We start from the raw sequence: 57,671 nt of genomic DNA, 5'->3' as shown, positions 1-57,671 counted from the left end.
TCAAGGTGAATATGCATCAGCAAAATAAATTTTCACATTTAAATTTTTTTCAAGTTGTTGTCAATTAGCAAATTCTTTACCCCTATCAAATGTTATAGTCTTAACAAGATTATTTGGAAGAATTGATAAATAATGACTAATATTTTTGTTAATAACTTTAGTAGTTCTATTTTCAACTAATATTGCTAAAGTAAATCTTGATGTTCTTTCAACTAAAGTTATTAAACATGATTTACTTTTACCTCGTGATGATACTACAGTATCACCTTCTCAATGGCCAAGAGTTATGCGATTATTAACATTTCGTTCTTTAATGGATTTACCATTAAATTTACCCCGATTTTCTTGAGATTTTCGTTTCTTACCTTTTCTTCTTAAATTTTTACTAGTAACCTTTTCAAGTAATCCAGAATAAATTCAATTGTAAATTGTTTTAAAACTAATAATTCATTCTTGATGAAAATTTTTAATTCTGCCATAAATTTGTTCAGGCGATCAACCTAATAATAATTTTTGTTGTACATATTTTACTAATTCTCTATTTTTAAATTTATGAAAATAAACATGTAATTGTTTTCTATTTTCTGCTTTATTTTGTGCAATTAATGAAAAATAATGATTATTATCTTTATTTCTATTAACTTCTCGATTAATAGTACTAATACTTCGATTAAGATTTTTAGCTATTTCACTAATTTTTACTTTAAATTTCAATTGATTCTCAATATAAATTCTTTCATCTATGCCAAGATGTTTGTATCCCATATAAAAACTCCTTAAATTTACTTTTTCTAAAATAAACTTAGCATCATGAAATTTTTATATGAAATCTTTTGCAATTTTATTTACTTGCACTTACAAGTATAATTCAGCATAAAAATAAGATTTGTCAGGATACATAAAATTAAAATCTCATCTGTTATCTTTATCAATTGCTAAAAAAATCATATTATTCTCAGAATCATAAATAATATCATCATTATTTACATTAGAAGCACATTTTTCACATTCAGCACTTTGAAGAGTAAACTTTTTATTTTTTAAATTACTATCATTTGTGACAAAATCTGTATTTTTGAAATCATTTATTAAAATATCATAAATTCCTTGGATATTTTTCCCCATATTTTTTAATAATTTTTGAAAAGTCTCATCATTAACATAAACTGTAATATTATCTTTTTCTCATTTAATTTGATATTCAAAAAAGAATCCCGCAATAATTTTTGTCATTTGTTCTAAATGCTGTTTAAAAATTAATTTTGGTAGTGTCATTGTAACTGTTAAAATAGCATTATTTTCAGGTTTTTTTACTAAACCTTTTAAAGGCAAACCAGCAATAATCATTGGAACTAACGCTACTTGATCAATACTAAAAGTATGTAAAGGATTACTAGTATCTTGATATTTAATAGTTGTATCATTTTCTAACAAATCATCAAACAATATCTTTGATGTCGTACCAGTTTCGTTATAAAGTTGATTATATTTGTTTTCAGCACTATGAGTGCTTAATGGATAACGCATTCACTGATTTTCTTTTCAAAAACTATCAATACTCTCATATTCAATTTTATTATCCATATAAAAATCTTTAAATAATGCTGATTTATTAATTAAATCTTTAAATTCAGTAAACATTTTACTTCTAAAATAATTCCAAATATTTCACAGTGCAAATGATGCTTTATCAATTCTCGGATATTGTTGATTATTTTCATCAATATTAATAACTTCATAACGCGTTTTCAGCGATTCATATGTAAGTTTACTAATTTCAGTTTCTAAACTATTAATGATTTCATTTATTGCTTGAAGATCATCAGAAAGAATATAACGAGCAAAATGATTTTTTTTGGATGCATCATAATTTTTAAAGTTAATATTATAACGATAAGTTACATCTAATCTTGTAGCCCGAAATTTTAATTTTGGATCTTTTTTAGTTAAACTTGTTAAATCACTTAAATTAATTTCATTTAAAGAAAACTTTATTGTCTCCTTAAATAAGTTCTAAGGGCTTATCCTCAAGATTAGGATAGTAATTGGAATATGTTACAGCGACTTTATCATTAATATTATTAAATTTTTTCTCAAAATCACTAACAATAAAATTAAGCGCCTCTGAGGCTTCTTCATTAGTAATAAGTTTACTACCATTTAATTGAGTTCCCATAACTAATAATTGTTCAATTTTCTGATTTTTTTTGGTTTCATATTCAAAGACTTTATGATTCATTAACTGATAATAAGCTGTGCTATTAATACTTTCCATTGTTTTTAAATCTTCTTCAATAATGGTCATAGCAATTTTTTTATTATTTTTTTCTTCGGCAATATTATATTCAGAATTACAACCAACAATAACTAAAAGTGGTAGGGTTAAAAACAAAAGTGGTGTAAAAACTTTTAATAATTGATAAATATTTTTCATATTTTTAAAGTATCCTTTCTGATGTTAACTGTTAATAAAATACAATATAACTATCTGTTATTAAATTATGAAATATTTTACTATCAATAAGCAAGAGTTTTATCTAATTTTTATAATAGACTTGGTACATAACTATAACATTTTATGCCGACTAAACTATAAAATTCATTTTTATCTTTGTATTTATCTAACATTTGTATTTCATCTAAAAAATAATTATCAAAATAGTAGATAAAATTAAAGGTTATGTACCAAGTCTAATTTAAAAATCCAAAAAAAAGTTAAGTAAATACTTAACTTTAAAAACAATATCATTATTAAATTTCTTGTTATTATTTGTCTGCCTTTCAATTAAAAACAATACCTTTATGTCGGGTCATTGATAATAATGCTTCGCGAATCCCTTGTACGCCCATCCCTGAATCTTTAATTCCTAAAAAAGGTAAATAATCTGGTCCGCGTTGGGGAGCATCATTAATGTTAATGGAACCAACATCTAATTGATTAGCAATTTTAACCGCCGTATCAATATCATTAGTAAAAATTGATGCTTGTAAACCATATTTAGAACTATTTGCAAGCGTAATCGCTTCACCAATTGATGTTACTCTGATAATTGGCAACACCGGTCCAAATGGTTCAATCCAAGCAATATCCATATCTTTAGTAACATTATCAATAATTGTTGGATATCACAAATTATTTTTTCTAGTATTTCCTAAAACTAACAATGCCTTTTTTTCTAACGCGTCATCAACTAATTTTTGAAGAATATCGCTGGTTTTCATATCAATAATTGGCGTAATATCAGCATTATCATTCGGACTTCCAACTGTTAATTTTTCTGTTTCAACTTTAATTAAAGATACCAATTCATCAGCAATCGTATTATCAACTAAAACTCTTTTAATAGCAGTACATCTTTGACCTGAATAACTAAATGCTCCTTTAACAATTTTTTTCGCCGTCATTGCGAGATTACAGTCTTTAAGAACAATGGCTGGATCTTTACCACCTAATTCCAAAATAATATCCACTTTATTAGTAATCTTTGTAATATGTTTTCCTGTAACATCAGAACCAGTAAAAGAAATAACATTAATTGCTGGATGGGTTACTAAACTATCACCAATAACACTGCCCTTACCAGTAACCGCATTAATGACACCAGCAGGAAAATTAGCATCAAATGCTAACTTAGCTAAAAATAATCCTGTTAAAGAACTTTGTGAAGCTGGTTTAAAAACCACTGTATTCCCCATAATTAATGCTGGAATTATTTTTGCTAACGATAAATTAACAGGATAATTAAAAGGTGAAATTGCTAAAACAACTCCTTTAGCAACTCGCGAAAAAATTGCCAACTTATTTTTCACATTAAAAGCATCACCTGTATATGATTCAGGATAAATACGATATGCTTCATTAACAGTAAAATCAATATATTCAATTGTGCGATTAATTTCAGAAATAGCTGCTTTTTTACCTTTAGCAATTTCTAAGACCATCAAATTAGCAAGCGCATCAGTATTTTCAATTATTAACTGCTTTCATTGTTCAATAAACTTAATTCTTTCATTAATTAATAATCCCTCTCATTGCTTTTGGACATCCTTAGCTGCCAAAAACGCATCATTAATATTTTCTAACGAAAGAGCAGGAACACTACCAATTACTTCTAATGTGTTTGGACTCGTAATTTCAATAACATTTGTTGAAGAAAGCAACTTACCATTAATTAATGCTTGACCTTTTTCCATTTTATCACCTCTAAATATAATTATATCGTTTTTAGTTTTAAAAACAGAAAAATTAATTATTCTAATGTTGCTTTTTCTGTTTCATCTTTGGATTGTTCATAAGATTCAACAAAATCACATTCAGGATAATTGCTACAAGCAATAAATTTTTGATTACGACGATTAACTTTAATAACTTTTTCGCCTTCAATACATTGTGGACAAAATCCTAAATTAACTGGATTTAATGATGAAATATAACGACATTTTGGAAATGTTGAACAACCAATAAATTTACCATACTTTCCAAATCGATAAACTAAATCACTATCACATCTTGGACATTTAGTACCCGTCTTTTCAATTTCAACTTCCGTCATTTTTTCAAAAGCTTCTTCAACACGAGGTTCAAATTTTTCTCAAAAAGAACCAACTAGCTCTTGATAATCTTTTTCACCGTGACTAATTAAATCTAATTGCGATTCTACTTGTGAAGTATATGATTCACTAATAATATCTTGAAAAAACTCTTGCAGTTTATCACTAGTTAAAATTCCCTTTTCACTAGCTTTTAAAGCCTTATTCTCAAATAAAACATATCCTCGCTCGCGCAAAGTTCTCATAATCGGAGCATAAGTACTAGGCCGCCCTACTCCTAATTCTTCCAATGTTTTAATTAATCGTGCTTCACTATATCGTGGTTTTGGTTTAGTTCAATGTTGCAATGCCTTAATATCTTTAATATTTACCACATCGCCAATTTTTCAAGCTGGTAATTTAATACTAATATTATCTTCCTCATCACTTTGATAATATTTTAAAAATCCTAAAAATAAAATTGTTTGTCCTGTCAACCGAAATTCATAATCATTATTATCCAAAATAATAGTTTTCCCCGTAATTTTTGCTGGAGCCATTAATGATGCCATCGCCCGATTATAAATTAGTTTATAAAGTCGTAATTGATCTTTACCTAAATAATTTTTTGCCTTCTCAGGAGTCATTAAAATATCTGTTGGCCGAATTGCTTCATGCGCATCTTGAACATTGTTTTTCTTTTTAGTAATTTTTACTTGTCCTAAATAATCTTTACCTAATGATTCCGTAATAAAAGCAAAAGTATCACTAACAAATTTATCACTTAAACGAATTGAATCAGTTCTTGGATAAGTAATAAATCCTGTTAGCAATCCATCAATATCAATTCCTTCATATAATTGTTGTGCTAATAAAGATGTTTTATTAGCAGCAAAATTTAATCGTGATGACCCATCCTGTAACATTGTTGAAGTAGTATAAGGATTATTTGCTTGTCTAATTCGAGGTTTTTCTTGAATATCAATAACTTTATATTTACTACTTAAATTTTTAATAATATTTTGAGAATCTGCTTCAGTTTTAATCTCAATATTTTTATTTAAATATTTTGTTAATTTTAAAATATGTTGCTTTCAATAAGCTTCAATTGTTCAATATTGTTCGGGAATAAAAATTTGATGTTCTTTTTCTCGCAACACAAGAAGTTTTAAAGCTACTGACTGAACTCTTCCTGCTGATTTTGAACGAATTTTCTTTTGCAATAACTTACTTAACCGAAAACCAATCATCCGATCAATCATTCTTCTTGCTTCTTGTGAATGAACTAAATTCATATCTAACTCTCTTGGTACTTTAAATGCTTCAATAACAATATCTTTAGTAATTTCATTAAAACTCACCCGAACGGATTTACTTTGAATTTTTAAAACTTCATTTAAATGATATGAAATTGCTTCTCCTTCACGATCGGGATCAGTTGCCAGAAAAATTTTATCGGCATCTTTTACTAAACCTTGTAATTTCTTAACAAGTGGCTTTTTCTTAGTTTCAATTCGATAATATGGAGTAAATGTTTCTAAGTCAATCCCTAAATAATATTCACCTTTATTCGCTAAATTGGTAATATGTCCCTCGGAAGAAACAACAGTATAATCATCTCCAAGATACTTTTGTACCGCTTTAGTTTTCGTTGGCGACTCCATAATAACAACATTTTTACTCATAACACTTTACTCCTTAAAAGAATCTTTTGATTCTCAACATTTTTATAAATACGGCAATATTTTAGTACATTTTAAAGACTTTATCAAGTTTATAAAATATCATCAATAGTTTGCACTAATTTAGCACTATTTTTAATAAGATTATTAGTAGCAAAGTTCTCATAAATTTGATTAGGAACTGCAAAAACATCTTTATTTTCATTAAAAGCACTATCTACTAATGAATGAATAATTTTTTCATCAGCAAACGATAATACCAATAATGCTTTTGATAATCCTAATAAGATTCTTTGAACATTACTATCAATTGGACTAATATTTTCTCTTGTCATATGAAGCGGATATTCACTAATTACTAAATGATATCTTTTAAGATACAAAAGCAATTCTTGTTGGTTTGCATCATAATTATTACTATCATTAATAATAACCACACTATTTCCAGAAATACTATTTTCTTTAATTAATTGATGAACTAATATTTCAACCCCAGCATTAAATGAAGTCATTAAAATTTTTTGATGATTAACTAATTGCTGAACCATATCGTTAGCAACTTTTTTAATATAAACATTAGGATAATGTGAACCTGTAATAGCAATAATTTTTTGAGAATATTTTAATAAATCAATATTTCCTTCATAAAAAATTACAAACGGTGGTTTGTAAATTGTTTTTAAACCAGCCGGATATTGTGAACTTAAAATTGTTAAATATTGGCAAGTAATTTTATCTTCAATATTTTGTAATTCTTCCAACGCAATTTTTTCCTTTTTATCCAATGCTTCATATACTTTATCTCAATTACCATCGTATTTGATAGCAAAATATAATAATACTTTTTCCATAATTATTATGAACCTCCTGTTATTATATTTTGTTATTAAATAAGTAATTTCCTTTAACAAAATATTTATTTTTATTAACATGCCAAATTGTAAAGTTAAGTGCAACTAAATTATTTTTCTAACCAAATATTCGATTGGCGAAAGATAATTTAGTATTTTTCTTGGTCTTTGGTTTAAAGACAATATAAATTTATGAACTGCATTTTTAGTAGTGTTTGAAAAATTAAATTTTTTAGGAAATTTTTCTCTAATTAAACCATTAGTATTTTCATTAGTACCTCTTTGTCAAGGTGAATATGCATCAGCAAAATAAATTTTCACATTTAAATTTTTTTCAAGTTGTTGTCAATTAGCAAATTCTTTACCCCTATCAAATGTTATAGTCTTAACAAGATTATTTGGAAGAATTGATAAATAATGACTAATATTTTTGTTAATAACTTTAGTAGTTCTATTTTCAACTAATATTGCTAAAGTAAATCTTGATGTTCTTTCAACTAAAGTTATTAAACATGATTTACTTTTACCTCGTGATGATACTACAGTATCACCTTCTCAATGGCCAAGAGTTATGCGATTATTAACATTTCGTTCTTTAATGGATTTACCATTAAATTTACCCCGATTTTCTTGAGATTTTCGTTTCTTACCTTTTCTTCTTAAATTTTTACTAGTAACCTTTTCAAGTAATCCAGAATAAATTCAATTGTAAATTGTTTTAAAACGCCAAATTGTAAAGTTAAGTGCAACTAAATTATTTTTCTAACCAAATATTCGATTGGCGAAAGATAATTTAGTATTTTTCTTGGTCTTTGGTTTAAAGACAATATAAATTTATGAACTGCATTTTTAGTAGTGTTTGAAAAATTAAATTTTTTAGGAAATTTTTCTCTAATTAAACCATTAGTATTTTCATTAGTACCTCTTTGTCAAGGTGAATATGCATCAGCAAAATAAATTTTCACATTTAAATTTTTTTCAAGTTGTTGTCAATTAGCAAATTCTTTACCCCTATCAAATGTTATAGTCTTAACAAGATTATTTGGAAGAATTGATAAATAATGACTAATATTTTTGTTAATAACTTTAGTAGTTCTATTTTCAACTAATATTGCTAAAGTAAATCTTGATGTTCTTTCAACTAAAGTTATTAAACATGATTTACTTTTACCTCGTGATGATACTACAGTATCACCTTCTCAATGGCCAAGAGTTATGCGATTATTAACATTTCGTTCTTTAATGGATTTACCATTAAATTTACCCCGATTTTCTTGAGATTTTCGTTTCTTACCTTTTCTTCTTAAATTTTTACTAGTAACCTTTTCAAGTAATCCAGAATAAATTCAATTGTAAATTGTTTTAAAACTAATAATTCATTCTTGATGAAAATTTTTAATTCTGCCATAAATTTGTTCAGGCGATCAACCTAATAATAATTTTTGTTGTACATATTTTACTAATTCTCTATTTTTAAATTTATGAAAATAAACATGTAATTGTTTTCTATTTTCTGCTTTATTTTGTGCAATTAATGAAAAATAATGATTATTATCTTTATTTCTATTAACTTCTCGATTAATAGTACTAATACTTCGATTAAGATTTTTAGCTATTTCACTAATTTTTACTTTAAATTTCAATTGATTCTCAATATAAATTCTTTCATCTATGCCAAGATGTTTGTATCCCATATAAAAACTCCTTAAATTTACTTTTTCTAAAATAAACTTAGCATCATGAAATTTTTATATGAAATCTTTTGCAATTTTATTTACTTGCACTTACAAGTATAATTCAGCAAACTAATAATTCATTCTTGATGAAAATTTTTAATTCTGCCATAAATTTGTTCAGGCGATCAACCTAATAATAATTTTTGTTGTACATATTTTACTAATTCTCTATTTTTAAATTTATGAAAATAAACATGTAATTGTTTTCTATTTTCTGCTTTATTTTGTGCAATTAATGAAAAATAATGATTATTATCTTTATTTCTATTAACTTCTCGATTAATAGTACTAATACTTCGATTAAGATTTTTAGCTATTTCACTAATTTTTACTTTAAATTTCAATTGATTCTCAATATAAATTCTTTCATCTATGCCAAGATGTTTGTATCCCATATAAAAACTCCTTAAATTTACTTTTTCTAAAATAAACTTAGCATCATGAAATTTTTATATGAAATCTTTTGCAATTTTATTTACTTGCACTTACAAGTATAATTCAGCACATATATAATATGATATCTCTCCTTTTTTACTATAATCTCCACACTAAATTCCAGCAATTGAATAATAAAAATATTTCTAAACAATGCAACCCCTTTTTTATTATTTATTTCTATTTTGACAAATAAAAAATAGTACTTTAAAGGACTATTTTAAATATTTATTCTATTTTAATTTTATCATTACTATAAATTAAAAATTAATATTTTTAAAATTACTTTATTATTTAATTTTGTTTTTAATTGCTGAATTATACTTGTAAGTGCAAGTAAATAAAATTGCAAAAGATTTCATATAAAAATTTCATGATGCTAAGTTTATTTTAGAAAAAGTAAATTTAAGGAGTTTTTATATGGGATACAAACATCTTGGCATAGATGAAAGAATTTATATTGAGAATCAATTGAAATTTAAAGTAAAAATTAGTGAAATAGCTAAAAATCTTAATCGAAGTATTAGTACTATTAATCGAGAAGTTAATAGAAATAAAGATAATAATCATTATTTTTCATTAATTGCACAAAATAAAGCAGAAAATAGAAAACAATTACATGTTTATTTTCATAAATTTAAAAATAGAGAATTAGTAAAATATGTACAACAAAAATTATTATTAGGTTGATCGCCTGAACAAATTTATGGCAGAATTAAAAATTTTCATCAAGAATGAATTATTAGTTTTAAAACAATTTACAATTGAATTTATTCTGGATTACTTGAAAAGGTTACTAGTAAAAATTTAAGAAGAAAAGGTAAGAAACGAAAATCTCAAGAAAATCGGGGTAAATTTAATGGTAAATCCATTAAAGAACGAAATGTTAATAATCGCATAACTCTTGGCCATTGAGAAGGTGATACTGTAGTATCATCACGAGGTAAAAGTAAATCATGTTTAATAACTTTAGTTGAAAGAACATCAAGATTTACTTTAGCAATATTAGTTGAAAATAGAACTACTAAAGTTATTAACAAAAATATTAGTCATTATTTATCAATTCTTCCAAATAATCTTGTTAAGACTATAAAATTTGATAGGGGTAAAGAATTTGCTAATTGACAACAACTTGAAAAAAATTTAAATGTGAAAATTTATTTTGCTGATGCATATTCACCTTGACAAAGAGGTACTAATGAAAATACTAATGGTTTAATTAGAGAAAAATTTCCTAAAAAATTTAATTTTTCAAACACTACTAAAAATGCAGTTCATAAATTTATATTGTCTTTAAACCAAAGACCAAGAAAAATACTAAATTATCTTTCGCCAATCGAATATTTGGTTAGAAAAATAATTTAGTTGCACTTAACTTTACAATTTGGCATAAATTTAAAAATAGAGAATTAGTAAAATATGTACAACAAAAATTATTATTAGGCTGATCGCCTGAACAAATTTATGGCAGAATTAAAAATTTTCATCAAGAATGAATTATTAGTTTTAAAACAATTTACAATTGAATTTATTCTGGATTACTTGAAAAGGTTACTAGTAAAAATTTAAGAAGAAAAGGTAAGAAACGAAAATCTCAAGAAAATCGGGGTAAATTTAATGGTAAATTCATTAAAGAACGAAATGTTAATAATCGCATAACTCTTGGCCATTGAGAAGGTGATACTGTAGTATCATCACGAGGTAAAAGTAAATCATGTTTAATAACTTTAGTTGAAAGAACATCAAGATTTACTTTAGCAATATTAGTTGAAAATAGAACTACTAAAGTTATTAACAAAAATATTAGTCATTATTTATCAATTCTTCCAAATAATCTTGTTAAGACTATAACATTTGATAGGGGTAAAGAATTTGCTAATTGACAACAACTTGAAAAAAATTTAAATGTGAAAATTTATTTTGCTGATGCATATTCACCTTGACAAAGAGGTACTAATGAAAATACTAATGGTTTAATTAGAGAAAAATTTCCTAAAAAATTTAATTTTTCAAACACTACTAAAAATGCAGTTCATAAATTTATATTGTCTTTAAACCAAAGACCAAGAAAAATACTAAATTATCTTTCGCCAATCGAATATTTGGTTAGAAAAATAATTTAGTTGCACTTAACTTTACAATTTGGCGTTTTAAAACAATTTACAATTGAATTTATTCTGGATTACTTGAAAAGGTTACTAGTAAAAATTTAAGAAGAAAAGGTAAGAAACGAAAATCTCAAGAAAATCGGGGTAAATTTAATGGTAAATCCATTAAAGAACGAAATGTTAATAATCGCATAACTCTTGGCCATTGAGAAGGTGATACTGTAGTATCATCACGAGGTAAAAGTAAATCATGTTTAATAACTTTAGTTGAAAGAACATCAAGATTTACTTTAGCAATATTAGTTGAAAATAGAACTACTAAAGTTATTAACAAAAATATTAGTCATTATTTATCAATTCTTCCAAATAATCTTGTTAAGACTATAACATTTGATAGGGGTAAAGAATTTGCTAATTGACAACAACTTGAAAAAAATTTAAATGTGAAAATTTATTTTGCTGATGCATATTCACCTTGACAAAGAGGTACTAATGAAAATACTAATGGTTTAATTAGAGAAAAATTTCCTAAAAAATTTAATTTTTCAAACACTACTAAAAATGCAGTTCATAAATTTATATTGTCTTTAAACCAAAGACCAAGAAAAATACTAAATTATCTTTCGCCAATCGAATATTTGGTTAGAAAAATAATTTAGTTGCACTTAACTTTACAATTTGGCATTAACTTAACATAAACAGTATTTTGTTCTCAAAGAATATTCATAATAAACTGTGAAACATCGGCCAACATTTTTTGTTCACCAATAACTGTTTGAATAACAAAAACACCGTGCGCTTTAGTAATAAAGTAATCAATCACTTCACCAATAAGTGAATTATCATCAACATTGATAACTTGTAATCCAATATAGTTTTCAACTTCGTCATCATTTACTAAATGAGGATTATTACTAAGTTGAAATAAATCTTGAGTCTTTAAAAATAAAATGTCATTAATATAATCATAATTTTTAAATTTAACTAAAAGATCACCTTTATGACTTCTAGAACTAACAACCGTTAATATTTCATAAGTATAATTATTAGAATCATAAAAATATATATCATGATTAGCATCAAAGAATCGCTCATATTTAGGCATTAAACATCTAATCTTTACTTCGCCCTTTAAAGCATGAGTATTAATAACCTTACCAATTTTAACAAACTTCATTATTCGTTAAAAGCCTCTAAAGATACTTTAATTCTTTTTTGCTCTCTTGATGCCTTAACATTAACTAAACGACGAATCGAATCAATAATTAATCCTTTTTTACCGATTAATCTTGCCAAATCACTATCACTAGTCATAATAAGAATTTCTAATTCATTGTCATTTTCATTTAACATTCTAATTTGAATATTATTAATATCTTTAACAATTGGACTAATTAATATTTTAACAGTATTAATGTAATTCATCATTAGCTAACTCCATTTATTCTCTCGAATTTTTTTCATCAATAACCTTTGCTTCTTTTGAAACTTTAACTGTTGATTTAGAATTACTACTTTTATCATCATTTACTTTGTTTTTAACTTCCTTAGCTAAAACTTCTTTTTTAATCACTTTTTTCTCTGCTGTTGATTTCTTTGCTTTATTTTTTTGTCGTAATTCATGAAATGCCTGCATAATTTTTTCTTTTGCAAATAAACTACGAACTGTTTCAGTTGGTTGAGCACCAACGGTTAATCACTTTAAAGCTAATTCTTTATTAATTTTTAACGAATCATTTAAAGAATCATATGTTCCAATTAATTCAATATATTCACCGTCTCTTTTAATACGAGAATCAATAGCAACAATACGATAAAAAGGTTGTTTAGTTTTTCCCATCCTTTTCAGTCTTAATTTAACCATAAAATATAAGTACTCCTCTCACTATTATTGGTTTAGTTATCTTTTTAAACCATAATTAATAATATCGTTAATCGATATATATGTCAAGTAAGTTTACTTAACAGGTCGCGTTTAGTTTTCTTAGGTATTGCTTTGAAGAAGTAAAACAATCAGCTAATTATATTATTTAATTACTAAACTAACCATACCTTTCTTGTTATTGTCATTTTTATTCATTACTATTTTATCATATTATTGAATTTTTACACAATGAAAAATTATTAATTGGTCGCGTTTAGTTTTCTTAGGTATTTTTTAAAAAAGAAAAAATAGTCATTTACTATAAATTATTTCAATATGCAAATTAAGTATATATTTCTTATGTATGATTTTTGTTGTAAAAAATTATTTTAATGTTGTTTTTATAAGCATTTTACTTAGTTTTTATAACCTTTTATTAAGAATATGTTTGTTAATATTAAATATTTTGTTTTATTAATTATTTTTCAAGTAAAAAGGTAATAAATTTTTAGTTGCTTTTCTTTCAAAATTATTCAAATCTTTACCCACCTAACAAAACTTTATGCGCCCTACTTAACAGTTAATATTACTACTACTTAAAAAATATAATTTATGTTTATGCTGAATTATACTTGTAAGTGCAAGTGCCAAATTGTAAAGTTAAGTGCAACTAAATTATTTTTCTAACCAAATATTCGATTGGCGAAAGATAATTTAGTATTTTTCTTGGTCTTTGGTTTAAAGACAATATAAATTTATGAACTGCATTTTTAGTAGTGTTTGAAAAATTAAATTTTTTAGGAAATTTTTCTCTAATTAAACCATTAGTATTTTCATTAGTACCTCTTTGTCAAGGTGAATATGCATCAGCAAAATAAATTTTCACATTTAAATTTTTTTCAAGTTGTTGTCAATTAGCAAATTCTTTACCCCTATCAAATGTTATAGTCTTAACAAGATTATTTGGAAGAATTGATAAATAATGACTAATATTTTTGTTAATAACTTTAGTAGTTCTATTTTCAACTAATATTGCTAAAGTAAATCTTGATGTTCTTTCAACTAAAGTTATTAAACATGATTTACTTTTACCTCGTGATGATACTACAGTATCACCTTCTCAATGGCCAAGAGTTATGCGATTATTAACATTTCGTTCTTTAATGGATTTACCATTAAATTTACCCCGATTTTCTTGAGATTTTCGTTTCTTACCTTTTCTTCTTAAATTTTTACTAGTAACCTTTTCAAGTAATCCAGAATAAATTCAATTGTAAATTGTTTTAAAACTAATAATTCATTCTTGATGAAAATTTTTAATTCTGCCATAAATTTGTTCAGGCGATCAACCTAATAATAATTTTTGTTGTACATATTTTACTAATTCTCTATTTTTAAATTTATGAAAATAAACATGTAATTGTTTTCTATTTTCTGCTTTATTTTGTGCAATTAATGAAAAATAATGATTATTATCTTTATTTCTATTAACTTCTCGATTAATAGTACTAATACTTCGATTAAGATTCTTAGCTATTTCACTAATTTTTACTTTAAATTTCAATTGATTCTCAATATAAATTCTTTCATCTATGCCAAGATGTTTGTATCCCATATAAAAACTCCTTAAATTTACTTTTTCTAAAATAAACTTAGCATCATGAAATTTTTATATGAAATCTTTTGCAATTTTATTTACTTGCACTTACAAGTATAATTCAGCATTAAAATGATTAGATAAAATTGATAAATCAATTATTTTTCCTTCATCATTATTAATGATAACAAATTGATCCGTTTCTAATAGCAATGCTATATTATTAGTAGCAAAAATACTAATTAATACTAAACTAGAAAATAGTTTATTCACCAAAAACTCTCCTGACAATTAAAATAATAAGTTAATAGTAAAAGATAATACTTACAACCTCCTTTTTTAAAAAATAACTATTTATTAGTCTAACTTCATAACATTCTTATGAATAATATTAACAAATTTAATATTTAATTACTACTAGAAAAATAATAATAATTTTAATTTAAAAAATAGTTCTTACACATATTGTATAAGAACTATTTTTATTATTAATATTAATCAATTTAAAAGTAATAAATTAAGTAAAATCTTTATTTTTAAACACCCATCAGGTTCCAAAAATGACACCAATAGTTAAAAGAATATAGAAAACATAAGCACCAGGAATATTAATAATTTCTCTTGTAATATCAGGGCGATATGAATATGAACTATCACCATTTTTTACAAATCCAATATTCTTGTTAGTATTAATCTTATTTATATTATTATCATTCAAGGCTGGTGACACTAATAACTGTCAATGTTTAACAACATTTAAATATGAAATTGCAGTAGCTATTTTCCCCATCGTAACAGTAAATGGTGGTATCTTCTGACCTAATAATTTTCTTCATTCATCAAATTTGATTGCAAACCAATATCCCATAACCTTATTAAATTCTTGACTATCATCTCATACTCTCGTAATTTTATTAAATATTTTATATTTCAAAATGATATTAAACATTTGTTTATAATTAATGTTATATGGGTTACTAATATTATTTGTATTATCCACTGCTAATTGAAAATTTGTTTCTTTTCACGGTTCTATTGAATAATCAAAATAATTATATCCAACTTCACCACCATTGTCTTGTGCATATTTATTAATTGCATTTTTTCATTCATTAAATCCTGATTTTTCTAATTCAACATCACTTAATAAAAGTAATTTCCTAAAATCAGGAATTAACTTAAAGTCTTCATCTCATTCTGATTGTCTTTGAAATAAATTTGAACCAGCAGCCATCGGACTTATAAATGTATCAACTAAACCAAAAATTTGAATTAAACCAAGAAATAAAGCAGCAAATAATATTAAAACTTTTGAAGAAAAAACTAATGACAATAATAAAGCAGGACTAGAAATTAAAAACTGCAATAATATTAAAACTCCAATTAAAATAAAAATATTTTTAGCAAATTGACCCATAAAAATAAATGGTAAAACTTTAAAAAATAATGGTGTTATTAAAATTGGCAATCCTAAACAAATAATTATATAAGTTATAATTGTAATGTGAAATGCTAAGATTTTTTCTGTAACAAGTCTTGTTCTTGTCATTGGTAAAGTATTAAAAATTAATAATGTTCCATCACTAATTTCATCACGAAAAATTTGTGATGCTTTAGAATAACTTAATAAAATTAAAAAACTAATAAAAAAACCATATAAAATAGTAATTATTTGATTATTTAAAGAAACATATTCTGCTCTTATCACATCAGTAGTAATATTAGAAACAGTTTCTAAACGCATATTTAAAAAATAAGATAATGAACCGACAATCGCTAAAGGAATTATTAAACCAATAATTAGAAAAACTCAAGATGAAATTGCTTTAATAATTTTATTTAAAGTATAAAGCAAAATTGGCGCTCTAAAACTAAATTTATAGTTTTTACTTGTTACTTTTTGAGTTTTAATCGGCATTACTTCTTACCTTCCTTTTTATTACTGTTTTTATGACTAGACACAATTTCTGATTGTTGATCATTTTTAATAATTTGTTCATACAACTCAGTTAAGTCTGTTGTATACGGTTGTGTTGATTTAATTAAAATTTTATGTTCAAGCGCTAATTCACTAATATTTAACAATTCTTGATCATTTTTAATTTGCACCACAATTTTTTCATTCATTATTTGAACATCATAACCAGCTTTTTTTAATACTTTAATAAACAATTCTGGTTTTAAAGGATCAAACATATATAAATTTTGTTTTTTAGTTTGAATGATATCACTGTAAATAACATTACCATGATTTAAAATTGTAACTTCATCAATAATATTTTGTAACTCTAATAAAATATGTGATGAAATCAAAATGCTTTTTCCCATATCACGAAGTTTAATTAATTCATCAAATAATTCCATTCTCGCTGTTGGATCTAAATTAGCTGCTGGTTCATCTAAAATTAATATTTTAGGATTAGAAATAAGAGCTTGTGCTAATAATACCTTTTTTTTCATTCCAGAAGAAAAACTATTAGGATTTTTTCGTTGAAACTTTCATAAATTTAATTGTTCTAATGATGCTTTAGCTTCCTTTTTACTTTTTTTTCAATCGTTTCCTCGTAAAAAACTCATTCAAGTTAAATATTTATATGTTGATAAGTGCATTGGAAAACGAGCATTTTCAGGAATATATCCTAAAACTTCTTTAGCTACAGACAGCGTAGCATCTTTACCATCAATTTGTATTTCACCACTATTAGGAATAATTGAACCGATTAAACATTTAATTGTTGTTGTTTTTCCACTACCATTAGGTCCAATAAAACCATGAATTTTACCACTTTTTACTTTAATAGTAATGTTATTAACAGCAACTTGTTTTTTAAACCTTTTGGTTAATCCACTAATAGAAATTGCATAATTATTATTTTCCATTAATTTACTCCTTGTATATTTTATGACTAATGATGAATACGACCAGCTTATTTTCGTTTCATTGCTAATGCTTTAGTAAAAGAATAACTTTGTAAACCATTTCCACTTAATCCAATACAAATCCCTGTATTGCCAGCAATTAATTGCTTAATAGCTTCAGTTCCTAAAATTGTTGCTAAATAGCGATCCATTGCTGTTGGCATACCGCCTCTTTGAATATGTCCTAAGACTGTTGCTCGCGTAACATAACCACTACCTTTTTCAACTTCTTTCGCCAATTGATGAACATCATACAGTTTTTCCGTTACAAGAATAATTACCGAACGATACTTTTTCTCATAACATTTTTTAGTTTGCTGAATAATTTCTTCTTCTGTCAATTTATTTTCTGATGTACTAATAATTTCCACACCACTACCAATTCCCGCCAGCATCGCAATATCTCCACAATAACGACCCATAACTTCAATAATTCCACAACGATTATGAGATTCATTAGTATCGCGAACACGGTCAATTGCTTCAATAACGGTATTTAATGCCGTATCAAAACCAATAGTAAAATCACTTGATACAACATCATTATCTATTGTTCCTGGCAAACCAATACAATTTAATCCCATTGCTACTAATTTATTAGCACCTTGATAACTACCATCACCACCAATAACAATTAAATTATTAATTTCTAATTGTTTTAAATTATTAATCGCTCGTTGTCTTACTTCTTCCTTTGCAAATTCAGGATAACGGGAAGTACCAATCGCTGTTCCCCCACGATTAACAATTTTTCTCGCAAAGTCTTCATTAGTTTCTTCAATTCAACCTTGTGTTAAACCTTCATAACCATCCCTAACAATGTAAGGCAGAATATTATTTGCTATTGCTTTTTTAATTATTTGCGCCACCGTATTGTTCATTCCTGGCGCATCGCCACCAGAAGTTAATATCGCAACTTTCTTCATCAATTTTGCCATTTTTAATTTATCCCTTCTAAATATTTAGTATTTTAATTATAGCAAAAATATATTCTCCACAATATACTAATTTATTAAAGTGCTATTTGTCTCCTTAATAATTAATTAGTTGGGGACTATACTATTAATTTGTTATTTTTTAAAAAGGTATCCTTAATAAAATTTTAATTTTATCGTTAAACCTCCTTTACTACTACAATAGCAAGAATAGAGTGAAAATCGTTTCTAATTAAAGAAATAATATTCTTAAATAAAAAATATCTCCCAATTAACTAGGAGATATTTAAAGGTTTTAAGATTTTAAGATTTTTTTGTTAAGTTATAAAATGTTTCCATTCCATCATATTCACCAGTAGCACCTAATTCATGTGCAATCGTTAAGAGACGATTATATTTAGCAATCCGATCGGTTCTTGACATTGAACCAGTTTTAATTTGTCCAGTGTTTAAAGCGACCGCTAAATCAGCAATAGTTGTATCCTCAGTTTCACCTGAACGATGTGATACAACTGTTGTTCAATTAGCTTTTTGCGCCATTTGAATCGTCGCAATCGTTTCACTCATTGTTCCAATTTGATTTACTTTAATTAAAATTGAGTTAGCCGCTTGCTTTTCAATACCTTCTTTTGTTATTTTAGGATTAGTTACAAAAATATCATCTCCCATAATTTGGACTTTATTACCTAATTTTTCTGTTAATTTAACAAAACCATCTCAATCATGTTCTGATAGTCCATCTTCAATAGAAATAATCGGATATTTATTAACTAACTGTTCTAAATACAAAATCATTTCATCAGTAGTTTTTTCAACAACTTTGCCACTTTTTTTGCTTAGTTTTTTAAAGACATAAATTTTTCGTTCTTTATCATATAGTTCGCTAGAAGCACAATCCATTGCAATTTTAATATCCGTACCAGCTTTATATCCTGCTGTTTCAATTGCTTTAACAATAACATCTAATGCACCTTCATTATCTAAATTTGGAGCAAATCCACCTTCATCACCAACAGAAGTAGTATCACCAGCATCGTGTAAAATTTTCTTTAAAGTATGAAATACTTCTGCTGCCATTCTAATTGCTTCTTTAAAATCAGGAGCACTAACCGGCATAATCATAAACTCTTGAAAATCAATTGTGTTGTCTGCATGTTCTCCACCATTAATAATGTTTAACATTGGTACTGGTAATTTTCTAGCATTAATACCACCAATATATTGATATAATGGTAAACCTACTTCATCAGCACCTGCACGCATAACTGCCATTGATACTCCTAAAATCGCATTAGCTCCTAATTTTTCTTTATTAGACTTGGTACATAACCTTTAATTTTATCTACTATTTTGATAATTATTTTTTAGATGAAATACAAATGTTAGATAAATACAAAGATAAAAATGAATTTTATAGTTTAGTCGGCATAAAATGTTATAGTTATGTACCAAGTCTATTATCTGTACCATCTAATTTAATCATCACTTGATCAACTAAAAGTTGATTAGTAACATCCATTCCTACTACTTTTTCACGAATCATTTTATTAATATTAGCAACAGCTTTTAAAACACCTTTACCCATATATCGCTTTTCATCGTTATCTCTTAATTCTAAAGCTTCTAATTCACCTGTGGATGCCCCTGACGGAACCAAGGCTTTGCCGTAACCAAATTCACTTCACACTTCCACTTGAATTGTGGGATTACCACGAGAATCTAAAACTTCTATTGCTCTTACATCTGTAATTCTTGACATCTATTACTATCCTCCTCTAAATGAGATATATATTATATATTAGACTTGGTACATAACTATAACATTTTATGCCGACTAAACTATAAAATTCATTTTTATCTTTGTATTTATCTAACATTTGTATTTCATCTAAAAAATAATTATCAAAATAGTAGATAAAATTAAAGGTTATGTACCAAGTCTATTATAGCAAAAACTAGACAAAGACACACAGAAAATAGGTCGCGTTTAGTTTTCTTAGGTATTTTTTAGCTGAATTATACTTGTAAGTGCAAGTAAATAAAATTGCAAAAGATTTCATATAAAAATTTCATGATGCTAAGTTTATTTTAGAAAAAGTAAATTTAAGGAGTTTTTATATGGGATACAAACATCTTGGCATAGATGAAAGAATTTATATTGAGAATCAATTGAAATTTAAAGTAAAAATTAGTGAAATAGCTAAAAATCTTAATCGAAGTATTAGTACTATTAATCGAGAAGTTAATAGAAATAAAGATAATAATCATTATTTTTCATTAATTGCACAAAATAAAGCAGAAAATAGAAAACAATTACATGTTTATTTTCATAAATTTAAAAATAGAGAATTAGTAAAATATGTACAACAAAAATTATTATTAGGTTGATCGCCTGAACAAATTTATGGCAGAATTAAAAATTTTCATCAAGAATGAATTATTAGTTTTAAAACAATTTACAATTGAATTTATTCTGGATTACTTGAAAAGGTTACTAGTAAAAATTTAAGAAGAAAAGGTAAGAAACGAAAATCTCAAGAAAATCGGGGTAAATTTAATGGTAAATCCATTAAAGAACGAAATGTTAATAATCGCATAACTCTTGGCCATTGAGAAGGTGATACTGTAGTATCATCACGAGGTAAAAGTAAATCATGTTTAATAACTTTAGTTGAAAGAACATCAAGATTTACTTTAGCAATATTAGTTGAAAATAGAACTACTAAAGTTATTAACAAAAATATTAGTCATTATTTATCAATTCTTCCAAATAATCTTGTTAAGACTATAAAATTTGATAGGGGTAAAGAATTTGCTAATTGACAACAACTTGAAAAAAATTTAAATGTGAAAATTTATTTTGCTGATGCATATTCACCTTGACAAAGAGGTACTAATGAAAATACTAATGGTTTAATTAGAGAAAAATTTCCTAAAAAATTTAATTTTTCAAACACTACTAAAAATGCAGTTCATAAATTTATATTGTCTTTAAACCAAAGACCAAGAAAAATACTAAATTATCTTTCGCCAATCGAATATTTGGTTAGAAAAATAATTTAGTTGCACTTAACTTTACAATTTGGCAATTCAAATTTACAACGAATTTTTTCATATTTTTAATTAATAAATGAACATCGCTATTAAATTTTTCTTTTCATTTAGTTTCTGTTTCATCTCTAAAAATTAAAATATCAAAAATAGCTACTTCTATAATTTAAATAAAAAATACTAGCGGCACAATACTGTGTTATATATTTAATATTCTTACTTACATATTTGCAAAAATCCAAAAACAAAATTATAATATCAATATTTATTTAATACGCCCCCATTATTATTTCGGTCTTTCTCAGGAAATATTTTTAATTGTTCCTTTTGTAAAAGCATAATAAAAATTTGTCATCATTTGAATAATTTGTTGTTCAGAAGAACCTAATACATTATTTGCTTTCGCCATTTGCAAAAAATAATAATCCATTTCTTTAGTTTGCATATCTTGTTTTCACTGAATAATAAGCGCATAATGTTCCTTTAAAATATGAGGATAATGCTTTGCTAAAAAATTAAACGCATAATAACTAATATCAATAAATGGTAATAATTGCTCTTTAATAGCTCCAATTAATGACAAATGCATTGCCACTAGTGGATCATCAAGTTTAGGTCATAAAATTCCCGGCGTGTCTAGTAAATGAATATTTTGCGCTAACTTGACTCATTGAATCCCTCTCGTAACTCCTGGTTGATTAGCAACATTACTTACTTTTCTTTTAACTAAATTATTAATTAACCGTGATTTGCCGACATTAGGAATCCCAATAATCATCACCTTAATTTGTCAATTTGGAATGCCACGAGATTTTTGATGATTAATTTTATCTTTCAATAATTGATTAATTAATAAAATAATTTCATTTTTGGGTTGATCAACTAATAAATTAGTTAATACTACTTTAACTAACGGGTCTTTTTTTAAAAATGCCATTCATTCTTGATTTACTTTCATATCACTTAAATCTTTTTTATTCAAAATAATAATTCGTGGTTTATTTTTAAATAATTCTTGAATAATTGGATTAATACTAGAGTTAATGGCTCGCGCATCGCGAAGTTCAATTACTAAATCAACTAATGCTAATTTTTCTTTCATCAAGCGAATAGCTTTTGCCATATGACCTGGAAATCAATTAATATTTAACTTTTCCATTAATATGTCTCCTTAATTGAAAAATAAAGGCAAATTCTACCTTTACCTTTATTAATTATTATCCCTTATTTCTCTTATTAGAACTAACTACTTCTTTAATTCTTGCAGCTTTACCAATAAGATCACGCATATAGTATAACTTCGCTCTTCTAACACGACCAATTTTTAAAACTTCAATTTTATTTATTAGCGGTGAATGTAAAGGGAAAGTTCTTTCAACACTAGTACTACCAGTAAGTTTTCTTACAGTAAAACTAGAACTAATACCTGACCCTTGACGCTTTAAAACTAAACCAGTAAAAACTTGTGTTCGTTTTTTGTTACCTTCATTAATTTCAACAGCAACACTTACTGTATCGCCAGATTTAAATTTTGGAATATCAGTACGAAGTTGTTGTTCAGTAATTTGTCGATCTAATTGCATATTCATAACAATTGCTCCTTCCATTATTATTTATTTTTTATCTTTTTCTAATTCAGCAATTCAAATTTGCTCTTGTGGTGTTAATTGATTTAAGTCAATCAAATCTGGTCGCTTTTTATATGTATTATAAAACGCTTGTTCTTTTCTTCAAATATCAATATTTTTATGATGACCTGATAATAAGACATCAGGAACTTGCTGATTATTAAAAACTAATGGTTTAGTAAATACAGGATAATCTAAATACTTATTAGTAAATGAATCATTTTGATGTGATGCTTCTTGAATAACACCTGGTAATAAGCGAATAACAGCATCACTTATAACCATACTGGCAATTTCACCAGCACTAAGAACATAATCACCAATAGATATTTCCATATCAACAAAATCTCTAATTCTTTCATCAAAACCTTCGTAATGACCACAAACTAAAATTAATGAATTATTACTACTAGCCATTGCACTAGCAATATCCTGTTTAAATGTTTTTCCTTGTGGCGATAATAAAATCACTTGACTATTAGGGATTTGCTCACGAGCATAATTTATCGCTGCAACTACAATCGGTGCCATTAATACCATCCCATTACCACCACCATATTGATAATCATCAACTTGTTGATGCTTATCAATAGCAAAATCACGAAGATTAATGATATTAAACTTTACTTTTTCTTTCTTAACAGCATTCTTAATAATTGATGTATTAATAAAACTAACAAAGAGTTCGGGAAATAAAGTGATAATTTGAATTGTTGTCATTAATTTCTTGCCTCCTTTATAATTTATCAATTATTAATTAACTTAACATAAACAGTATTTTGTTCTCAAAGAATATTCATAATAAACTGTGAAACATCGGCCAACATTTTTTGTTCACCAATAACTGTTTGAATAACAAAAACACCGTGCGCTTTAGTAATAAAGTAATCAATCACTTCACCAATAAGTGAATTATCATCAACATTGATAACTTGTAATCCAATATAGTTTTCAACTTCGTCATCATTTACTAAATGAGGATTATTACTAAGTTGAAATAAATCTTGAGTCTTTAAAAATAAAATGTCATTAATATAATCATAATTTTTAAATTTAACTAAAAGATCACCTTTATGACTTCTAGAACTAACAACCGTTAATATTTCATAAGTATAATTATTAGAATCATAAAAATATATATCATGATTAGCATCAAAGAATCGCTCATATTTAGGCATTAAACATCTAATCTTTACTTCGCCCTTTAAAGCATGAGTATTAATAACCTTACCAATTTTAACAAACTTCATTATTCGTTAAAAGCCTCTAAAGATACTTTAATTCTTTTTTGCTCTCTTGATGCCTTAACATTAACTAAACGACGAATCGAATCAATAATTAATCCTTTTTTACCGATTAATCTTGCCAAATCACTATCACTAGTCATAATAAGAATTTCTAATTCATTGTCATTTTCATTTAACATTCTAATTTGAATATTATTAATATCTTTAACAATTGGACTAATTAATATTTTAACAGTATTAATGTAATTCATCATTAGCTAACTCCATTTATTCTCTCGAATTTTTTTCATCAATAACCTTTGCTTCTTTTGAAACTTTAACTGTTGATTTAGAATTACTACTTTTATCATCATTTACTTTGTTTTTAACTTCCTTAGCTAAAACTTCTTTTTTAATCACTTTTTTCTCTGCTGTTGATTTCTTTGCTTTATTTTTTTGTCGTAATTCATGAAATGCTTGCATAATTTTTTCTTTTGCAAATAAACTACGAACTGTTTCAGTTGGTTGAGCACCAACGGTTAATCACTTTAAAGCTAATTCTTTATTAATTTTTAACGAATCATTTAAAGAATCATATGTTCCAATTAATTCAATATATTCACCGTCTCTTTTAATACGAGAATCAATAGCAACAATACGATAAAAAGGTTGTTTAGTTTTTCCCATCCTTTTCAGTCTTAATTTAACCATAAAATATAAGTACTCCTCTCACTATTATTGGTTTAGTTATCTTTTTAAACCATAATTAATAATATCGTTAATCGATATATATGTCAAGTAAGTTTACTTAACAGGTCGCGTTTAGTTTTCTTAGGTATTGCTTTGAAGAAGTAAAACAATCAGCTAATTATATTATTTAATTACTAAACTAACCATACCTTTCTTGTTATTGTCATTTTTATTCATTACTATTTTATCATATTATTGAATTTTTACACAATGAAAAATTATTAATTGGTCGCGTTTAGTTTTCTTAAGTATTTTTTAAAAAAGAAAAAATAGTCATTTACTATAAATTATTTCAATATGCAAATTAAGTATATATTTCTTATGTATGATTTTTGTTGTAAAAAATTATTTTAATGTTGTTTTTATAAGCATTTTACTTAGTTTTTATAACCTTTTATTAAGAATATGTTTGTTAATATTAAATATTTTGTTTTATTAATTATTTTTCAAGTAAAAAGGTAATAAATTTTTAGTTGCTTTTCTTTCAAAATTATTCAAATCTTTACCCACCTAACAAAACTTTATGCGCCCTACTTAACAGTTAATATTACTACTACTTAAAAAATATAATTTATGTTTATGCTGAATTATACTTGTAAGTGCAAGTGCCAAATTGTAAAGTTAAGTGCAACTAAATTATTTTTCTAACCAAATATTCGATTGGCGAAAGATAATTTATTATTTTTCTTGGTCTTTGGTTTAAAGACAATATAAATTTATGAACTGCATTTTTAGTAGTGTTTGAAAAATTAAATTTTTTAGGAAATTTTTCTCTAATTAAACCATTAGTATTTTCATTAGTACCTCTTTGTCAAGGTGAATATGCATCAGCAAAATAAATTTTCACATTTAAATTTTTTTCAAGTTGTTGTCAATTAGCAAATTCTTTACCCCTATCAAATGTTATAGTCTTAACAAGATTATTTGGAAGAATTGATAAATAATGACTAATATTTTTGTTAATAACTTTAGTAGTTCTATTTTCAACTAATATTGCTAAAGTAAATCTTGATGTTCTTTCAACTAAAGTTATTAAACATGATTTACTTTTACCTCGTGATGATACTACAGTATCACCTTCTCAATGGCCAAGAGTTATGCGATTATTAACATTTCGTTCTTTAATGGATTTACCATTAAATTTACCCCGATTTTCTTGAGATTTTCGTTTCTTACCTTTTCTTCTTAAATTTTTACTAGTAACCTTTTCAAGTAATCCAGAATAAATTCAATTGTAAATTGTTTTAAAACTAATAATTCATTCTTGATGAAAATTTTTAATTCTGCCATAAATTTGTTCAGGCGATCAACCTAATAATAATTTTTGTTGTACATATTTTACTAATTCTCTATTTTTAAATTTATGAAAATAAACATGTAATTGTTTTCTATTTTCTGCTTTATTTTGTGCAATTAATGAAAAATAATGATTATTATCTTTATTTCTATTAACTTCTCGATTAATAGTACTAATACTTCGATTAAGATTCTTAGCTATTTCACTAATTTTTACTTTAAATTTCAATTGATTCTCAATATAAATTCTTTCATCTATGCCAAGATGTTTGTATCCCATATAAAAACTCCTTAAATTTACTTTTTCTAAAATAAACTTAGCATCATGAAATTTTTATATGAAATCTTTTGCAATTTTATTTACTTGCACTTACAAGTATAATTCAGCATTTAAAGTATAAAGCAAAATTGGCGCTCTAAAACTAAATTTATAGTTTTTACTTGTTACTTTTTGAGTTTTAATCGGCATTACTTCTTACCTTCCTTTTTATTACTGTTTTTATGACTAGACACAATTTCTGATTGTTGATCATTTTTAATAATTTGTTCATACAACTCAGTTAAGTCTGTTGTATACGGTTGTGTTGATTTAATTAAAATTTTATGTTCAAGCGCTAATTCACTAATATTTAACAATTCTTGATCATTTTTAATTTGCACCACAATTTTTTCATTCATTATTTGAACATCATAACCAGCTTTTTTTAATACTTTAATAAACAATTCTGGTTTTAAAGGATCAAACATATATAAATTTTGTTTTTTAGTTTGAATGATATCACTGTAAATAACATTACCATGATTTAAAATTGTAACTTCATCAATAATATTTTGTAACTCTAATAAAATATGTGATGAAATCAAAATGCTTTTTCCCATATCACGAAGTTTAATTAATTCATCAAATAATTCCATTCTCGCTGTTGGATCTAAATTAGCTGCTGGTTCATCTAAAATTAATATTTTAGGATTAGAAATAAGAGCTTGTGCTAATAATACCTTTTTTTTCATTCCAGAAGAAAAACTATTAGGATTTTTTCGTTGAAACTTTCATAAATTTAATTGTTCTAATGATGCTTTAGCTTCCTTTTTACTTTTTTTTCAATCGTTTCCTCGTAAAAAACTCATTCAAGTTAAATATTTATATGTTGATAAGTGCATTGGAAAACGAGCATTTTCAGGAATATATCCTAAAACTTCTTTAGCTACAGACAGCGTAGCATCTTTACCATCAATTTGTATTTCACCACTATTAGGAATAATTGAACCGATTAAACATTTAATTGTTGTTGTTTTTCCACTACCATTAGGTCCAATAAAACCATGAATTTTACCACTTTTTACTTTAATAGTAATGTTATTAACAGCAACTTGTTTTTTAAACCTTTTGGTTAATCCACTAATAGAAATTGCATAATTATTATTTTCCATTAATTTACTCCTTGTATATTTTATGACTAATGATGAATACGACCAGCTTATTTTCGTTTCATTGCTAATGCTTTAGTAAAAGAATAACTTTGTAAACCATTTCCACTTAATCCAATACAAATCCCTGTATTGCCAGCAATTAATTGCTTAATAGCTTCAGTTCCTAAAATTGTTGCTAAATAGCGATCCATTGCTGTTGGCATACCGCCTCTTTGAATATGTCCTAAGACTGTTGCTCGCGTAACATAACCACTACCTTTTTCAACTTCTTTCGCCAATTGATGAACATCATACAGTTTTTCCGTTACAAGAATAATTACCGAACGATACTTTTTCTCATAACATTTTTTAGTTTGCTGAATAATTTCTTCTTCTGTCAATTTATTTTCTGATGTACTAATAATTTCCACACCACTACCAATTCCCGCCAGCATCGCAATATCTCCACAATAACGACCCATAACTTCAATAATTCCACAACGATTATGAGATTCATTAGTATCGCGAACACGGTCAATTGCTTCAATAACGGTATTTAATGCCGTATCAAAACCAATAGTAAAATCACTTGATACAACATCATTATCTATTGTTCCTGGCAAACCAATACAATTTAATCCCATTGCTACTAATTTATTAGCACCTTGATAACTACCATCACCACCAATAACAATTAAATTATTAATTTCTAATTGTTTTAAATTATTAATCGCTCGTTGTCTTACTTCTTCCTTTGCAAATTCAGGATAACGGGAAGTACCAATCGCTGTTCCCCCACGATTAACAATTTTTCTCGCAAAGTCTTCATTAGTTTCTTCAATTCAACCTTGTGTTAAACCTTCATAACCATCCCTAACAATGTAAGGCAGAATATTATTTGCTATTGCTTTTTTAATTATTTGCGCCACCGTATTGTTCATTCCTGGCGCATCGCCACCAGAAGTTAATATCGCAACTTTCTTCATCAATTTTGCCATTTTTAATTTATCCCTTCTAAATATTTAGTATTTTAATTATAGCAAAAATATATTCTCCACAATATACTAATTTATTAAAGTGCTATTTGTCTCCTTAATAATTAATTAGTTGGGGACTATACTATTAATTTGTTATTTTTTAAAAAGGTATCCTTAATAAAATTTTAATTTTATCGTTAAACCTCCTTTACTACTACAATAGCAAGAATAGAGTGAAAATCGTTTCTAATTAAAGAAATAATATTCTTAAATAAAAAATATCTCCCAATTAACTAGGAGATATTTAAAGGTTTTAAGATTTTAAGATTTTTTTGTTAAGTTATAAAATGTTTCCATTCCATCATATTCACCAGTAGCACCTAATTCATGTGCAATCGTTAAGAGACGATTATATTTAGCAATCCGATCGGTTCTTGACATTGAACCAGTTTTAATTTGTCCAGTGTTTAAAGCGACCGCTAAATCAGCAATAGTTGTATCCTCAGTTTCACCTGAACGATGTGATACAACTGTTGTTCAATTAGCTTTTTGCGCCATTTGAATCGTCGCAATCGTTTCACTCATTGTTCCAATTTGATTTACTTTAATTAAAATTGAGTTAGCCGCTTGCTTTTCAATACCTTCTTTTGTTATTTTAGGATTAGTTACAAAAATATCATCTCCCATAATTTGGACTTTATTACCTAATTTTTCTGTTAATTTAACAAAACCATCTCAATCATGTTCTGATAGTCCATCTTCAATAGAAATAATCGGATATTTATTAACTAACTGTTCTAAATACAAAATCATTTCATCAGTAGTTTTTTCAACAACTTTGCCACTTTTTTTGCTTAGTTTTTTAAAGACATAAATTTTTCGTTCTTTATCATATAGTTCGCTAGAAGCACAATCCATTGCAATTTTAATATCCGTACCAGCTTTATATCCTGCTGTTTCAATTGCTTTAACAATAACATCTAATGCACCTTCATTATCTAAATTTGGAGCAAATCCACCTTCATCACCAACAGAAGTAGTATCACCAGCATCGTGTAAAATTTTCTTTAAAGTATGAAATACTTCTGCTGCCATTCTAATTGCTTCTTTAAAATCAGGAGCACTAACCGGCATAATCATAAACTCTTGAAAATCAATTGTGTTGTCTGCATGTTCTCCACCATTAATAATGTTTAACATTGGTACTGGTAATTTTCTAGCATTAATACCACCAATATATTGATATAATGGTAAACCTACTTCATCAGCACCTGCACGCATAACTGCCATTGATACTCCTAAAATCGCATTAGCTCCTAATTTTTCTTTATTAGACTTGGTACATAACCTTTAATTTTATCTACTATTTTGATAATTATTTTTTAGATGAAATACAAATGTTAGATAAATACAAAGATAAAAATGAATTTTATAGTTTAGTCGGCATAAAATGTTATAGTTATGTACCAAGTCTATTATCTGTACCATCTAATTTAATCATCACTTGATCAACTAAAAGTTGATTAGTAACATCCATTCCTACTACTTTTTCACGAATCATTTTATTAATATTAGCAACAGCTTTTAAAACACCTTTACCCATATATCGCTTTTCATCGTTATCTCTTAATTCTAAAGCTTCTAATTCACCTGTGGATGCCCCTGACGGAACCAAGGCTTTGCCGTAACCAAATTCACTTCACACTTCCACTTGAATTGTGGGATTACCACGAGAATCTAAAACTTCTATTGCTCTTACATCTGTAATTCTTGACATCTATTACTATCCTCCTCTAAATGAGATATATATTATATATTAGACTTGGTACATAACTATAACATTTTATGCCGACTAAACTATAAAATTCATTTTTATCTTTGTATTTATCTAACATTTGTATTTCATCTAAAAAATAATTATCAAAATAGTAGATAAAATTAAAGGTTATGTACCAAGTCTATTATAGCAAAAACTAGACAAAGACACACAGAAAATAGGTCGCGTTTAGTTTTCTTAGGTATTTTTTAGCTGAATTATACTTGTAAGTGCAAGTAAATAAAATTGCAAAAGATTTCATATAAAAATTTCATGATGCTAAGTTTATTTTAGAAAAAGTAAATTTAAGGAGTTTTTATATGGGATACAAACATCTTGGCATAGATGAAAGAATTTATATTGAGAATCAATTGAAATTTAAAGTAAAAATTAGTGAAATAGCTAAAAATCTTAATCGAAGTATTAGTACTATTAATCGAGAAGTTAATAGAAATAAAGATAATAATCATTATTTTTCATTAATTGCACAAAATAAAGCAGAAAATAGAAAACAATTACATGTTTATTTTCATAAATTTAAAAATAGAGAATTAGTAAAATATGTACAACAAAAATTATTATTAGGTTGATCGCCTGAACAAATTTATGGCAGAATTAAAAATTTTCATCAAGAATGAATTATTAGTTTTAAAACAATTTACAATTGAATTTATTCTGGATTACTTGAAAAGGTTACTAGTAAAAATTTAAGAAGAAAAGGTAAGAAACGAAAATCTCAAGAAAATCGGGGTAAATTTAATGGTAAATCCATTAGACTTGGTACATAACCTTTAATTTTATCTACTATTTTGATAATTATTTTTTAGATGAAATACAAATGTTAGATAAATACAAAGATGCTGAATTATACTTGTAAGTGCAAGTAAATAAAATTGCAAAAGATTTCATATAAAAATTTCATGATGCTAAGTTTATTTTAGAAAAAGTAAATTTAAGGAGTTTTTATATGGGATACAAACATCTTGGCATAGATGAAAGAATTTATATTGAGAATCAATTGAAATTTAAAGTAAAAATTAGTGAAATAGCTAAAAATCTTAATCGAAGTATTAGTACTATTAATCGAGAAGTTAATAGAAATAAAGATAATAATCATTATTTTTCATTAATTGCACAAAATAAAGCAGAAAATAGAAAACAATTACATGTTTATTTTCATAAATTTAAAAATAGAGAATTAGTAAAATATGTACAACAAAAATTATTATTAGGTTGATCGCCTGAACAAATTTATGGCAGAATTAAAAATTTTCATCAAGAATGAATTATTAGTTTTAAAACAATTTACAATTGAATTTATTCTGGATTACTTGAAAAGGTTACTAGTAAAAATTTAAGAAGAAAAGGTAAGAAACGAAAATCTCAAGAAAATCGGGGTAAATTTAATGGTAAATCCATTAAAGAACGAAATGTTAATAATCGCATAACTCTTGGCCATTGAGAAGGTGATACTGTAGTATCATCACGAGGTAAAAGTAAATCATGTTTAATAACTTTAGTTGAAAGAACATCAAGATTTACTTTAGCAATATTAGTTGAAAATAGAACTACTAAAGTTATTAACAAAAATATTAGTCATTATTTATCAATTCTTCCAAATAATCTTGTTAAGACTATAACATTTGATAGGGGTAAAGAATTTGCTAATTGACAACAACTTGAAAAAAATTTAAATGTGAAAATTTATTTTGCTGATGCATATTCACCTTGACAAAGAGGTACTAATGAAAATACTAATGGTTTAATTAGAGAAAAATTTCCTAAAAAATTTAATTTTTCAAACACTACTAAAAATGCAGTTCATAAATTTATATTGTCTTTAAACCAAAGACCAAGAAAAATACTAAATTATCTTTCGCCAATCGAATATTTGGTTAGAAAAATAATTTAGTTGCACTTAACTTTACAATTTGGCTTTTGTTAATAACTTTAGTAGTTCTATTTTCAACTAATATTGCTAAAGTAAATCTTGATGTTCTTTCAACTAAAGTTATTAAACATGATTTACTTTTACCTCGTGATGATACTACAGTATCACCTTCTCAATGGCCAAGAGTTATGCGATTATTAACATTTCGTTCTTTAATGGATTTACCATTAAATTTACCCCGATTTTCTTGAGATTTTCGTTTCTTACCTTTTCTTCTTAAATTTTTACTAGTAACCTTTTCAAGTAATCCAGAATAAATTCAATTGTAAATTGTTTTAAAACTAATAATTCATTCTTGATGAAAATTTTTAATTCTGCCATAAATTTGTTCAGGCGATCAACCTAATAATAATTTTTGTTGTACATATTTTACTAATTCTCTATTTTTAAATTTATGAAAATAAACATGTAATTGTTTTCTATTTTCTGCTTTATTTTGTGCAATTAATGAAAAATAATGATTATTATCTTTATTTCTATTAACTTCTCGATTAATAGTACTAATACTTCGATTAAGATTTTTAGCTATTTCACTAATTTTTACTTTAAATTTCAATTGATTCTCAATATAAATTCTTTCATCTATGCCAAGATGTTTGTATCCCATATAAAAACTCCTTAAATTTACTTTTTCTAAAATAAACTTAGCATCATGAAATTTTTATATGAAATCTTTTGCAATTTTATTTACTTGCACTTACAAGTATAATTCAGCAATTTAATAACCATTCTTGAAAATCGTATTTTTGTAATACGATTTTCTTAATTTAAGGAGTTTTAAAATGAAATATATTATTTCTCAAGCAGATTTAGCAGATTTAAAAGCAAAAATCCAAAGTTGACTAAGTGCTAATTGCCGCAATCCTTATTACTATAAAACTAAAAAACGCCTTACTGCCTATTTAAACTTATGTACTTATTTCTATATTAGACTTGGTACATAACTATAACATTTTATGCCGACTAAACTATAAAATTCATTTTTATCTTTGTATTTATCTAACATTTGTATTTCATCTAAAAAATAATTATCAAAATAGTAGATAAAATTAAAGGTTATGTACCAAGTCTATTGAAGAAACTACTTTAACAAAACTTATTAAAAAATATTTTAAGAATGCAACGAAAACTTTTTATCGTTGGGCACAAAAAATTATGACTGCTTATTATTCTGACAATCTAGATTTGTTATTGTTTAAAACTACAAAACCACAAAATATTAATTATCAATATAGTTTAAATTCTCGCGAAAAAGTATGTGATTTATATTTTGATTACAAAAATCTTCAAGCTGGCGGAATGTGGTCTTTATTTAACAATTTAAAAATCGGTTTTCACGCTGTTAAAAATTCAGAAGTTCCGAAAAATATCAAAACTTTTTATCGTTGAATTAAATCCGACCCTCGTTGAAAAGAATTAAAACAGCAAATCAAACAAACAAAACGCCATTTTAAGCGTTATGAAGTTTCTGATATTGGTCTCTTACAAATGGATGCTAAAATCATTACCCCATCAAATTTTCCGGTTGATAAAAAATATTACATTTATGATTTTGCTGAATTATACTTGTAAGTGCAAGTAAATAAAATTGCAAAAGATTTCATATAAAAATTTCATGATGCTAAGTTTATTTTAGAAAAAGTAAATTTAAGGAGTTTTTATATGGGATACAAACATCTTGGCATAGATGAAAGAATTTATATTGAGAATCAATTGAAATTTAAAGTAAAAATTAGTGAAATAGCTAAAAATCTTAATCGAAGTATTAGTACTATTAATCGAGAAGTTAATAGAAATAAAGATAATAATCATTATTTTTCATTAATTGCACAAAATAAAGCAGAAAATAGAAAACAATTACATGTTTATTTTCATAAATTTAAAAATAGAGAATTAGTAAAATATGTACAACAAAAATTATTATTAGGTTGATCGCCTGAACAAATTTATGGCAGAATTAAAAATTTTCATCAAGAATGAATTATTAGTTTTAAAACAATTTACAATTGAATTTATTCTGGATTACTTGAAAAGGTTACTAGTAAAAATTTAAGAAGAAAAGGTAAGAAACGAAAATCTCAAGAAAATCGGGGTAAATTTAATGGTAAATCCATTAAAGAACGAAATGTTAATAATCGCATAACTCTTGGCCATTGAGAAGGTGATACTGTAGTATCATCACGAGGTAAAAGTAAATCATGTTTAATAACTTTGGTTGAAAGAACATCAAGATTTACTTTAGCAATATTAGTTGAAAATAGAACTACTAAAGTTATTAACAAAAATATTAGTCATTATTTATCAATTCTTCCAAATAATCTTGTTAAGACTATAACATTTGATAGGGGTAAAGAATTTGCTAATTGACAACAACTTGAAAAAAATTTAAATGTGAAAATTTATTTTGCTGATGCATATTCACCTTGACAAAGAGGTACTAATGAAAATACTAATGGTTTAATTAGAGAAAAATTTCCTAAAAAATTTAATTTTTCAAACACTACTAAAAATGCAGTTCATAAATTTATATTGTCTTTAAACCAAAGACCAAGAAAAATACTAAATTATCTTTCGCCAATCGAATATTTGGTTAGAAAAATAATTTAGTTGCACTTAACTTTACAATTTGGCTTTTATTGACGAAATGACGCGCATAGTATTTGGTTATGTTTATGATAGTTTGGGAACTAACAATGCCATTAATGCGACACGAAGAGCGATGAAAGATTTCGGCGAACTTGGCATAATCATTAAACGCCTTCGTACTGACAACGCTCCAGAATTTACTACTACTAACTGAAGTAATAAAAAATCATACAAAGTAAAAGAAAGGCCTTTTACAACCTTTCTTTCGAGGAACGTAATTGTCCACGAAACCACGCCAATCCGTTCTCCTCAGAGCAATGGAAAGATTGAACGATTTCATCAACATTATACCAAATTATTTTATTCTAAGGATAAAAAACTAAATCAAAATGAACTTCAACATTATTTAAACAAATATTATTACTTTTATAATTTTGAACGACGCCATTCATCTTTAAACAATAAAACTCCATTTCAAACATTACAAAAACTTTTAATAAAATAATTTCTAGAAGTTTAAATAATTATTTTTTACAAAATATTTAATTTATTAGTCTCGTTATGGTTATGAAGCGATTGTTCCTAAAAAACTTAATATTTTATGATTTTTATTTTACTTCATGAAACTCAATATTACCATCAAATCCTTGTTTTAATGACCTATGCGCACTCCCATTAAAAGTTATACTATCATCATTATTTATGGTAATTTCTTGTGGCAAAAGATTATATTCTTTTAATTTTTGCATAATTTCTTTAATTAAAATTTCAAATGATTTTTCTTCATTGCTTGTATTTGTTATTTGTGAAGTAATGTTACCATAAATATTTTGTGTTAATTTTAATGTTATTTGCCCTAAAACTTCATCTAATGAAGCAGTAACCTTAATCTTTTGATTTGGGTTAACTTCAATTTCTTGTGACGGTAATTCCACTTCTGAAACTTCTTTATATTCATTTGTTTTATTACTTGAAAAATCAAATGTATTACTTAAGGTTTTTGTTTCTGATGATGTATTTGTATTTGAAGAACCATATTCTCCCCCGATACCTAATTTTTTATCAATAGTTGCTGATACACCTGCAAAAGGTCAAACATTAGCTTCAGCCGTCGTACTTATACCAAGTTCAAAATTTCAATTATGTTTCATATCTGAACTTGAACTTTGTTCTGAACTTTTCTCTTCACCTTCAGTTTTGCTTAAACCTGTTGTAATTTGAGAACTTACGGTTGTTTCTTTTGTATATTTACAATTTGGCGTTTTCATTTTTTGTTTTTCAGGTAAATTATGAAATAATGTGGTTGTCCCAAAACAGATGTTTTTACTATTTTGATTATATATTGGTTCAATACTTTTTGTTGCTGTTACATTTGAATATATCAAATTACCTGAATTAATATTTTTAATTTCTTTTATAGTAATTCCTTGATTTTTATCTCGATAACTTAAAAATATCCCCTTTTTAATTAGTTCGTTTAAATTAATAATTTTATTTTCTTGATTATTTATTATGTATCAAATTTTCTTTTCACCAAAATATTTATCACTATCTTTTCTTGCTTGTATCGTAACAGAAATATTAGTTTTTTCAACTACTTCTAATTGTGAAATATCTAAATTTAGGTTTAAATAATTTAATTCGTTTAAAATGGCATTGTTGTTATTATTAATAATATTTAAATCAGTATTTGTAATAATTTCATTTAAATCTTGTCTAACTTTAAAATTACTACAAAAAACATAACTATCAATACTATATTTATTTGAGTCAGCTTTTACTGCGATTGTTAATTTACCATTTGGAACTTTTTCTTTAACATATATTTGTGTAATGTCTAAATCAGGGTTAGCTTGTTTAGCGGCCGCTAAAATTGTTTCATCATTAATATTATCAACAGGATTTAAACATTTTTTAAAGTCATTAAATAAATCAGGAATCACAAAATAAACAACTACTCATGAACCCGGGCTATATTTCCCGGTTAAATTTACTGTAATTTTTGCAGATTTATTAGTTATATCAGATACAGATAAATGAGAAATATCTATATTAGGATTTTTTATTTTAATAGCATCTAAAATATTAGTTTCTTTACTTTCATAAATTTCACTTAAATTTGTATTTAAAAGTGCTTCGTTTATAATTTGTTTATTTAAATATTTATTTTCATAAAAATTTGTATCTTCTGTTATTATATTTACACTAGTAAACCCCCCGTTTCAATTAATTATAATTCTTATACGTTCGCGTTTACTACATTCTCTTCATTTAGAAATTACTGTACTTCAATTGTTTCATAACCCCTCTGCAAATTTATCAACATAATAATAAGTTACTCTCCTATCTCATTCACCAATATCATTTTTATTATAATAATAATCTTTAAGAATATCTTTAAATTTTTCTTTAAAATTTTCAAAATTATTGCCCACTCTATATTTTTCTATAATAATTTCTTCTCATAAATTAGGTTTAAAATGAAAATACATATTTTCACTAGAAGCCGACAAATCGTTTCCATCACCATCATTTGGACTTCTTTTAACTCTACTTAAAGCTTCTACATTATTTGTTTGTTGATAATTAATTTCATTATTTATTGCCAAATTGTAAAGTTAAGTGCAACTAAATTATTTTTCTAACCAAATATTCGATTGGCGAAAGATAATTTAGTATTTTTCTTGGTCTTTGGTTTAAAGACAATATAAATTTATGAACTGCATTTTTAGTAGTGTTTGAAAAATTAAATTTTTTAGGAAATTTTTCTCTAATTAAACCATTAGTATTTTCATTAGTACCTCTTTGTCAAGGTGAATATGCATCAGCAAAATAAATTTTCACATTTAAATTTTTTTCAAGTTGTTGTCAATTAGCAAATTCTTTACCCCTATCAAATGTTATAGTCTTAACAAGATTATTTGGAAGAATTGATAAATAATGACTAATATTTTTGTTAATAACTTTAGTAGTTCTATTTTCAACTAATATTGCTAAAGTAAATCTTGATGTTCTTTCAACTAAAGTTATTAAACATGATTTACTTTTACCTCGTGATGATACTACAGTATCACCTTCTCAATGGCCAAGAGTTATGCGATTATTAACATTTCGTTCTTTAATGGATTTACCATTAAATTTACCCCGATTTTCTTGAGATTTTCGTTTCTTACCTTTTCTTCTTAAATTTTTACTAGTAACCTTTTCAAGTAATCCAGAATAAATTCAATTGTAAATTGTTTTAAAACTAATAATTCATTCTTGATGAAAATTTTTAATTCTGCCATAAATTTGTTCAGGCGATCAACCTAATAATAATTTTTGTTGTACATATTTTACTAATTCTCTATTTTTAAATTTATGAAAATAAACATGTAATTGTTTTCTATTTTCTGCTTTATTTTGTGCAATTAATGAAAAATAATGATTATTATCTTTATTTCTATTAACTTCTCGATTAATAGTACTAATACTTCGATTAAGATTTTTAGCTATTTCACTAATTTTTACTTTAAATTTCAATTGATTCTCAATATAAATTCTTTCATCTATGCCAAGATGTTTGTATCCCATATAAAAACTCCTTAAATTTACTTTTTCTAAAATAAACTTAGCATCATGAAATTTTTATATGAAATCTTTTGCAATTTTATTTACTTGCACTTACAAGTATAATTCAGCTATTATTTTATTTTCTGGTATTTCTGCTGAGGCGTTCGCCAAGACTATTGGTGTTATGCTCGATAAGCTTGTAATTGTTGTTAACATTGCTAGTAATTTTTTCATATTAATCAAATCCTTTTCGTAAGTTTTTATTAATTAATAAAATTTACAACACCTTTTCCTTTCTCCAAAAATTAATCTACAGTCTCTTTGCCTTGGAATCTAATTATAAACCATTTTAAAAATTTTTTTGCATTATTTTAAATTTATCATCCCTTTTTTAAAAACCCTCTTGTGCTTGTCATAAGTCTGTGGTATATTACAGATTTTTTAGTAAAACTTATTGCTTCTTATTTTTAAATGTGATATATTTTGTAATGAACTTACATTATGCGAGTGTAGTTTAATGGTAGAACTTCAGCCTTCCAAGCTGATTGTGTGGGTTCGATTCCCATCACTCGCTCCATTAGATAAATAAAACTAGACTTTTAGAAGTCTAGTTTTTTGTTGTATAATTCATGAGAGTGAGGAAATAGTGATGTTAAGTAGTGAAAAGATGCGAAGTGATAATAAGTTAAGAAGTATTTTTTTTGTTTTGTGGCAAGCACTAATCCCTGGGTTGATGATTTGATTACTTTTAGATCCGCAATTAAATTTATTAAAATTGAATTTTAAAGATAGTATTGCTTTTGGATATATGTTTTTAATTGGAATGGGAATGCTACTATATGCTTTTATTACAACATTAGTTTGTTTTTTATGTGGTTATCATCAACAAGAACAGTTTATTTATAGTATTATTGTGATGTTAGAATTTGTTGTGTTATATTTAACTAGTTTATGATTATTATCAGTTTTTTGACGCTTTATTATTGCCATCTCATTAGCTATTTTAGGAACTTTAGTGATGACAATTATTGTGATGACAATTACAAATTATTTTTATAAAGAATAATAACTAAATAAATAATAAGTCATTTGTTCAACCTTTTTGTAACTCTTCGTATTTATCATTTAATATTTCTTGATAGATTGATGATGAAGTTTGTTCTCATAGGTAATTGGCTCAATAGCATCAAATTAGGTTTTGATATTGAATTCATCATCAAATCGTTTTAACATCAGTTATTGTTAAACTAAATTCGTGTAAAAAATGATTAATTAAATTGTTATTACGATAAATAGTTTCGCTAATAAAAGAAGCAATATCAAATAAGGGGTCGTTTTTCATTGCATATTCATAGTCAATAATATAAATTTGTTGCTTAGTAATTAAAATATTGCCAGGAACTAAGTCATTATGGCAAAGTTTTAATTCTTGGGGTTCATAGTTAGTAAAAAAATTAATTATTTTTTGTTCATCACTAGTTAAATTTTGTTGGGAAGTATTTACAAGTCCTTTAAATAGTTCTAATTGTGATTTTCAGTTTCAAGTTTTAATAGTTGTAGGAATTTCTATTTGATGTAAATCTTTAATAAGATGAGCAATTTTCTTAACTAATGAAGGAGTTATTTTAATTTGCGTTAAATTTAAAGCATCTTTAATATGTTTAGTAATATAAAAGAAATATTTATCATTTTGAAAATAATCAATAACCGGAACATTAATATTTTTAACTAATGGTAAAACTAGTTGTTCAGTTTTATGGTCTAAGAAAATATCACAAAATGGTTGTGATTTATGAATAATATAATCTAAATAAGAATAATTAATATTTGTTAAACCATATTTTGTTAATTTTGCTTTAGTTCAATTTATTTTCATATCATACCTCCCAAGTAATTAATTTTATTATATAATGACAATGAATAAATATATTAGACTTGGTACATAACCTTTAATTTTATCTACTATTTTGATAATATTATTTACTAGGTGAAGTACAAATGTTAGATAAATACAAAGACGAAAATGAATTTTATAGTCTAATAGGCATAAAATATAAAACTTTCATGAAAATGGTAGAAATTTTAAAAGAAGCTAAAGCTAAACAAAAACAAATTGGTGGTAGACCAAATAAATTATCAATAGAGCAAAGATTACTTATGACTTTAGAATACTGAAAAGAATATAGTACATATCGTATTATTGCAAAAAAAATATAATAGACTTGGTACATAACCTTTAATTTTATCTACTATTTTGATAATTATTTTTTAGATGAAATACAAATGTTAGATAAATACAAAAGACTTGGTACATAACCTTTAATTTTATCTACTATTTTGATAATTATTTTTTAGATGAAATACAAATGTTAGATAAATACAAAGATAAAAATGAATTTTATAGTTTAGTCGGCATAAAATGTTATAGTTATGTACCAAGTCTAATGTAAAAACCCCGGAAAATAAGCATTGATTAAACTTATTTACAACCCATAAAAATATGTACACCAATAAATGCGAACAACTAGCTAATGAATACGAAAAATTAGATGAATACTTATATAAATATCATTATCGCTTAAAACAAGGTTATAAAGTAGTTCATTTTGCATCAAGAACAATTATTACAATTTTTGGTGATGTTAATTTTAAACGACGCCGATATAAATATTGAAATAAAAAATCAGGTAAATTTGAATATGTATGTTTGTTAGACAAAGAAATTGGTCTATTACCCAAACAACGCATTTATTTTGATGTCCAATTTAAAGTTTTAAGTCTTCTGGGTGATGGTAAGCGGTATCGCGATGTTTTAGACGCTCTAAATCATTGTTATATTTCAAAAGCTAGTATTTCAAATATTTTAAATAAATACGATATTGCCGAATATTTTCAACTAGCAGAAAAAGAAACTAAAAATAGAATTGATGTCAAAAGTAAGGATTTATATATTCAACTAGATGAGACATTTTTAGCGACATTAGACCATAAAGTTAAACAAGACCAAAGAATTCGTTTAGTTACTTTTCACACCGGACATAAAGAAAAAAACGACAAAAATGCTCGTAGAGAATTAGAAAACAAACGAGGTCATTTTCTAATGTTAAAAGTTGGTAAACGAATAAATACGATGGATTATCGTGACTTATTAATTAGAGAATTACAAAAACATTATGTGAATATTAATTATGACAAAATAATTGTTTGTGGCGATGGCGCTACTTGAATTAGAGAAATTGCCAATAGTTTTGGTAATGTTAGATATATTTTAGATGGGTATCACGCTATTAAAAAATTAAAACAAACGGCATTTAATATTATTTTTGAAAATCGCAAAGTAACACTAAATAGTTGAATTGAATTATATAAAAATGGTAATCATCAAGAATTAATCAAAAACATTCGCAATGGTGCTAAAAATGAATTAAATAAAGACATTAAAAAAAATTTAAGGAGGGCGAGTAATTATTTCGAAAACAACAAGCATGGTATTCATCATCAAAATTTAGAATGAAATATCGGTTGTAGCATTGAAAGTGATGTATCACATTTGGTAAAACAACAATTAGGATATGGGGCGAAAATATATAATCATAAAAATTTAAATAATCTATTACATTTAAGAATGGCAAATTTAAACAAATTAAATGTATTACATTACATTAGACTTGGTACATAACTATAACTAGCTTAATTCAAAATTATATATTCCTGAAATTAAGTTAAATCGTAATCCAAATCTTCTAATCTTATTGCGATAACGATAAACTAGTATTTTAAATCTTTTTAATCTAGCAAAAACATGTTCAATGGCAATTCTAACTTTACTTAAAAAGCTATTATATTCCTTTTTATCTGGATTTAAGGGATTATTTTTACTCTTTTTAATTGGCAATAATGTATTTTTATGAACATTTTGCAAACCTTGATAGCCTGAATCGGCAATTAATTCTAATTTTGGATTTATAAGTGTATTTGATTTTAAAAATAACTTATAATCATGAATACTGCCATAACAAAAATCTACTGAAATAATTTTATTGTTAAATAAATCAATAATTATTTGTGATTTTAATGAATGTTGCCTTTTCTTACCAGAAAATAATAATTTTAGTTTTTTTTAATTCTTTCAATTGGAATTTCTGTAGCATCAATTGCTAATAAATTATTATTAGTAACTTTATGTTCCAATAATATCTTTTTGCCAGGTATATGAAAGTGACTATTTTTTATTAGAGTATTTTCAACTCAAAAGATATTACGAATACAACTAACATGACTAATATTATATTTTTTTGCAATAATACGATATGTACTATATTCTTTTCAGTATTCTAAAGTCATAAGTAATCTTTGCTCTATTGATAATTTATTTGGTCTACCACCAATTTGTTTTTGTTTAGCTTTAGCTTCTTTTAAAATTTCTACCATTTTCATGAAAGTTTTATATTTTATGCCTATTAGACTATAAAATTCATTTTCGTCTTTGTATTTATCTAACATTTGTACTTCACCTAGTAAATAATATTATCAAAATAGTAGATAAAATTAAAGGTTATGTACCAAGTCTATTACATTAATGAAAATATTAATTCAGAAATAGAAATCAGAAAAGAAATATATAAAAATTCATTATGAAATAAATATAATAATAAAAATGATGATAGTTGAATTAACTATAAAGGTAATGCTGTAACAAATAAATATAATAGATTTAAGTGCCAAATTGTAAAGTTAAGTGCAACTAAATTATTTTTCTAACCAAATATTCGATTGGCGAAAGATAATTTAGTATTTTTCTTGGTCTTTGGTTTAAAGACAATATAAATTTATGAACTGCATTTTTAGTAGTGTTTGAAAAATTAAATTTTTTAGGAAATTTTTCTCTAATTAAACCATTAGTATTTTCATTAGTACCTCTTTGTCAAGGTGAATATGCATCAGCAAAATAAATTTTCACATTTAAATTTTTTTCAAGTTGTTGTCAATTAGCAAATTCTTTACCCCTATCAAATGTTATAGTCTTAACAAGATTATTTGGAAGAATTGATAAATAATGACTAATATTTTTGTTAATAACTTTAGTAGTTCTATTTTCAACTAATATTGCTAAAGTAAATCTTGATGTTCTTTCAACTAAAGTTATTAAACATGATTTACTTTTACCTCGTGATGATACTACAGTATCACCTTCTCAATGGCCAAGAGTTATGCGATTATTAACATTTCGTTCTTTAATGGATTTACCATTAAATTTACCCCGATTTTCTTGAGATTTTCGTTTCTTACCTTTTCTTCTTAAATTTTTACTAGTAACCTTTTCAAGTAATCCAGAATAAATTCAATTGTAAATTGTTTTAAAACTAATAATTCATTCTTGATGAAAATTTTTAATTCTGCCATAAATTTGTTCAGGCGATCAACCTAATAATAATTTTTGTTGTACATATTTTACTAATTCTCTATTTTTAAATTTATGAAAATAAACATGTAATTGTTTTCTATTTTCTGCTTTATTTTGTGCAATTAATGAAAAATAATGATTATTATCTTTATTTCTATTAACTTCTCGATTAATAGTACTAATACTTCGATTAAGATTTTTAGCTATTTCACTAATTTTTACTTTAAATTTCAATTGATTCTCAATATAAATTCTTTCATCTATGCCAAGATGTTTGTATCCCATATAAAAACTCCTTAAATTTACTTTTTCTAAAATAAACTTAGCATCATGAAATTTTTATATGAAATCTTTTGCAATTTTATTTACTTGCACTTACAAGTATAATTCAGCACATAAAAAAAGAAATTATTTTAAATAATTTCTTTTTTAAGATTCTATTTTTTAGAAATTTTCTTTAATAGACTTGGTACATAACTATAACATTTTATGCCGACTAAACTATAAAATTCATTTTTATCTTTGTATTTATCTAACATTTGTATTTCATCTAAAAAATAATTATCAAAATAGTAGATAAAATTAAAGGTTATGTACCAAGTCTAATATAACAATTATAACTATAAGAGTAATTAAAATTAAAAGACCCATAATATATATATTAAATTAGAATCTTATTCCACCACGAGATGTGGAACGAAATAGATTAGCAGCACGAACAGTTTTTGCAGTATTGCTCAAATAACGACGATGTGCTTTAGTATTATTAACTTTTTTACGAAATGCCATTTTATATTACCTCCTTATGTGTAATAATATATTAAAGCTATTTGTTATCTTTGACAATACGCTTTAAACTTTTAACTCTCTCATGAAGGATATGGTCTTTATTACCCAATAGTTTGACATATCCAACACCAGCTTCTTGAACAGAAGCAGTTAAATTAAATTTCGCATTAACAATGCGATTTTTTTTTATTGCTTCTAAATGTTCAGCATTCTGCTTCTCATAAAGTCGGTCAAAATAACGCGGTGGTTGAAGCTTTATCAAACCTTTCTCAGTATTTAAATTGCTGAATTATACTTGTAAGTGCAAGTAAATAAAATTGCAAAAGATTTCATATAAAAATTTCATGATGCTAAGTTTATTTTAGAAAAAGTAAATTTAAGGAGTTTTTATATGGGATACAAACATCTTGGCATAGATGAAAGAATTTATATTGAGAATCAATTGAAATTTAAAGTAAAAATTAGTGAAATAGCTAAAAATCTTAATCGAAGTATTAGTACTATTAATCGAGAAGTTAATAGAAATAAAGATAATAATCATTATTTTTCATTAATTGCACAAAATAAAGCAGAAAATAGAAAACAATTACATGTTTATTTTCATAAATTTAAAAATAGAGAATTAGTAAAATATGTACAACAAAAATTATTATTAGGTTGATCGCCTGAACAAATTTATGGCAGAATTAAAAATTTTCATCAAGAATGAATTATTAGTTTTAAAACAATTTACAATTGAATTTATTCTGGATTACTTGAAAAGGTTACTAGTAAAAATTTAAGAAGAAAAGGTAAGAAACGAAAATCTCAAGAAAATCGGGGTAAATTTAATGGTAAATCCATTAAAGAACGAAATGTTAATAATCGCATAACTCTTGGCCATTGAGAAGGTGATACTGTAGTATCATCACGAGGTAAAAGTAAATCATGTTTAATAACTTTAGTTGAAAGAACATCAAGATTTACTTTAGCAATATTAGTTGAAAATAGAACTACTAAAGTTATTAACAAAAATATTAGTCATTATTTATCAATTCTTCCAAATAATCTTGTTAAGACTATAACATTTGATAGGGGTAAAGAATTTGCTAATTGACAACAACTTGAAAAAAATTTAAATGTGAAAATTTATTTTGCTGATGCATATTCACCTTGACAAAGAGGTACTAATGAAAATACTAATGGTTTAATTAGAGAAAAATTTCCTAAAAAATTTAATTTTTCAAACACTACTAAAAATGCAGTTCATAAATTTATATTGTCTTTAAACCAAAGACCAAGAAAAATACTAAATTATCTTTCGCCAATCGAATATTTGGTTAGAAAAATAATTTAGTTGCACTTAACTTTACAATTTGGCAATTAATAACATCATATTGATAAATATCTTCAAAATTATCTTCAAAATATTTTTTACCAATTCCCTTACTCATATACAATTTTTCTTGTTCAATATTAAGTTTCTCATAATCTAATTTATTAGCTTTTTTTAAAGTATAACGAGCAACATAACCCGCACTCTGATAAGTAACTCGACCAATTTTATGTATTCCTTTTCCTCAAATACGGTCAACAACTTTACTAATAAAGTATGGATGACCTAGTTTTGAGACCTCTCCGGTCAATTCCAAGTCCATTTAATGGTAGACCAAAGAAACAGATGTGATAATGGGGTCTCTGTGTGCGAGAACCATATTCTGAACTTGCTAAGTACTTAATATCAAATATATTTTCACGTTCAAAATTTTTACGTAAAGAATTAATAAATCTTTTTAAATCAGAATATCGACAAGTATATCTACCTTCATCATTAATCGGAATAAATTCATCAGCATAAGTCAAAGTAATAAATCAATTATCATTAGAACTTTTACATTCCAAAGCTGAACGTACTGCTCACTCCTTAGAATTATCTAATTTACATCCGATACACTTACGACAAGGAACAGCATTGTTATTTTTATAATAGCGGTTCATATCTTTTGTAAGTTTTTCAATACAATTAAATCTTTTAAATTTTGCTTTTTCACCCTTTTTCAAGTTATAAACTTGAATTGGTTTTAAACATCCCATAAATTCTCCCAAAAATTTTTTGCGTCAACGGGGCATATCTCTCTTGAATATACTATAGACTTGGTACATAACTATAACATTTTATGCCGACTAAACTATAAAATTCATTTTTATCTTTGTATTTATCTAACATTTGTATTTCATCTAAAAAATAATTATCAAAATAGTAGATAAAATTAAAGGTTATGTACCAAGTCTTATATATAAATAAATATACTATGCCCCGTTGACGACAAGAAATTTATTTTATAAATTTCGCCGACGAAACAATCAAATTTTTCAAATTATTTTGATATAAATCGGTACGCATATTAGTTCCTTTGGCATTTGCTAAATCACCTAATAGACGAGCACTTGAACCAATAATATTGGAAATAATTCCCGCGGATTGTCCACCAGCTCCGCTAGAACCAGCAGGAACAGCACCAGCAGCACTAGTAAAAGCAGTAAGGGGATTAACCCCTGCTTTTTTCATATCTTCAGTTCCGCGCTGTCATTGGGTGTTGGCCATTCGCTCTTGAAAATCACGATTTAACTGATTTTGTGTTCTGGCGCTACTTGCACCAACACCTAAAATATCGGTAATAACATTTTTAATTCCTTCTCCGAATTTATCAAAACCAGATTGTGTGTTTTCATTAATATTAGGATATACATCTTTAAAATCATTCATAAGAAATCTCCTAAATTCTATCAATACCGGGAATACTAAATACCGGCATTGGTCGTTCATGTTTAACTTCAAAATAAAAATCAGCTTGAAATTGTGGCATATCATTAGTTGATTTAACAGCAAGAGTCCGGTCAATATTAGCCTTATCTTCTTTCAATCATTCAGCAGACAATTTAGGTAAAGAAGAATAATTATCACCATAATGATAATAATCTAAACCTTTCTCAACACTACGCATCATTCCAGTAATCTTATTGAATTTAGTACGATAAGAAGCTCAAGCCTCATTATAACCAAAAATTTCATCATCAACAGTAGTGGTACCACCACTAAAATAAATTTCTTTATTTTTAATTGGTTGTTCACCGATATTAGCAAATATTGGGTCATAAAAATCATTACGAGTACTACGAGTTCATAATTGTTCTAATCCTTGTTGATACGAATGTTCATATCGAACAGCAGCAACCAAAATTAAATAACCATGTTCCAAAAAAGTTTTATTAATTAAACTTTGACTTAAAAAACTTTCACCAAAAGCAGATAAATTTGCTTGAGCACTATCAGAAACAGTACTTGAAGTTTGCGGAACAGTATTGACATTTAAAGGTTTACGATAACCACCTAAATACTCAGCACGCTGTTGAGTTGCATCTAAAGAATTAACACCAAAATGTGAACGCAAATATTCAACATAACGCGTACCACTACGAGCATCTTTTTCTAACATATGCTGATATGTTATCGCTTGTCGTAAATCATTAATAGAAATACCTGTAGCTTTAGATAAATCAGCATATAAATTATTAGGATAAAGTTCATCTTTAGGTGCAACAGTTAAAGGATTTGTCAAATCTAGACCAGCAATTGAATAAGGATATTTACCATCAACATTTTTCCCTACCATACCAAGACGACCGGCAGCTTGTTTTTGACTATCAAAATCTGTACCATCAGTTTTACTAAATGTCAACGGATTTCATTTTCCTTTAATAACTGGTTGTTTATCAGTATGAATAGGAGCAGAACCGCCAATATTTAAATTAATAGCATCACCTTTTTGTGGTTTAGGCAGAGCACTAGTAAAATAATCATGATACTTATTAGTAATAAAAGGCATACCACCTAATTCTAAATCTTTAACTCAATCAGTACCATTAGAACCAGTTCCCGTAGAATTAGTTTTATTAATATGAGCTACTGATTGTAAATTTTGGTCGCGAAATCAATCATTAACAATTTGAGTATAAGCTCTAAAAGGTAAAGCACTAACCTTTAAACCTTTTTTATTAATAGGTAAACCCATATAATCAGCAATTGTACCAATTTTTCAACCATCAGTAGGAGAATTAACAGTCGGAACTAAAATTTCGCTAGAAACAGCCCAAGGGTCTTCATTTTCACCAAAAAATTTCTTAAAATCATCTCAAATAATCCGATTTGGAACAAAAAAACCATAAACATCAATATTCGCAACATCCATAACCGGTTTTAACATCGTAGTTTGTCGAATAAGAGCTTTAATATCTAATTTAACATTATCACCAGGCAAAATCTCATCCAAATAAATTGGAACTAAATCACCTGCATTAAAAGCAGTAATAAGCTTGCTATTTCTAACAAACATTGAATGTTGCGGAGAACTATTTAAAGTATTCCCAAAATTATAAACTAATTTATTTTTTTTCATCTACTTCTTCTCCTTTTACATCTAAATCATCTTTAATATCTTCTTGTTTATGATTTTTATTATCATTATTCAAACTTTTTAAATAATCATTAATAACATTTAAATTATCAATATTTTTTAAAAGATTTAAAGTTTCCATTGCTGAACTTGGTAACTGCGATAAATCAACATATGAACCTTCTTTAAAATTCAAATTTACAATTTCGCCGGTTCCATATCTATCAATCATTTCATTTAAAGTTGTACCAACACCAGCTTCCTGGATTTCATTATATATATTTGCTACTTTACTAACTCGTAAAGAAACTTCACCAGTATCTTTACTAACAACTCTTTCATAAATCTTATATTCAGCTTTACCACTCTCAGAAGGAACACTGACATTTTCAAATTCCTTATAAATTTTTTTCATGTTTTTTACCTTTCATAATATTTTTATTTTGTTGTTCAATTCAAGATGAATAACCATGATTATCTAAATAATCTTTTAAGACATCTAAATCTTTATCAATATTTTTACTTTTAATATATATCGACCTAATTGTTTCAATAATTAAAACAATAATCCCAGCACTAATAAGCATCGCTGAAATAATCACATAAGCTGGTCAATCAATATTTAAATGAGTATGTCCTATAAGACAAATAACAATTCCAGCTATAAAAAATAATGACGAAATTCCAAAGACCTTTAAAAACATAATAATGTCTTTAATACTAATTTTTGACATAAAAAACTCCTTTCTCTTGTTTTGAGAAAGGAACAGATGGTACAATATACCAGGGAAGGAATTACTGTGATTAATTCCTTTCTCATATATCAATTATACATAAAAAAAGAAATTATTTAAAATAATTTCTTTTTTAAGATTCTATTTTTTAGAAATTTTCTTTAATATAACAATTATAACTATAAGAGTAATTAAAATTAAAAGACCCATAATATATATATTAAATTAGAATCTTATTCCACCACGAGATGTGGAACGAAATAGATTAGCAGCACGAACAGTTTTTGCAGTATTGCTCAAATAACGACGATGTGCTTTAGTATTATTAACTTTTTTACGAAATGCCATTTTATATTACCTCCTTATGTGTAATAATATATTAAAGCTATTTGTTATCTTTGACAATACGCTTTAAACTTTTAACTCTCTCATGAAGGATATGGTCTTTATTACCCAATAGTTTGACATATCCAACACCAGCTTCTTGAACAGAAGCAGTTAAATTAAATTTCGCATTAACAATGCGATTTTTTTTTATTGCTTCTAAATGTTCAGCATTCTGCTTCTCATAAAGTCGGTCAAAATAACGCGGTGGTTGAAGCTTTATCAAACCTTTCTCAGTATTTAAATTAATAACATCATATTGATAAATATCTTCAAAATTATCTTCAAAATATTTTTTACCAATTCCCTTACTCATATACAATTTTTCTTGTTCAATATTAAGTTTCTCATAATCTAATTTATTAGCTTTTTTTAAAGTATAACGAGCAACATAACCCGCACTCTGATAAGTAACTCGACCAATTTTATGTATTCCTTTTCCTCAAATACGGTCAACAACTTTACTAATAAAGTATGGATGACCTAGTTTTGAGACCTCTCCGGTCAATTCCAAGTCCATTTAATGGTAGACCAAAGAAACAGATGTGATAATGGGGTCTCTGTGTGCGAGAACCATATTCTGAACTTGCTAAGTACTTAATATCAAATATATTTTCACGTTCAAAATTTTTACGTAAAGAATTAATAAATCTTTTTAAATCAGAATATCGACAAGTATATCTACCTTCATCATTAATCGGAATAAATTCATCAGCATAAGTCAAAGTAATAAATCAATTATCATTAGAACTTTTACATTCCAAAGCTGAACGTACTGCTCACTCCTTAGAATTATCTAATTTACATCCGATACACTTACGACAAGGAACAGCATTGTTATTTTTATAATAGCGGTTCATATCTTTTGTAAGTTTTTCATAAGACTTGGTACATAACCTTTAATTTTATCTACTATTTTGATAATATTATTTACTAGGTGAAGTACAAATGTTAGATAAATACAAAGACGAAAATGAATTTTATAGTCTAATAGGCATAAAATATAAAACTTTCATGAAAATGGTAGAAATTTTAAAAGAAGCTAAAGCTAAACAAAAACAAATTGGTGGTAGACCAAATAAATTATCAATAGAGCAAAGATTACTTATGACTTTAGAATACTGAAAAGAATATAGTACATATCGTATTATTGCAAAAAAATATAATATTAGTCATGTTAGTTGTATTCGTAATATCTTTTGAGTTGAAAATACTCTAATAAAAAATAGTCACTTTCATATACCTGGCAAAAAGATATTATTGGAACATAAAGTTACTAATAATAATTTATTAGCAATTGATGCTACAGAAATTCCAATTGAAAGAATTAAAAAAAACTAAAATTATTATTTTCTGGTAAGAAAAGGCAACATTCATTAAAATCACAAATAATTATTGATTTATTTAACAATAAAATTATTTCAGTAGATTTTTGTTATGGCAGTATTCATGATTATAAGTTATTTTTAAAATCAAATACACTTATAAATCCAAAATTAGAATTAATTGCCGATTCAGGCTATCAAGGTTTGCAAAATGTTCATAAAAATACATTATTGCCAATTAAAAAGAGTAAAAATAATCCCTTAAATCCAGATAAAAAGGAATATAATAGCTTTTTAAGTAAAGTTAGAATTGCCATTGAACATGTTTTTGCTAGATTAAAAAGATTTAAAATACTAGTTTATCGTTATCGCAATAAGATTAGAAGATTTGGATTACGATTTAACTTAATTTCAGGAATATATAATTTTGAATTAAGCTAGTTATAGTTATGTACCAAGTCTAATAAATAACGAAATTAATTATCAACAAAAAAATAATTTAGAAACTTTAAAGAGAAGTAAAAGAAATAATAATATCAATACAATTCAATGAGAAATTAAAAAAAATCCTGAAGATAATAATTTTTTGGAATTAATAAAATGGACTATTAATTTTTTAATAAATAGAAATATTGTTGTTTCAACTACATCTAATTCTGATGGTAGTTCAACAAGACCATATGCTTTAAATAATCATTTGGATGATAATAACATTTTCATTATTTCAATATCAATTCAAAATAATATAATAAATTTAGTTTTTAGATCAAGAGATTTATATTTGCAAGGCTATGGCATAACGTTTGAAAGGGATACAACAAGTTATTATTTGATTCATAATCATGAAACGATTAATAGTTATTATCATTTTGATGATTCTACAACCAGAAGTATTGGTGGATATAGGTCAGAAAATTTAGGTTTTTCGAGTAATTATATTAATTTAACTCCTGACAATCATTCTGTTTCGTGAAGTGAAATGTATGAATCTTTTATTAATTTAATATCTTTTCAAGGAAATCGTAATAACATTAATGGCAATATTAGCATAGAGGGGTCTTTGACAAATATAATTTTTTATACATCAGAAAGTTTAAGATTTAATAGTATTCGAAATTTAATAAATCAAAGATTTTTCTCAAATAGATATAGAATAGAAGAAGGGCACCGACTATCACAAAATCATTCAATAAATTGAAATGACGATAATATACATAATATTGTAAATAATTGAAGTCGAAATTCAGAACAATTTTATAATAGAATTAAACTTTTAACAAATATTTTAACAGAACTGCCCAACCAAATATCAATACTTTCTCGTCCTGGGGCATTAGCCTTTTTTAATTTTTGTATTAGAGATTACAATAATCGTAATTATAATAAAAGAATAAGAAGAGATTTAAATAATAACGAACTTTGCTCTTCTGCAAATGATTTAACACCAGTTTATAATTATAATGATTATTTTCAAGTAGATTATTGTTTTTTATGTCATGACGTTATTAAAATAAATTTAGCGAGAGATACTGCTATTAAAATAAAAGAAGTTTTTTATTTAAAAAATAAAGTAACTTTTAAAGAATATTTAATAAGTTTATTTAAAAAAATTAGACAAATAGATGAGACGGGTAATTTTTTGGGCGGAATTTTAGATAGTGATTATGAAAAAGCTGCTAATTTTATTTGAGAACATTTTTCACATTTCAATGAAAAATTATGTGATTTAATTAATTCTAATTTTTATACTTATATTTTTGTTGAAACAGATAGAAATGAAAAATGGGATGAAAATAAAATTATATTAGTTTAAGAAATAACAATATATAGACTTGGTACATAACTATAACATTTTATGCCGACTAAACTATAAAATTCATTTTTATCTTTGTATTTATCTAACATTTGTATTTCATCTAAAAAATAATTATCAAAATAGTAGATAAAATTAAAGGTTATGTACCAAGTCTAATATTAAAAGTAAATTGGAAGGAGCATATATAAATCAGGAATTATTAGATAGTAGTAATCAAAAGTTTCAGATTTTTCAAATTATTTCGCAAATTTTACAAAAGGAATTAATGATTATTGATAATAAAACATATAAGTTTTCAATGGACTCATTTTGAATTTCATCTTACAAGATAATTGATGATAGAATTTATGTTGTTTTAAATCACGATTTATTAAAGGAAGGGTTAGAAATTACAATGCAGACATTTTTAAATTAGAAAAAATGAATGGTTATTTATTGATATTGAATAATAAGACTTGTTTTTTAAATTTTATTGTTTATTAAGAATATTTGATATAATTAATAAAAGAAATAATTGAATTTACTTTCTTTACAATTAACAAATTAATTTAAAATGTGTTTTTATGTTAAAATTAAACTGTTATTTACAAAAATAGAAACGAGGATTAAAATAAATGCTTTTTATAAATAAAAGAGTAAAAACCATTACGACAATTGGTCCGGCTAGTGAAACCAGAGATTTGATGCTTCGTTTAGCACAAAAGGGAGCAAATGTATATCGTTTAAACTTTTCTCACGGTGATTTTGAAGAACATGGTAAGCGTGTTGAGTTTGCTAAATCTATTATTCAACAAGTACAAAGACCACTATCACTAATATTAGACACTAAAGGTCCAGAAATTAGAACTCACTCTTTTAAAGATGGTGAGGCGTTAATAAGAAAAGATAGTAGGGTTATTGTTTATACGAATAAAGAAATTGAAGGTACGGAAACGGAATTTTCAATTAATTATGAAAATCTTGTTAATGATATTCAAGTTGAACAAAGATTATTAGTAGATGATGGTAAGTTACAGTTAATTGTTTTAGGAATTAATAATAAAGATGATGATAAGTCAATTATTTGTCGCGCTGTTAATACTCATCTTGTCAAAAATCATCGTGCGATTATTGTTTCGGGAATTAAACTGTCATTACCTTTTATTTCTGACAAAGATCGTGCCGATCTTATTTTTGGATGTGAGCAAAAAGTAGATTATGTAGCTGCTTCTTTTGTTCATGATGCTAAAGATTTACAAGAGATGCGTCAATTGTTAGATGAAAATGGTGGTGCTGATATTAAAATTATTGCCAAAATTGAATCACGATATGCTGTTGATAATATTGATGAAATTATTGCTAATAGTGATGGTATTATGATTGCTCGTGGTGATTTAGGTGTTGATGTGCCTTATGCTGAGGTGCCTTTAATTCAAAAACATGTTATTCGTAAATGTAATAAAGCAATGGTGCCAGTAATTGTCGCTACGCAAATGTTAGAATCAATGTTATCTAATCCTTTGCCAACAAGAGCTGAAGTATCAGATATTTATTGAGCAGTTGATTTAGGTGTGGATACAACAATGTTATCTGGCGAAACAGCTAATGGTGAGTATCCTGAAAAATCAATTGAAGCAATGACGAGAGTCGTTAGAAAAGCAGAAATTCATTTTTGATATGAAGGTTATTTAGAAAGATTTATTAAATGATCAACTTCACCTTTTAAAGATTTTGTTTATCAAGTTGGTAAAGAGGTTCTTGGTGAAAAAATTCAAAAGCAAAAACGAATTCATCAAGTAATTGTTTTAGATGATAGTGATCATCAATTATTAACTAAAACTTTATCTAATGCTCGTGTTCGCAGTACATTAATCCCATTAGTTACTGATGAAAGAATTAGAAATAGTTTTGGGATTTGGTATGGTGTTTATCCAGAATTAGTTATGGATATTAATAAAGTAATTAATGATGATAATTTATTAAATAATATTGCTAGAAAATATGGTGCTAAAACTAATGAACAAGTTTTAATTGTTAATGGTAATGAAATGAGAAAATTACAAATAAAATAATTGCATTAACAGAGTTAAAGACGTTCAATTTGCTAATGAACGTCTTTTTCGCTAGAAAGGATATGTCGGCAATGGAACAAATTGTTACTGTAAAAATTAATAATGAAAATAAATCGTATCCATTAGGAATAATGCTTAGTGATGTTTTAACAAGTATTGATGCTAATTGACAAGAAAATATTATTGCTGTTAAAGTTAATAATGAATGAAAAGATATTAAAACTTATGTTTTAGAAAATGATATTATATTAGAGATAATTACAAAAGATTTAGATGAGGCATTAAAAGTACTTAATTATTCAGCAGCTATTGTTTTAGCAAAAACATTACAAACTAATTGAAAGGGTTTATTAATTGCCAATATTAATGTTGGTGATGAAGGTTTTTTTGTTGATTTTGATTTTCAAACCCGCATTAAAGAACAAGATTTAGAGATTATTACTAAGCAAATGCAAGAATTTCTTAAAAAAGACTTAGAAATTAAATATGAGTTAAAATCACCGCACGATTTACAACGATTATATGAAAATAATCCTTATTTTTTAGAAAAACTTTTAACACTTAAAGATATTGTTGGTATATATACTGTTGATAACAGTTCTTTCATTAATAATTTTATTGCTTTAGATAATACTAAAATTGTTGAAAATTTTATGCTTTCATCACTTGCTGGAGTTTATTGAAATAATGATGCTAACAATAAGCAAATTCAAAGAATTTATGGTGTTTGTCATTTTTCACAAGAAAAATTAGCAACCTTGTTAGCATTAATTGCTTTAAGAAAAGAACGAGATCATCGAAAAATTGGCAAAGATTTAGAAATTTTTATGTTTGATTCATTAGCAGGTCAAGGATTACCAATTTGATTGCCTAATGGAATGATTCTTAAAAAACAATTACAAGAGTATTTGCGTTCACAAGAGTTCTTTTATGACTATTTAGAAGTCGCAACACCAGTAATGGGAGCAATAGAATTATATCGTACTAGTGGTCATTGAGATCATTATCAACAGAATATGTTTCCGGTTATGCCATTGAATAATGAGCAACTTGTGCTTCGTCCGATGTCGTGTCCACATCATTGTTTAATTTATTGTTATAAATTACGCTCTTATCGTGATTTGCCATTACGATTTGCTGAGCACGAATTATTATATCGTTATGAAGCTAGTGGCGCTTTAACTGGTTTAGAGCGCGTTCGAGCAATGGAATTGACTGATGCTCATATTTTTTGTCGTTTTGATCAAATAAAAACTGAATTTCAAACAACATTTAAATTAATTAGTGAAATATTGTTAGCATTAAATATTGAAGTTGATTACTATTCATTATCATTAAGAGATTTTCAAGATAAAAAAAATTATTATGATAATGATGAAATGTGAATTAAAGCTGAAAAAGTTTTAAAAGAAGCCTTAGATGAATTAAAAATTAAATATATTGTAATGATTAGCGAAGCAGCTTTTTATGGTCCGAAATTAGATATTCAAATTAAAACGGTGTTAGGACACGATATTACGGTTTCAACGATTCAGTTGGACTTTTTACTACCAGAAAAATTTGATTTATCTTATCAAGATGAGAATGGACAAGAAGTTCGCCCTGTTATTATTCATCGTGGTTTAATTGGCACTTATGAACGCTTTATAGCTGTCTTATTAGAACAAACAGGTGGAGTTTTACCACTATGATTAAGTCCTAAACAAATTACTTTAATTCCTATTAAAGAAGAGCATCAAGCATATTGTTATGAATTAGAAAAACTATTTAAAACCCATAATTTACGGTCATTTGTTGATGCTAGTAGTGAACGGTTAGGTTATAAAATTCGTATT

General features: G+C 25.8%; 65 protein-coding genes, 1 tRNA gene and 4 pseudogenes (2 of these 70 only partly in view). 23 read left to right on the top strand and 47 right to left on the bottom strand.

The window, feature by feature from the left end; genetic code table 4:
* The 9 genes from ACFEL5_RS02050 to ACFEL5_RS02010 form a co-directional block, all read right to left on the bottom strand.
* Positions 1-765, bottom strand: partial view of an IS30 family transposase gene (locus ACFEL5_RS02050; protein ID WP_338966716.1) — the 5' portion only. The gene continues 180 nt to the left of window position 1, outside the view; the window shows 765 of its 945 coding nt (coding positions 1-765); it begins with the start codon at positions 763-765; its stop codon lies beyond the left edge, outside the window.
* Positions 766-855: 90 nt separating this feature from the next.
* Positions 856-1,641: a hypothetical protein gene (locus ACFEL5_RS02045; RefSeq protein WP_375315575.1), complete on the bottom strand. Its 786-nt coding sequence runs from the start codon at positions 1,639-1,641 to the stop codon at positions 856-858.
* Positions 1,642-2,002: 361 nt separating this feature from the next.
* Positions 2,003-2,434: a hypothetical protein gene (locus ACFEL5_RS02040; protein WP_375315574.1), complete on the bottom strand. Its 432-nt coding sequence runs from the start codon at positions 2,432-2,434 to the stop codon at positions 2,003-2,005.
* A gap of 332 nt (positions 2,435-2,766) precedes the next feature.
* On the bottom strand, positions 2,767-4,194 hold the full coding sequence (locus tag ACFEL5_RS02035) for an NADP-dependent glyceraldehyde-3-phosphate dehydrogenase (RefSeq protein ID WP_338967251.1): 1,428 nt from the start codon (positions 4,192-4,194) through the stop codon (positions 2,767-2,769).
* Between the two features lie 56 nt (positions 4,195-4,250).
* On the bottom strand, positions 4,251-6,215 hold the full coding sequence (topA, locus tag ACFEL5_RS02030; protein WP_375315573.1) for a type I DNA topoisomerase: 1,965 nt from the start codon (positions 6,213-6,215) through the stop codon (positions 4,251-4,253).
* An 89-nt stretch (positions 6,216-6,304) separates the two neighbouring features.
* The gene (locus ACFEL5_RS02025) at positions 6,305-7,063 is read right to left on the bottom strand and encodes a DNA-processing protein DprA (RefSeq protein WP_375315572.1); all 759 of its coding nucleotides are present in this window, start codon (positions 7,061-7,063) and stop codon (positions 6,305-6,307) included.
* Between the two features lie 105 nt (positions 7,064-7,168).
* Positions 7,169-7,726 carry an IS30 family transposase gene (locus ACFEL5_RS02020; RefSeq protein ID WP_375315750.1) on the bottom strand — a complete coding sequence of 186 codons (558 nt, stop codon included), beginning with the start codon at positions 7,724-7,726 and terminating at the stop codon, positions 7,169-7,171.
* Positions 7,727-7,812: 86 nt separating this feature from the next.
* The gene (locus tag ACFEL5_RS02015) at positions 7,813-8,757 is read right to left on the bottom strand and encodes an IS30 family transposase (RefSeq protein WP_338966716.1); all 945 of its coding nucleotides are present in this window, start codon (positions 8,755-8,757) and stop codon (positions 7,813-7,815) included.
* A gap of 80 nt (positions 8,758-8,837) precedes the next feature.
* A complete protein-coding gene (locus tag ACFEL5_RS02010; protein ID WP_342277956.1) occupies positions 8,838-9,194 on the bottom strand; it encodes a helix-turn-helix domain-containing protein in 357 nt (118 codons plus the stop codon).
* A gap of 460 nt (positions 9,195-9,654) precedes the next feature.
* Here ACFEL5_RS02010 and ACFEL5_RS02005 point away from each other — a divergent pair, with 460 nt between their 5' ends.
* The 3 genes from ACFEL5_RS02005 to ACFEL5_RS01995 are packed head-to-tail and all read left to right on the top strand — an operon-like array spanning position 9,655 to position 12,001.
* Positions 9,655-10,599 carry an IS30 family transposase gene (locus ACFEL5_RS02005; protein ID WP_375315203.1) on the top strand — a complete coding sequence of 315 codons (945 nt, stop codon included), beginning with the start codon at positions 9,655-9,657 and terminating at the stop codon, positions 10,597-10,599.
* On the top strand, positions 10,596-11,357 hold the full coding sequence (locus ACFEL5_RS02000) for an IS30 family transposase (RefSeq protein WP_375315749.1): 762 nt from the start codon (positions 10,596-10,598) through the stop codon (positions 11,355-11,357). The genes ACFEL5_RS02005 and ACFEL5_RS02000 overlap by 4 nt, the downstream gene beginning before the upstream one ends.
* A complete protein-coding gene (locus ACFEL5_RS01995; protein ID WP_375315748.1) occupies positions 11,354-12,001 on the top strand; it encodes an IS30 family transposase in 648 nt (215 codons plus the stop codon). Before ACFEL5_RS02000 ends, ACFEL5_RS01995 begins: the two co-directional genes overlap by 4 nt.
* On the opposite strand, the gene rimM (ACFEL5_RS01990) is transcribed toward ACFEL5_RS01995, so the two are convergent.
* From rimM (ACFEL5_RS01990) to ACFEL5_RS01975, 4 genes are all read right to left on the bottom strand, one after another.
* Positions 11,998-12,519 (bottom strand): ribosome maturation factor RimM, encoded by a 522-nt coding sequence (gene rimM / locus ACFEL5_RS01990; RefSeq protein WP_375315571.1) that lies wholly within the window; start codon positions 12,517-12,519, stop codon positions 11,998-12,000. The two genes, ACFEL5_RS01995 and rimM (ACFEL5_RS01990), sit on opposite strands and share 4 nt — an antisense overlap.
* Positions 12,519-12,767 (bottom strand): KH domain-containing protein, encoded by a 249-nt coding sequence (locus tag ACFEL5_RS01985; RefSeq protein ID WP_338967265.1) that lies wholly within the window; start codon positions 12,765-12,767, stop codon positions 12,519-12,521. Before ACFEL5_RS01985 ends, rimM (ACFEL5_RS01990) begins: the two co-directional genes overlap by 1 nt.
* A gap of 16 nt (positions 12,768-12,783) precedes the next feature.
* On the bottom strand, positions 12,784-13,182 hold the full coding sequence (gene rpsP, locus ACFEL5_RS01980; protein ID WP_375315201.1) for a 30S ribosomal protein S16: 399 nt from the start codon (positions 13,180-13,182) through the stop codon (positions 12,784-12,786).
* Between the two features lie 694 nt (positions 13,183-13,876).
* Positions 13,877-14,821 carry an IS30 family transposase gene (locus ACFEL5_RS01975; protein WP_338966716.1) on the bottom strand — a complete coding sequence of 315 codons (945 nt, stop codon included), beginning with the start codon at positions 14,819-14,821 and terminating at the stop codon, positions 13,877-13,879.
* A gap of 58 nt (positions 14,822-14,879) precedes the next feature.
* Between ACFEL5_RS01975 and ACFEL5_RS01970 the strand changes: the two genes are divergently transcribed.
* Positions 14,880-15,098 carry a hypothetical protein gene (locus tag ACFEL5_RS01970; protein ID WP_375315570.1) on the top strand — a complete coding sequence of 73 codons (219 nt, stop codon included), beginning with the start codon at positions 14,880-14,882 and terminating at the stop codon, positions 15,096-15,098.
* A 222-nt stretch (positions 15,099-15,320) separates the two neighbouring features.
* Here ACFEL5_RS01970 and ACFEL5_RS01965 read toward each other — a convergent pair whose 3' ends face one another.
* The 5 genes and pseudogenes from ACFEL5_RS01965 to ACFEL5_RS01945 all read right to left on the bottom strand — a co-directional run.
* Positions 15,321-16,721: an ABC transporter permease gene (locus ACFEL5_RS01965; RefSeq protein WP_375315569.1), complete on the bottom strand. Its 1,401-nt coding sequence runs from the start codon at positions 16,719-16,721 to the stop codon at positions 15,321-15,323.
* The gene (locus tag ACFEL5_RS01960) at positions 16,721-17,683 is read right to left on the bottom strand and encodes an ABC transporter ATP-binding protein (RefSeq protein ID WP_342262586.1); all 963 of its coding nucleotides are present in this window, start codon (positions 17,681-17,683) and stop codon (positions 16,721-16,723) included. The genes ACFEL5_RS01965 and ACFEL5_RS01960 overlap by 1 nt, the downstream gene beginning before the upstream one ends.
* A gap of 47 nt (positions 17,684-17,730) precedes the next feature.
* Complete coding sequence (gene pfkA, locus ACFEL5_RS01955) at positions 17,731-18,660, bottom strand: 6-phosphofructokinase (RefSeq protein ID WP_342189813.1); 930 nt, start codon at positions 18,658-18,660, stop codon at positions 17,731-17,733.
* Positions 18,661-18,960: 300 nt separating this feature from the next.
* Positions 18,961-19,974 (bottom strand): annotated as a pseudogene (gene eno, locus ACFEL5_RS01950) (phosphopyruvate hydratase); the annotation flags it as partial.
* A gap of 145 nt (positions 19,975-20,119) precedes the next feature.
* A pseudogene (locus tag ACFEL5_RS01945) lies at positions 20,120-20,416 on the bottom strand (phosphopyruvate hydratase); the annotation flags it as partial.
* Positions 20,417-20,775: 359 nt separating this feature from the next.
* Here ACFEL5_RS01945 and ACFEL5_RS01940 point away from each other — a divergent pair.
* Positions 20,776-21,720: an IS30 family transposase gene (locus ACFEL5_RS01940; protein ID WP_375315203.1), complete on the top strand. Its 945-nt coding sequence runs from the start codon at positions 20,776-20,778 to the stop codon at positions 21,718-21,720.
* A gap of 274 nt (positions 21,721-21,994) precedes the next feature.
* Here ACFEL5_RS01940 and ylqF read toward each other — a convergent pair whose 3' ends face one another.
* The 11 genes and pseudogenes from ylqF to ACFEL5_RS01885 form a co-directional block, all read right to left on the bottom strand.
* Complete coding sequence (gene ylqF / locus ACFEL5_RS01935) at positions 21,995-22,867, bottom strand: ribosome biogenesis GTPase YlqF (RefSeq protein ID WP_338967258.1); 873 nt, start codon at positions 22,865-22,867, stop codon at positions 21,995-21,997.
* A gap of 58 nt (positions 22,868-22,925) precedes the next feature.
* Positions 22,926-23,297, bottom strand: coding sequence for a 50S ribosomal protein L19 (gene rplS, locus ACFEL5_RS01930; RefSeq protein WP_342189925.1), 372 nt, complete (start codon positions 23,295-23,297; stop codon positions 22,926-22,928).
* A gap of 24 nt (positions 23,298-23,321) precedes the next feature.
* Positions 23,322-24,056: a tRNA (guanosine(37)-N1)-methyltransferase TrmD gene (trmD, locus tag ACFEL5_RS01925; RefSeq protein WP_375315568.1), complete on the bottom strand. Its 735-nt coding sequence runs from the start codon at positions 24,054-24,056 to the stop codon at positions 23,322-23,324.
* A gap of 23 nt (positions 24,057-24,079) precedes the next feature.
* Entirely contained in the window at positions 24,080-24,586 is a 507-nt protein-coding gene (rimM, locus tag ACFEL5_RS01920) for a ribosome maturation factor RimM (RefSeq protein ID WP_342189927.1), read from the bottom strand.
* Positions 24,586-24,834, bottom strand: coding sequence for a KH domain-containing protein (locus ACFEL5_RS01915; RefSeq protein WP_338967265.1), 249 nt, complete (start codon positions 24,832-24,834; stop codon positions 24,586-24,588). The genes rimM (ACFEL5_RS01920) and ACFEL5_RS01915 overlap by 1 nt, the downstream gene beginning before the upstream one ends.
* Before the next feature lie 16 nt (positions 24,835-24,850).
* On the bottom strand, positions 24,851-25,249 hold the full coding sequence (gene rpsP / locus ACFEL5_RS01910) for a 30S ribosomal protein S16 (RefSeq protein ID WP_375315201.1): 399 nt from the start codon (positions 25,247-25,249) through the stop codon (positions 24,851-24,853).
* Between the two features lie 694 nt (positions 25,250-25,943).
* The gene (locus ACFEL5_RS01905) at positions 25,944-26,888 is read right to left on the bottom strand and encodes an IS30 family transposase (RefSeq protein WP_375315118.1); all 945 of its coding nucleotides are present in this window, start codon (positions 26,886-26,888) and stop codon (positions 25,944-25,946) included.
* A 188-nt stretch (positions 26,889-27,076) separates the two neighbouring features.
* Positions 27,077-28,039: an ABC transporter ATP-binding protein gene (locus ACFEL5_RS01900; protein ID WP_342262586.1), complete on the bottom strand. Its 963-nt coding sequence runs from the start codon at positions 28,037-28,039 to the stop codon at positions 27,077-27,079.
* A 47-nt stretch (positions 28,040-28,086) separates the two neighbouring features.
* Positions 28,087-29,016: a 6-phosphofructokinase gene (gene pfkA / locus ACFEL5_RS01895; protein WP_342189813.1), complete on the bottom strand. Its 930-nt coding sequence runs from the start codon at positions 29,014-29,016 to the stop codon at positions 28,087-28,089.
* Between the two features lie 300 nt (positions 29,017-29,316).
* Positions 29,317-30,330: pseudogene (gene eno, locus ACFEL5_RS01890) on the bottom strand (phosphopyruvate hydratase); the annotation flags it as partial.
* A gap of 145 nt (positions 30,331-30,475) precedes the next feature.
* Positions 30,476-30,772: pseudogene (locus tag ACFEL5_RS01885) on the bottom strand (phosphopyruvate hydratase); the annotation flags it as partial.
* Positions 30,773-31,131: 359 nt separating this feature from the next.
* Here ACFEL5_RS01885 and ACFEL5_RS01880 point away from each other — a divergent pair.
* Both ACFEL5_RS01880 and ACFEL5_RS01875 read left to right on the top strand, forming a co-directional pair.
* Complete coding sequence (locus ACFEL5_RS01880) at positions 31,132-31,599, top strand: IS30 family transposase (protein WP_375315200.1); 468 nt, start codon at positions 31,132-31,134, stop codon at positions 31,597-31,599.
* Between the two features lie 179 nt (positions 31,600-31,778).
* Positions 31,779-32,723: an IS30 family transposase gene (locus ACFEL5_RS01875; RefSeq protein ID WP_338966716.1), complete on the top strand. Its 945-nt coding sequence runs from the start codon at positions 31,779-31,781 to the stop codon at positions 32,721-32,723.
* Here the strand turns inward: ACFEL5_RS01875 and ACFEL5_RS01870 are convergent.
* On the bottom strand, positions 32,707-33,369 hold the full coding sequence (locus ACFEL5_RS01870) for an IS30 family transposase (RefSeq protein WP_375315199.1): 663 nt from the start codon (positions 33,367-33,369) through the stop codon (positions 32,707-32,709). The two genes, ACFEL5_RS01875 and ACFEL5_RS01870, sit on opposite strands and share 17 nt — an antisense overlap.
* A 175-nt stretch (positions 33,370-33,544) precedes the next feature.
* On the opposite strand from ACFEL5_RS01870, the gene ACFEL5_RS01865 reads away from it, so the two are divergent.
* The 4 genes from ACFEL5_RS01865 (at position 33,545) to ACFEL5_RS01850 (ending at position 35,853) form a co-directional block, all read left to right on the top strand.
* Positions 33,545-33,706: a hypothetical protein gene (locus tag ACFEL5_RS01865; protein WP_375315198.1), complete on the top strand. Its 162-nt coding sequence runs from the start codon at positions 33,545-33,547 to the stop codon at positions 33,704-33,706.
* A 247-nt stretch (positions 33,707-33,953) separates the two neighbouring features.
* Positions 33,954-34,334 carry a hypothetical protein gene (locus ACFEL5_RS01860; RefSeq protein ID WP_375315567.1) on the top strand — a complete coding sequence of 127 codons (381 nt, stop codon included), beginning with the start codon at positions 33,954-33,956 and terminating at the stop codon, positions 34,332-34,334.
* Between the two features lie 90 nt (positions 34,335-34,424).
* The gene (locus tag ACFEL5_RS01855) at positions 34,425-35,369 is read left to right on the top strand and encodes an IS30 family transposase (RefSeq protein ID WP_338966716.1); all 945 of its coding nucleotides are present in this window, start codon (positions 34,425-34,427) and stop codon (positions 35,367-35,369) included.
* A gap of 19 nt (positions 35,370-35,388) precedes the next feature.
* Entirely contained in the window at positions 35,389-35,853 is a 465-nt protein-coding gene (locus tag ACFEL5_RS01850; RefSeq protein WP_375315566.1) for an integrase core domain-containing protein, read from the top strand.
* 103 nt (positions 35,854-35,956) lie between these two features.
* Here ACFEL5_RS01850 and ACFEL5_RS01845 read toward each other — a convergent pair whose 3' ends face one another.
* Positions 35,957-37,957, bottom strand: coding sequence for an ETX/MTX2 family pore-forming toxin (locus ACFEL5_RS01845; RefSeq protein WP_375315565.1), 2,001 nt, complete (start codon positions 37,955-37,957; stop codon positions 35,957-35,959).
* Between the two features lie 19 nt (positions 37,958-37,976).
* Complete coding sequence (locus tag ACFEL5_RS01840; protein ID WP_338966716.1) at positions 37,977-38,921, bottom strand: IS30 family transposase; 945 nt, start codon at positions 38,919-38,921, stop codon at positions 37,977-37,979.
* 58 nt (positions 38,922-38,979) lie between these two features.
* On the opposite strand from ACFEL5_RS01840, the gene ACFEL5_RS01835 reads away from it, so the two are divergent.
* The 3 genes from ACFEL5_RS01835 to ACFEL5_RS01825 all read left to right on the top strand — a co-directional run bounded on the left by ACFEL5_RS01835 (position 38,980) and on the right by ACFEL5_RS01825 (position 39,966).
* Entirely contained in the window at positions 38,980-39,156 is a 177-nt protein-coding gene (locus ACFEL5_RS01835; protein ID WP_375315564.1) for a hypothetical protein, read from the top strand.
* Positions 39,157-39,403: 247 nt separating this feature from the next.
* A tRNA-Gly gene (locus tag ACFEL5_RS01830) sits at positions 39,404-39,477 on the top strand.
* Between the two features lie 72 nt (positions 39,478-39,549).
* Entirely contained in the window at positions 39,550-39,966 is a 417-nt protein-coding gene (locus tag ACFEL5_RS01825; protein ID WP_338981339.1) for a DxFTY motif-containing membrane protein, read from the top strand.
* A gap of 3 nt (positions 39,967-39,969) precedes the next feature.
* Here ACFEL5_RS01825 and ACFEL5_RS01820 read toward each other — a convergent pair whose 3' ends face one another.
* Positions 39,970-40,776 carry a phosphotransferase gene (locus ACFEL5_RS01820; protein ID WP_375315563.1) on the bottom strand — a complete coding sequence of 269 codons (807 nt, stop codon included), beginning with the start codon at positions 40,774-40,776 and terminating at the stop codon, positions 39,970-39,972.
* Between the two features lie 122 nt (positions 40,777-40,898).
* On the opposite strand from ACFEL5_RS01820, the gene ACFEL5_RS01815 reads away from it, so the two are divergent.
* Positions 40,899-41,117 (top strand): transposase family protein, encoded by a 219-nt coding sequence (locus ACFEL5_RS01815; protein ID WP_375315562.1) that lies wholly within the window; start codon positions 40,899-40,901, stop codon positions 41,115-41,117.
* 283 nt (positions 41,118-41,400) lie between these two features.
* Positions 41,401-42,579, top strand: coding sequence for an Mbov_0401 family ICE element transposase-like protein (locus ACFEL5_RS01810; RefSeq protein WP_375315561.1), 1,179 nt, complete (start codon positions 41,401-41,403; stop codon positions 42,577-42,579).
* 6 nt (positions 42,580-42,585) lie between these two features.
* Here ACFEL5_RS01810 and ACFEL5_RS01805 read toward each other — a convergent pair whose 3' ends face one another.
* Entirely contained in the window at positions 42,586-42,951 is a 366-nt protein-coding gene (locus ACFEL5_RS01805) for a transposase family protein (protein WP_342224590.1), read from the bottom strand.
* Positions 42,952-43,010: 59 nt separating this feature from the next.
* A complete protein-coding gene (locus ACFEL5_RS01800) occupies positions 43,011-43,403 on the bottom strand; it encodes a transposase family protein (protein ID WP_375315019.1) in 393 nt (130 codons plus the stop codon).
* Positions 43,404-43,457: 54 nt separating this feature from the next.
* On the opposite strand from ACFEL5_RS01800, the gene ACFEL5_RS01795 reads away from it, so the two are divergent.
* Positions 43,458-43,661 carry a hypothetical protein gene (locus ACFEL5_RS01795; protein WP_375315560.1) on the top strand — a complete coding sequence of 68 codons (204 nt, stop codon included), beginning with the start codon at positions 43,458-43,460 and terminating at the stop codon, positions 43,659-43,661.
* Here ACFEL5_RS01795 and ACFEL5_RS01790 read toward each other — a convergent pair.
* The 3 genes from ACFEL5_RS01790 to ACFEL5_RS01780 all read right to left on the bottom strand — a co-directional run bounded on the left by ACFEL5_RS01790 (position 43,645) and on the right by ACFEL5_RS01780 (position 45,355).
* The gene (locus ACFEL5_RS01790) at positions 43,645-44,589 is read right to left on the bottom strand and encodes an IS30 family transposase (RefSeq protein ID WP_338966716.1); all 945 of its coding nucleotides are present in this window, start codon (positions 44,587-44,589) and stop codon (positions 43,645-43,647) included. The genes ACFEL5_RS01795 and ACFEL5_RS01790 overlap by 17 nt on opposite strands.
* Positions 44,590-44,970: 381 nt before the next feature.
* A complete protein-coding gene (locus tag ACFEL5_RS01785) occupies positions 44,971-45,093 on the bottom strand; it encodes a hypothetical protein (protein ID WP_375315448.1) in 123 nt (40 codons plus the stop codon).
* Positions 45,094-45,130: 37 nt separating this feature from the next.
* Positions 45,131-45,355, bottom strand: a complete 225-nt coding sequence (locus ACFEL5_RS01780) for a hypothetical protein (RefSeq protein ID WP_375315559.1) — start codon at positions 45,353-45,355, stop codon at positions 45,131-45,133.
* A 129-nt stretch (positions 45,356-45,484) separates the two neighbouring features.
* Between ACFEL5_RS01780 and ACFEL5_RS01775 the strand changes: the two genes are divergently transcribed.
* Complete coding sequence (locus ACFEL5_RS01775; protein ID WP_338966716.1) at positions 45,485-46,429, top strand: IS30 family transposase; 945 nt, start codon at positions 45,485-45,487, stop codon at positions 46,427-46,429.
* Here the strand turns inward: ACFEL5_RS01775 and ACFEL5_RS01770 are convergent.
* The 9 genes from ACFEL5_RS01770 to ACFEL5_RS01730 form a co-directional block, all read right to left on the bottom strand.
* Positions 46,413-46,718, bottom strand: a complete 306-nt coding sequence (locus ACFEL5_RS01770; RefSeq protein ID WP_375315558.1) for a hypothetical protein — start codon at positions 46,716-46,718, stop codon at positions 46,413-46,415. The two genes, ACFEL5_RS01775 and ACFEL5_RS01770, sit on opposite strands and share 17 nt — an antisense overlap.
* A complete protein-coding gene (locus ACFEL5_RS01765) occupies positions 46,675-47,202 on the bottom strand; it encodes a rolling circle replication-associated protein (protein ID WP_375315435.1) in 528 nt (175 codons plus the stop codon). The genes ACFEL5_RS01770 and ACFEL5_RS01765 overlap by 44 nt, the downstream gene beginning before the upstream one ends.
* 205 nt (positions 47,203-47,407) lie before the next feature.
* The gene (locus ACFEL5_RS01760) at positions 47,408-47,839 is read right to left on the bottom strand and encodes a hypothetical protein (protein WP_375315442.1); all 432 of its coding nucleotides are present in this window, start codon (positions 47,837-47,839) and stop codon (positions 47,408-47,410) included.
* Between the two features lie 10 nt (positions 47,840-47,849).
* A complete protein-coding gene (locus ACFEL5_RS01755) occupies positions 47,850-49,529 on the bottom strand; it encodes a major capsid protein (protein WP_375315456.1) in 1,680 nt (559 codons plus the stop codon).
* A complete protein-coding gene (locus ACFEL5_RS01750) occupies positions 49,516-49,941 on the bottom strand; it encodes a hypothetical protein (protein ID WP_375315454.1) in 426 nt (141 codons plus the stop codon). Before ACFEL5_RS01750 ends, ACFEL5_RS01755 begins: the two co-directional genes overlap by 14 nt.
* Positions 49,925-50,260, bottom strand: a complete 336-nt coding sequence (locus tag ACFEL5_RS01745; RefSeq protein ID WP_375315447.1) for a hypothetical protein — start codon at positions 50,258-50,260, stop codon at positions 49,925-49,927. The genes ACFEL5_RS01750 and ACFEL5_RS01745 overlap by 17 nt, the downstream gene beginning before the upstream one ends.
* 225 nt (positions 50,261-50,485) lie before the next feature.
* Entirely contained in the window at positions 50,486-50,608 is a 123-nt protein-coding gene (locus ACFEL5_RS01740) for a hypothetical protein (protein WP_375315448.1), read from the bottom strand.
* 37 nt (positions 50,609-50,645) lie between these two features.
* On the bottom strand, positions 50,646-51,152 hold the full coding sequence (locus ACFEL5_RS01735) for a hypothetical protein (RefSeq protein WP_375315449.1): 507 nt from the start codon (positions 51,150-51,152) through the stop codon (positions 50,646-50,648).
* Positions 51,109-51,504 carry a rolling circle replication-associated protein gene (locus ACFEL5_RS01730; RefSeq protein ID WP_375315450.1) on the bottom strand — a complete coding sequence of 132 codons (396 nt, stop codon included), beginning with the start codon at positions 51,502-51,504 and terminating at the stop codon, positions 51,109-51,111. The genes ACFEL5_RS01735 and ACFEL5_RS01730 overlap by 44 nt, the downstream gene beginning before the upstream one ends.
* 88 nt (positions 51,505-51,592) lie before the next feature.
* Between ACFEL5_RS01730 and ACFEL5_RS01725 the strand changes: the two genes are divergently transcribed.
* From ACFEL5_RS01725 to thrS, 5 genes are all read left to right on the top strand, one after another.
* Positions 51,593-51,985, top strand: coding sequence for a transposase family protein (locus ACFEL5_RS01725; protein ID WP_375315019.1), 393 nt, complete (start codon positions 51,593-51,595; stop codon positions 51,983-51,985).
* 2 nt (positions 51,986-51,987) lie between these two features.
* The gene (locus tag ACFEL5_RS01720) at positions 51,988-52,410 is read left to right on the top strand and encodes a transposase family protein (protein WP_342224593.1); all 423 of its coding nucleotides are present in this window, start codon (positions 51,988-51,990) and stop codon (positions 52,408-52,410) included.
* Positions 52,411-52,555: 145 nt separating this feature from the next.
* The gene (locus ACFEL5_RS01715; protein WP_375315557.1) at positions 52,556-53,782 is read left to right on the top strand and encodes a ribosome-inactivating family protein; all 1,227 of its coding nucleotides are present in this window, start codon (positions 52,556-52,558) and stop codon (positions 53,780-53,782) included.
* Positions 53,783-54,399: 617 nt separating this feature from the next.
* On the top strand, positions 54,400-55,836 hold the full coding sequence (gene pyk / locus ACFEL5_RS01710) for a pyruvate kinase (protein ID WP_342189823.1): 1,437 nt from the start codon (positions 54,400-54,402) through the stop codon (positions 55,834-55,836).
* Positions 55,837-55,871: 35 nt separating this feature from the next.
* Positions 55,872-57,671, top strand: partial view of a threonine--tRNA ligase gene (thrS, locus tag ACFEL5_RS01705; protein ID WP_375315556.1) — the 5' portion only. The gene runs 159 nt beyond the window's last position; only the first 1,800 of its 1,959 coding nucleotides appear in the window; the start codon lies at positions 55,872-55,874; its stop codon lies beyond the right edge, outside the window.

It is taken from the genome of Spiroplasma endosymbiont of Tipula paludosa, assembly GCF_964264785.1.
Lineage (GTDB): Bacteria > Bacillota_I > Bacilli_A > Mycoplasmatales > Nriv7 > Nriv7.
The sequence above is the reverse complement of the archived record's forward strand: the minus strand, read 5'-3'. Positions and strand labels throughout refer to the sequence as shown.